The organism is Nonomuraea cypriaca (assembly GCF_015645445.1).
GTDB lineage: Bacteria > Actinomycetota > Actinomycetes > Streptosporangiales > Streptosporangiaceae > Nonomuraea > Nonomuraea cypriaca.
This window is the reverse complement of the sequence record NZ_JADOGI010000058.1, coordinates 1-50312: the sequence shown is the minus strand read 5'-3', so window position 1 is coordinate 50312 and position 50312 is coordinate 1. Positions and strand designations below refer to the sequence as shown.

Annotated in this window: 44 protein-coding genes, 1 pseudogene and 1 riboswitch; of the genes and pseudogenes, 12 read left to right on the top strand and 33 right to left on the bottom strand. The window is 69.6% G+C overall.

Annotation, left to right across the window (positions count from 1 at the left end):
* Positions 1-532: 532 nt before the first annotated feature.
* Positions 533-656: riboswitch (cobalamin riboswitch) on the bottom strand.
* A gap of 843 nt (positions 657-1499) precedes the next feature.
* The 4 genes from ITP53_RS20485 to ITP53_RS20470 form a co-directional block, all read right to left on the bottom strand.
* Complete coding sequence (locus tag ITP53_RS20485) at positions 1500-1736, bottom strand: hypothetical protein (protein WP_195897025.1); 237 nt, start codon at positions 1734-1736, stop codon at positions 1500-1502.
* A 171-nt stretch (positions 1737-1907) separates the two neighbouring features.
* Positions 1908-2738, bottom strand: coding sequence for an ABC transporter ATP-binding protein (locus tag ITP53_RS20480; protein ID WP_195897024.1), 831 nt, complete (start codon positions 2736-2738; stop codon positions 1908-1910).
* A 2-nt stretch (positions 2739-2740) separates the two neighbouring features.
* Positions 2741-3760 carry an ABC transporter substrate-binding protein gene (locus ITP53_RS20475; RefSeq protein WP_195897023.1) on the bottom strand — a complete coding sequence of 340 codons (1020 nt, stop codon included), beginning with the start codon at positions 3758-3760 and terminating at the stop codon, positions 2741-2743.
* 27 nt (positions 3761-3787) lie between these two features.
* A complete protein-coding gene (locus tag ITP53_RS20470; RefSeq protein WP_328815183.1) occupies positions 3788-4663 on the bottom strand; it encodes an ABC transporter permease in 876 nt (291 codons plus the stop codon).
* Positions 4664-4811: 148 nt separating this feature from the next.
* Between ITP53_RS20470 and ITP53_RS56135 the strand changes: the two genes are divergently transcribed.
* Positions 4812-5600 carry a LacI family DNA-binding transcriptional regulator gene (locus tag ITP53_RS56135; protein ID WP_328815181.1) on the top strand — a complete coding sequence of 263 codons (789 nt, stop codon included), beginning with the start codon at positions 4812-4814 and terminating at the stop codon, positions 5598-5600.
* On the opposite strand, the gene ITP53_RS20460 is transcribed toward ITP53_RS56135, so the two are convergent.
* The 6 genes from ITP53_RS20460 to ITP53_RS20435 all read right to left on the bottom strand — a co-directional run bounded on the left by ITP53_RS20460 (position 5509) and on the right by ITP53_RS20435 (position 13342).
* Positions 5509-6417 (bottom strand): sugar phosphate isomerase/epimerase family protein, encoded by a 909-nt coding sequence (locus tag ITP53_RS20460; RefSeq protein WP_195897022.1) that lies wholly within the window; start codon positions 6415-6417, stop codon positions 5509-5511. The genes ITP53_RS56135 and ITP53_RS20460 overlap by 92 nt on opposite strands.
* Before the next feature lie 93 nt (positions 6418-6510).
* Positions 6511-9957 (bottom strand): ThuA domain-containing protein, encoded by a 3447-nt coding sequence (locus ITP53_RS20455; RefSeq protein ID WP_195897021.1) that lies wholly within the window; start codon positions 9955-9957, stop codon positions 6511-6513.
* 542 nt (positions 9958-10499) lie between these two features.
* A complete protein-coding gene (locus tag ITP53_RS20450) occupies positions 10500-11543 on the bottom strand; it encodes a LacI family DNA-binding transcriptional regulator (RefSeq protein WP_195897020.1) in 1044 nt (347 codons plus the stop codon).
* 67 nt (positions 11544-11610) lie between these two features.
* Positions 11611-11925: a hypothetical protein gene (locus ITP53_RS57695; protein WP_195897019.1), complete on the bottom strand. Its 315-nt coding sequence runs from the start codon at positions 11923-11925 to the stop codon at positions 11611-11613.
* A 20-nt stretch (positions 11926-11945) separates the two neighbouring features.
* A complete protein-coding gene (locus ITP53_RS20440; RefSeq protein WP_195897018.1) occupies positions 11946-12605 on the bottom strand; it encodes a peroxiredoxin-like family protein in 660 nt (219 codons plus the stop codon).
* Between the two features lie 122 nt (positions 12606-12727).
* Complete coding sequence (locus ITP53_RS20435) at positions 12728-13342, bottom strand: TetR/AcrR family transcriptional regulator (protein ID WP_195897017.1); 615 nt, start codon at positions 13340-13342, stop codon at positions 12728-12730.
* A 188-nt stretch (positions 13343-13530) separates the two neighbouring features.
* On the opposite strand from ITP53_RS20435, the gene ITP53_RS20430 reads away from it, so the two are divergent.
* Both ITP53_RS20430 and ITP53_RS20425 read left to right on the top strand, forming a co-directional pair.
* Positions 13531-13818: a polysaccharide deacetylase family protein gene (locus tag ITP53_RS20430; RefSeq protein ID WP_195897016.1), complete on the top strand. Its 288-nt coding sequence runs from the start codon at positions 13531-13533 to the stop codon at positions 13816-13818.
* Between the two features lie 70 nt (positions 13819-13888).
* Positions 13889-14218 carry a polysaccharide deacetylase family protein gene (locus ITP53_RS20425; RefSeq protein WP_195897015.1) on the top strand — a complete coding sequence of 110 codons (330 nt, stop codon included), beginning with the start codon at positions 13889-13891 and terminating at the stop codon, positions 14216-14218.
* Positions 14219-14565: 347 nt separating this feature from the next.
* Here ITP53_RS20425 and ITP53_RS20420 read toward each other — a convergent pair whose 3' ends face one another.
* From ITP53_RS20420 to ITP53_RS20390, 7 genes are all read right to left on the bottom strand, one after another.
* A complete protein-coding gene (locus ITP53_RS20420; protein ID WP_195897014.1) occupies positions 14566-16587 on the bottom strand; it encodes a SpoIIE family protein phosphatase in 2022 nt (673 codons plus the stop codon).
* Positions 16588-16830: 243 nt separating this feature from the next.
* Positions 16831-16971, bottom strand: a complete 141-nt coding sequence (locus ITP53_RS20415; protein ID WP_207756185.1) for a hypothetical protein — start codon at positions 16969-16971, stop codon at positions 16831-16833.
* A gap of 90 nt (positions 16972-17061) precedes the next feature.
* On the bottom strand, positions 17062-17364 hold the full coding sequence (locus ITP53_RS60350; protein ID WP_328815175.1) for a phosphotransferase: 303 nt from the start codon (positions 17362-17364) through the stop codon (positions 17062-17064).
* 318 nt (positions 17365-17682) lie between these two features.
* Positions 17683-18438, bottom strand: a complete 756-nt coding sequence (locus ITP53_RS20405) for a class I SAM-dependent methyltransferase (protein ID WP_207756184.1) — start codon at positions 18436-18438, stop codon at positions 17683-17685.
* Positions 18439-18911: 473 nt separating this feature from the next.
* The gene (locus tag ITP53_RS20400) at positions 18912-19373 is read right to left on the bottom strand and encodes an ABC transporter permease (RefSeq protein ID WP_328815172.1); all 462 of its coding nucleotides are present in this window, start codon (positions 19371-19373) and stop codon (positions 18912-18914) included.
* A gap of 10 nt (positions 19374-19383) precedes the next feature.
* Entirely contained in the window at positions 19384-19620 is a 237-nt protein-coding gene (locus ITP53_RS56125) for a hypothetical protein (protein ID WP_207756183.1), read from the bottom strand.
* A gap of 165 nt (positions 19621-19785) precedes the next feature.
* On the bottom strand, positions 19786-20364 hold the full coding sequence (locus ITP53_RS20390; protein ID WP_195897011.1) for a TetR/AcrR family transcriptional regulator: 579 nt from the start codon (positions 20362-20364) through the stop codon (positions 19786-19788).
* Positions 20365-20527: 163 nt separating this feature from the next.
* Between ITP53_RS20390 and ITP53_RS20385 the strand changes: the two genes are divergently transcribed.
* From ITP53_RS20385 to ITP53_RS20375, 3 genes are all read left to right on the top strand, one after another.
* Positions 20528-21109 (top strand): hypothetical protein, encoded by a 582-nt coding sequence (locus ITP53_RS20385; RefSeq protein WP_195897010.1) that lies wholly within the window; start codon positions 20528-20530, stop codon positions 21107-21109.
* A 1-nt stretch (position 21110) separates the two neighbouring features.
* Entirely contained in the window at positions 21111-21293 is a 183-nt protein-coding gene (locus ITP53_RS20380; RefSeq protein ID WP_195897009.1) for a hypothetical protein, read from the top strand.
* 196 nt (positions 21294-21489) lie between these two features.
* Positions 21490-21918 (top strand): organic hydroperoxide resistance protein, encoded by a 429-nt coding sequence (locus ITP53_RS20375; RefSeq protein WP_195897008.1) that lies wholly within the window; start codon positions 21490-21492, stop codon positions 21916-21918.
* A gap of 240 nt (positions 21919-22158) precedes the next feature.
* Here ITP53_RS20375 and ITP53_RS20370 read toward each other — a convergent pair whose 3' ends face one another.
* The 10 genes from ITP53_RS20370 to ITP53_RS20325 form a co-directional block, all read right to left on the bottom strand.
* Positions 22159-23106: a hypothetical protein gene (locus tag ITP53_RS20370; protein WP_195897007.1), complete on the bottom strand. Its 948-nt coding sequence runs from the start codon at positions 23104-23106 to the stop codon at positions 22159-22161.
* Complete coding sequence (locus ITP53_RS20365; protein ID WP_195897006.1) at positions 23007-24779, bottom strand: hypothetical protein; 1773 nt, start codon at positions 24777-24779, stop codon at positions 23007-23009. The genes ITP53_RS20370 and ITP53_RS20365 overlap by 100 nt, the downstream gene beginning before the upstream one ends.
* A complete protein-coding gene (locus ITP53_RS20360) occupies positions 24776-26302 on the bottom strand; it encodes a purine-cytosine permease family protein (protein ID WP_207756182.1) in 1527 nt (508 codons plus the stop codon). Before ITP53_RS20360 ends, ITP53_RS20365 begins: the two co-directional genes overlap by 4 nt.
* A gap of 77 nt (positions 26303-26379) precedes the next feature.
* The gene (locus tag ITP53_RS20355; RefSeq protein WP_195897005.1) at positions 26380-26766 is read right to left on the bottom strand and encodes a hypothetical protein; all 387 of its coding nucleotides are present in this window, start codon (positions 26764-26766) and stop codon (positions 26380-26382) included.
* Positions 26767-26873: 107 nt separating this feature from the next.
* Positions 26874-28214 (bottom strand): metallopeptidase domain-containing protein, encoded by a 1341-nt coding sequence (locus ITP53_RS20350; RefSeq protein ID WP_195897004.1) that lies wholly within the window; start codon positions 28212-28214, stop codon positions 26874-26876.
* Between the two features lie 27 nt (positions 28215-28241).
* Positions 28242-29480, bottom strand: a complete 1239-nt coding sequence (locus ITP53_RS20345; protein ID WP_195897003.1) for a M6 family metalloprotease domain-containing protein — start codon at positions 29478-29480, stop codon at positions 28242-28244.
* A gap of 56 nt (positions 29481-29536) precedes the next feature.
* Positions 29537-31660, bottom strand: a complete 2124-nt coding sequence (locus ITP53_RS20340; RefSeq protein ID WP_195897002.1) for a Xaa-Pro dipeptidyl-peptidase — start codon at positions 31658-31660, stop codon at positions 29537-29539.
* Positions 31661-31962: 302 nt separating this feature from the next.
* Entirely contained in the window at positions 31963-33948 is a 1986-nt protein-coding gene (locus ITP53_RS20335; RefSeq protein WP_195897001.1) for a WD40 repeat domain-containing protein, read from the bottom strand.
* Positions 33918-35471: a serine/threonine-protein kinase gene (locus ITP53_RS20330; protein WP_195897000.1), complete on the bottom strand. Its 1554-nt coding sequence runs from the start codon at positions 35469-35471 to the stop codon at positions 33918-33920. The genes ITP53_RS20335 and ITP53_RS20330 overlap by 31 nt, the downstream gene beginning before the upstream one ends.
* A gap of 190 nt (positions 35472-35661) precedes the next feature.
* The gene (locus tag ITP53_RS20325) at positions 35662-36870 is read right to left on the bottom strand and encodes a cytochrome P450 (protein WP_407941269.1); all 1209 of its coding nucleotides are present in this window, start codon (positions 36868-36870) and stop codon (positions 35662-35664) included.
* Positions 36871-37272: 402 nt separating this feature from the next.
* On the opposite strand from ITP53_RS20325, the gene ITP53_RS20320 reads away from it, so the two are divergent.
* Genes ITP53_RS20320 through ITP53_RS20310 form a run of 3 tightly spaced genes read left to right on the top strand, consistent with a single transcriptional unit; the run spans position 37273 to position 40318 of the window.
* Complete coding sequence (locus tag ITP53_RS20320) at positions 37273-37785, top strand: PadR family transcriptional regulator (protein ID WP_207756190.1); 513 nt, start codon at positions 37273-37275, stop codon at positions 37783-37785.
* Positions 37782-38522, top strand: a complete 741-nt coding sequence (locus ITP53_RS20315; protein WP_195896997.1) for an ABC transporter ATP-binding protein — start codon at positions 37782-37784, stop codon at positions 38520-38522. Before ITP53_RS20320 ends, ITP53_RS20315 begins: the two co-directional genes overlap by 4 nt.
* 5 nt (positions 38523-38527) lie before the next feature.
* The gene (locus ITP53_RS20310; RefSeq protein WP_195896996.1) at positions 38528-40318 is read left to right on the top strand and encodes an FtsX-like permease family protein; all 1791 of its coding nucleotides are present in this window, start codon (positions 38528-38530) and stop codon (positions 40316-40318) included.
* 81 nt (positions 40319-40399) lie between these two features.
* Here ITP53_RS20310 and ITP53_RS20305 read toward each other — a convergent pair whose 3' ends face one another.
* From ITP53_RS20305 to ITP53_RS20295, 3 genes are all read right to left on the bottom strand, one after another.
* Positions 40400-41608: a D-ribose ABC transporter substrate-binding protein gene (locus ITP53_RS20305; protein WP_236051012.1), complete on the bottom strand. Its 1209-nt coding sequence runs from the start codon at positions 41606-41608 to the stop codon at positions 40400-40402.
* Between the two features lie 416 nt (positions 41609-42024).
* On the bottom strand, positions 42025-43050 hold the full coding sequence (locus ITP53_RS20300; RefSeq protein ID WP_207756181.1) for an APC family permease: 1026 nt from the start codon (positions 43048-43050) through the stop codon (positions 42025-42027).
* Between the two features lie 100 nt (positions 43051-43150).
* A complete protein-coding gene (locus ITP53_RS20295) occupies positions 43151-43378 on the bottom strand; it encodes a hypothetical protein (protein ID WP_195896994.1) in 228 nt (75 codons plus the stop codon).
* 522 nt (positions 43379-43900) lie between these two features.
* Between ITP53_RS20295 and ITP53_RS20290 the strand changes: the two genes are divergently transcribed.
* Together ITP53_RS20290 and ITP53_RS61135 are read left to right on the top strand one after the other, a co-directional pair.
* Complete coding sequence (locus ITP53_RS20290) at positions 43901-45325, top strand: hypothetical protein (RefSeq protein ID WP_195896993.1); 1425 nt, start codon at positions 43901-43903, stop codon at positions 45323-45325.
* Positions 45306-45383 (top strand): 50S ribosomal protein bL37, encoded by a 78-nt coding sequence (locus ITP53_RS61135; RefSeq protein WP_407941268.1) that lies wholly within the window; start codon positions 45306-45308, stop codon positions 45381-45383. The genes ITP53_RS20290 and ITP53_RS61135 overlap by 20 nt, the downstream gene beginning before the upstream one ends.
* 63 nt (positions 45384-45446) lie before the next feature.
* Here ITP53_RS61135 and ITP53_RS20285 read toward each other — a convergent pair whose 3' ends face one another.
* The 3 genes from ITP53_RS20285 to ITP53_RS20275 form a co-directional block, all read right to left on the bottom strand.
* Positions 45447-47789, bottom strand: coding sequence for an FHA domain-containing protein (locus ITP53_RS20285; RefSeq protein WP_207756180.1), 2343 nt, complete (start codon positions 47787-47789; stop codon positions 45447-45449).
* A gap of 238 nt (positions 47790-48027) precedes the next feature.
* On the bottom strand, positions 48028-48687 hold the full coding sequence (locus ITP53_RS20280) for a response regulator (RefSeq protein WP_195896991.1): 660 nt from the start codon (positions 48685-48687) through the stop codon (positions 48028-48030).
* Positions 48684-49838, bottom strand: a complete 1155-nt coding sequence (locus ITP53_RS20275; protein WP_195896990.1) for a sensor histidine kinase — start codon at positions 49836-49838, stop codon at positions 48684-48686. The genes ITP53_RS20280 and ITP53_RS20275 overlap by 4 nt, the downstream gene beginning before the upstream one ends.
* A 228-nt stretch (positions 49839-50066) precedes the next feature.
* Here ITP53_RS20275 and ITP53_RS20270 point away from each other — a divergent pair.
* Positions 50067-50312 (top strand): annotated as a pseudogene (locus ITP53_RS20270) (hypothetical protein); the annotation flags it as partial.

Genomic DNA, 50312 nt, shown 5'->3' with positions numbered 1-50312 from the left:
CTTCCGAGGTGCCGTTCTCCTGCATGGACTTGATCTCGCAAATCCAGATCATGCCAGGTCAGGACGGCACCTCTCGCATGATGTGACACTACGTTACGAGTTCCCCGAAGCACGAGAATTCACGAGGCTAACGCCATCCCCGACATCTGCCTAGCGCCGCAGGTAGAGGGCCTTAACCGGGAGTAGGGAGGCTCGCTCCACTGAATCGGATAGGGCCTGCGGCGTCGGGCCTCCTACCCTCACCCGCGTTCCGCGACCCGTGGATGGTCGAGTCGGCCTGGGGCGCGGTGTCGGAATTGCTCTCGGTCCGTTTCCCCAGACCGCTCCCCGAACCAGCTTCTTGCCGGGCGTTCGCCACACGTCCTCGCCGTCCAAAAGCACACGCACTTGGCCATTGACAACGGGGGGCTCGGCGGGAGGTGAGCGGGGAAACGCCGGAAGGACCATCCGGTGGTCACTCCGTCATCGGACATGCCGATGCGCTCCTCTCCAGGGGAAATCCGCCCCAGCTGGCGAGGAGGCGACTGCGTGAGTCTCCCGGCTCTCGGGTCGTCGCTCGTCCCCGCCTTCCCACCCGTACGGGCAGTGGCACAGTCGGGATCCGCTCGCCGATCACAGTGGCGTCAACGACTGCCGAATTCTGAATCAGGCATTTCGTGATCGCATCCTGGTCAGTCGGCCAGAGGATGCGTTTGCGCACGAGATCGGGGTTGGCGCGGCCGTACATCTGCCGCTTGAGCGTCTTAAAAGTTACGTGGAATCTGGCCGTGGAGGTGATCATGTCTCCTCGGTCCTGACCACGGAACTGGGGAGATGGCTTGAGCGGCACGGTGGTGCTGGAGGACAAGTGGCCGGTCTTGGGGCGGCATGCTCGGGCGGCCGAGTGGCTGCATATCTGGGTGGATCTGGGGAGAGCGCCGCGGACGATCGATGCCCATGCGCGTGGGTTGGCCGAGTACCTGGAGGTGTGCGAGCGCGAGGGCGTCGACCCGGTGACAGCCAGCCGGGCGCATATCGGCCTGTTCGTGCGGGCGTTGACCGAGCGTCCCCACCGCCGGGGCGCGAACGTGTCGCGCTTGATTCGGGCTCCGGCTTGTCGAACGCCACCATTCAGTAGCGGATCGTGCCGGTCAGGCTGTTCTACGACCACCTCATGGAGGAGGGCCTGCGGAACTCCAACCCGGTCGGCCGAGGACGCTTCACACCGGGCCGGCGCGGCAACGGGTCTCGGGGCGGGCATCAGCGTGGTCTGGTGCCCAGGAAACCAGCCGGTGGCCTGCCGGACGGTGGGCGGCCGTGGTGAGGTCGGGGTGGGAGGTGTTCCGCCGCGCCAGGGGCGGACGTATTGGCGGAGGGTGGTGCCGATGCCGCGATAGCCCAGCGCCTGCAGTTCCCGGTGGAGGAGTTCGGCGTTGGTGCATCCCTCGGCCCAGCGTCTGCGCAGGTAGGCGTCGTAGGCTTCCAGGTTCTTGGGCCGCCGGCCGAACCCGCCGTGCCCATTACATGCTCGTGACCGGTACGCCCAGCAAGTCGGGCAGCCCGAACAGGGCCGCCGCTCCGCCACCGAGCCCGACGTTGAAGCCGAACCAGCCGATCATCGCCATCGCGAGCAGCGCGGTAACACCACGGTCGGCCGTGCGCGGCAGACGGCGCGGAGTGAGCTCCGGCAGCGTCGCGTCCTCGCTGAGCCGCGCGCGCAGCCCCAGCCGTCCCTGCACGGCGAGCAGCAGGGCCACGCCATCCCGCCGGCCGCGAGCACCTGCACCGGCAGGTGCTCGTCGTGCCTCCCGCCGATCTGCGCCCTGAGCACGAGCGCGCCGGGGGCAGCGCCGAGACCGAGCCAGGCGCCGGCCGAGTCGCGCCATGTCCGCGGTGGTGTGCCCGTGGCCGGGGTCTCCCAGGTCCGGTCACTCGCCACCCGACGTGGCGCCGAGCAGCCGGCGGATCCGCGTCGTGGCGCTGGAGAACTCTTCCAGCCCCATGGTCTCGGCGTAGTCCCGTTCGGCCGGCAGCGCGACGTCGATGATCTCGGTGACGGTGCCGGGCCGGGCGCTCATCACGACCACCCGATTCGCCAGGTAGACGGCCTCGGCGATCGAGTGGGTGACCAGCAGCACGGTCGTGCCGGTCTCGCGCCAGATCCGGTTCAGCTCGATGTTCATCTGCTCGCGGGTCAGCGCGTCGAGCGCTCCGAAGGGCTCGTCCATAAGCAGGACCGGAGGCCGGTGCAGCAGCGCGCGGCACAGCGCCACGCGCTGCTGCATGCCACCCGACAGCTCGTGGGGGTAGGCGTCCTCGAAGCCGCGCAGGCCGGTCATGTCGATGAGCTCGTCCGCGCGCTTTCTCGCCTCGGCGCCTGGCATATGCCGCATCTCCGCCTGGAGCAGGATGTTGCGCCGGGCGCTGCGCCATTCCAGCAGCGCGGCGCGCTGGAAGACATAGCCGATGTCGCGGCGCGGGCCGGTGACCGCGTCGCCGTGCAGCCGTACGGCGCCGGCCGAGGGCTTGAGCAGCCCGGCCACGAGCTTGAGCAGGGTCGACTTGCCGCAGCCGGAGGGCCCGACGATCGCCACGAACTCGCCCGTCGCGACGCTCAGCGAGATCTGCCGCAGCGCCAGGACGTCCTTCTTCCTGGTACGGAAGCGGACGGCCACGTCGTCGACGTCCACCGCGGCCACGTCCCCGCCGCCTTCGGCAGGGGAGCGCTCGGCGACGGTCTGCTCGACCTCCTCGGTCATCGTCAGCCCTTCATCGCCGCGCCGGCGTCCCAGTAGTCCGCGGCTGGCTTGGGGTCGGGGATCACGCCCGCCTGGGCGAAGACGTCGATGGTCTCCTTCCAGTCGGCCTCGGTGTTGACGCCGGGCGCCTTGCCCTGGGTGGCATCGGTGCGCAGGAGCGTCAGCGTGGTCTTGAACTGGTCGGTGAGCACCTTCGCCGGCGGCAACTGCTCCGAGGCGCCCTGCATGCTGTCGATCGCCGGCTGTGGGCTCCGCTCCGCCGCCGCCCATGCCTCACTGGTCGCCGTCACCATCCGCTTGGCCAGGTCGGGGTCGCTCTTCAACGCGCGCTCGCCGACGACGAGACCGTTGGAGTAGAAGTTCAGGCCGAGCTCGGAGAAGCGCAGGTACGACACCGGCTTGCCGGCCTTTTCCTGCATGGTCGGGCCCTGGTCGCTGGCGTACCCGAGCAGCGCGTCGACCTTGCCGGACATCACCGCAGCGATCTTGCCGGCGGGGTCGGTGTTCTGGATCCGGACGTCGCTCTCCTCCATCCCGTTCTTCTGCAGGAAGGCCGGGAAGGTCTTCGAGAGCGCATCGCCCGCGGTGCCGGCGATCCGCTTGCCCTTGAGGTCCGCCGCGGTCTTGATGTTCTTCTCCGTGAAGAACTGCACGGACGCCGGTGTGATCTGCAGGAAGACCCCGAGGCTCTTGACGGGGATGCCCTGGCCCACGCCGGCGAGCAGGGCCGGGGTGTCGGCCCAGCCGAAGTCGGTCTGGCCCGCACCGGTGGCCTGCACGGTCTTCTGCGAGCCCTGACCCGCCTGGATCTGCAGGTCGATGCCGTGTTTTTCGTAGATGCCCTGTTTCTTCCCATAGTAGAAGGGCGCGTGTTCTCCGTACGGGTACCAGTTGAGCGTCAGCGTGACCCGGTCGAGCTCCTTGCCCGACGCGCTCTTGGTCTTCTCTGAGCCTCCTCCGCCGCAGGCCGCGGTGAGCACGAGCAGGGGAACGAGGCCGGCGGCGAGGGTGCGGAGTTTCATGGTGGGCGCTCCTCGGTCGGGCGGTGGTCAGTAGGTGGTGGTGACGGCATCGCCCCGGCGGCTGGCGTGCCACGGGAGCAGGAGCTTTTCGGCGATCTCCACGAGCAGGAAGAGAACCACGCCGATGAGCGACATGACGATCAGCCCGGCGAACAGCATCGGGGTGTCGAGGTTGCCGTTCGCCTGCAAAATCACGAATCCGAGACCCTCGTTCGCCCCGACGAACTCGCCGACGACGGCTCCGGTGACGGCCAGCGTGACCGCCACCTTCAGGCCGGAGAACAGGTGCGGCAGTGACGCCGGGAAGCGGATCTTCACGAAGGTCTGCAGCGGCCCGGCGCCCATGGTCGCCGAGAGCTGGACCATTTCGGGGTCGACCGACTTCAGGCCGGTGATCATCGAGATGGCCACGGGGAAGAAGGCGATCAGCACGGCCACCACGATCTTCGGCGCGATGCCGAAGCCCAGCCAGACGATGAACAGCGGAGCGATCGCGATCTTGGGGATCACCTGAGCGAACAGCAGCACCGGGTAGAGGGTCTTCTCGACGGTGGACGAGTACACCATGATCACCGCGGCGAGGACGCCGACGGCGACGGCGATCGCGAATCCCAGGAGTGTCTCGTAGGTGGTCACCCAGCCGTGGTGCCAGATGTAACCGGCCTTGTCCCACATCACCTGCAGGGTCGAGCCCGGCGACGGCACGAGATACGGCTCCACCAGGCGAGCCGCCGAGACCACCCACCAGGCGGCGAAACAGGCCACGAGCAGCGCGACCGGCCGCCACGACTGCGCGAGCGTTTCGAGGGCCCGGTCGGCGATGCCCGGCCGGGCTCGTTCGGCCACGCCCGCGACCGTGGCCGCGGAGGCCGCCGGCGCCGTGGATGTCCTGCCCTGCCCCACGATGAACTCCTCTGCCCTCGGAGAGCCGTCCCGTCGCCACCGGGGGTTTTGGAAAGCGCTTTCTGATACCGTAAAGATCGCATCGGATGAGGTCAATAGCCCGCACCGGTGTCTCGAAGCGTGCCACTGCCTTGATCGGGGGTGCATCGTGAGCAAGCGCGCAGCACCGGCCCACGTGACTCTCGAGGTCGTCGCCCGCTCCGCCGGCGTCTCCCGCGCGACGGCCTCGCGCGTGCTCAACGGGACCACCAAGGTCCGCTACGAGCTGAGGGAGCGGGTGCTGGCCGCCGCGGACCTGCTGGGCTATATCCCGAACACCCACGCGCAGGCGCTCGCCGGCGCCTCGAGCCGGGTCGTCAGGGTCATCTGCCACGACGTCAGCGACCCCTACTTCGCGGCGATCGCCAGCGGCGTCATGCGGGCCGCCTCCGAGCGGGGACTGCTGATGATGCTGACCATCACCTTCTGTGACCCCTCCCGCGAGATCGCCTACGTCTCCACGCTTCCGGCCCGGCAAGCCCGTGCGATCCTGCTGATCAACTCCGTTTTCCAGGGCCGGGCGTGGGAGCGCGCGATGAGCGCCGAACTCGACCCGTACCTGCGCGGCGGCGGCCGGGTGGCGGTCCCCGTACGCCGGCCCCACCGTCCGGACGAGGGCGGCCTCGCCCACGTGCCCGAAGGCCCGGGGCTCGAGGTCGAGGTCGAGGTCGAGGTCGACGAGACGGTCGTGCGCGAACTCGCCGTCGATGTCCCTGGAGGCCCGCCCCCAGTGACACACAGGGCTGACTCGTGGCGTGTCGGGCCCCTGCGGCCCGCCGGGACCCCGACACCCCACGACTCGGGCGTCAGTACCGCAGGGCGGCCAGATGGGCGTAGCTGTTGCGGGCGGTCAGGAACGGGTCGGCCGGCGCGTCGTGCTCAACCAGCCACTGCTTGACGCCGCCCCTGCGCGCATATCGGAACATCCCCGCGAAGTCGAGGACGCCGGAACCCACGTCGGCGAAGTCGCCATTGGGCGCCATGTCCTTGACATGCAGGGCAGGGAAGCGGCGTGGGTGCTCCCGGAAGTAGCTCGCCGGATCACCGCCGCCCTTGGCCGCCCAGTAGAGGTCGAACTCGAAGCCGACGAGCGCCGGATCGGTCTCGCCCACCAGGATGTCGTAGAGCAGCTCTCCCTCCACGACCCTGTGGTCGGGTTCGTGGTTGTGGAAGAGCAGCTTGAGCCCGGCACTGCGGGCGGTCAGCCCGGCCTCGTTGAACCGCCGTGCGGCCTCCCGGTATCCGGCCGGGTTGTGCATCGATGACGGCAGGCTCGGGATGACGATCCACTTGCCCCCGAGCGTGCGTACGTCTTCGATGGCCTGCTCCCAGCGCCCGCTCGTGATGGCGTCGTAGCCGACGTGTTCGAGGACGGCCTTGAGGCCGGTCCGGTCGAGCATGCCGCGGATCTGGGCGGCGTCGTGTCCGTGGCGTCCGCTGACCCCGACGGTGGCGTAACCGATGGCGGCCAGTTGCTCGAGCGTGCCCTCGAAGTCCTGCGCGAGCGGTCCTCGCATGGTGTACAGGTGCATGCCGATACCGCTCGGCGGGATACGCCGCTTGGCGTGTTCCGCACCGGCGAGGTCGTCAGCACGAGCCGACGTCGCCGCGCCTCCGACCACGGCGACCGCCGCCGTGGCGCCCAGCGCGCCGCCGAGCAACGAACGCCGGCTGACGCCGGTCCCGGGCCGGCCGATTCGAGTCGGGTCGTTCATGGCTTCATCTCCTGTGTGAGCGTGTGAGAAGTCGTGAGCGGGTGAGGACGGTGCCGGGGTCGTCGCCCCCGGCCACCGTCCTCGCCGGGCGTTTCAGCCGACCGTGATCTCGACCGAGGCGGTCGTCGTGTCACCCTTGTCGTCGGTGACGGTCAGATGTGCGGTGTAGGTGCCTTTCCTGGCATAGGTGTGGGAGGCGGTGGCACCACCGTCTGCCGCGGTGTTGTCGCCGAAGTTCCAGTGCCAGCTCACGGCGGTCCTCCCGCTCGGCAACCTCGCCTGGCCCTGGAGGGACACGGCCAGCGGAGCTGGGCCATCGGCCGGAGCGGCCGTCACGGCCACCTCCCCGCCTGGGCGTTTCTCGACGCCCTTCCCGTTGAAGTGCAGCCAGTCGAGGGCGAGCAGGTCGGGCTTGTCCGATGACCAGCCGGGGTTGGTGAACACCGCGTAGAGCCGTACGGTCCCCTCCGTGTCGGCGAGGTCGATCGTCGGCGAGACCACGTTGCCCCAGCCACCGGTGTTCGGAACCGTCGCCTTGCCGAGCAGCGGCCCGCTGGGTGAGCCGGCCCGGAACTCGACGTCCCCGCCGAGCCCACCCGACGCCACGCCGAGGGTCACCGAGTCGATCCCCTTGAGGTGGACGGGGTCGAATGTGATCCAGTCACCGTGCTCGATCTCGGTGAGCCGCTTACCCGCCGAGGCGTCCGCACGGTCCGCGACCTGGACGCCGTCGCCCGCACCACCGGTCGTGGTGAAGTGCTCGGCCTCCCGGAACTTCGGCCGCAGCGTCAGTGACGCCGATCCGACGAGGCTCGGCGCCTCCGGGGCGCCCTTGTCCTCATACTGCGCGCTGATCGCGTAGTAGAGGTTCTGTCCCGGGCCGTGGCTCTCGCCCGGGTCGGTCACGATCTCACCCTCGCAGCCGGTGTAGTTGTCCAGCGGATGCAGGTGGCTGTCGTGGCCGAGCTGCGACTGCACGACCACCCGGCCGCAGTCGATGCGCCCGTCCTCGGCGTCCTTCACCTTGATCGTGAACTTGATGGTGTCGCCGAAGTCGAACATTCCGCCGTCCGGCGGCGCCTGGATCCTCACCTCGGGCCGGCTGTTGCCGACCGTGATGTCGTGCACGGCGACGCCGGTGAGACCCTCTGGGCCTTCGACGGTCAGCCGGGCGGTGAACCGGCCCTTCGTGGTGTAGGTGTGGGCCGGTCCGGCCTCCGTGGAGTCGGTGGTGCCGTCGCCGTCGAAGTCCCATGCGTACGTGATGGGCGCGCCCTCGGGCGACTCCGAGCCCTCGCTGGAGAACTTCACCGTCAACGGCGCGGGACCCGAGTCGGGGGTGGCGGAGATCTTCGCGACCGGCGGTCGGCCTTCGGCCACGTAGTCGATGCGGTAGATGCCCGCGCCTTCGTTGCTGCCGCCGCGCCCGGTGCCGCTGCCCTCGCCGAAGTCGATGACGTAGAGGGAGCCGTCCGGCCCGAAGTCGGCTTCGAACGGCTGGATCCACGACATGTCGGGGAAGACCGTATTGATCGACTGCAGGTCGCCCTTGCGCGCCGCGGCGAAGCGCGGGTCGGTGAAGGTCTGGTCGTCGCGCTGGATGGAAAGGGTCTTGAACCACCTGCGGGTGAGTTCGTAGGCGAACCACTTGCCCTCGAAGTACTGCGGGAACTTGGTCTTGCTCGGGTTGGCCGCGTCGTAGTCGTACACCGGCCCGCTCATCGGGCCACCTCCCCCGGTGCCGACCTCGGGGAACTCCGCCGAGGCGGAGTAGGCGTACCACACGAGCGCGGGCTGTACGGGCGGCAGCTCGCGCAGCCCCGTGTTGTTGGGCGAGTCGTTGACAGGGGCCGCGCAGGTGAACTTCGCGCCGGAGGTCCCCGTCGCGAAGTCGTAGTCGTTGAACGGCGTGTTGTTGCCGATGCAGTAGGGCCAGCCGAAGTTGCCGGCCTTGGTGATGCGGTTGAACTCGACCGTGCCCTCGGGGCCCCGGTTCGGATCGGCCTGGCGGGCGTCCGGGCCATAGTCGGCGACGAGCAGCGCGCCGCTGAGCGGATCGGTGGTGATCCGGAACGGATTGCGCATGCCCATCGCGTAGATCTCGGGCCGGGTCTTGTCGGTGCCGGGCTCGAAGAGGTTGCCATCGGGGATGTCGTAGGTGCCGTCGTCCTGCGGGGTGATGCGGAGGATCTTGCCGCGCAGGTCGTTGGTGTTGCCGGCGGTGCCCTGGGCGTCCCAGGCGCGGCGTCCTTCGCGTTCGTCGACCGGGGCGAAGCCGTCGGAGGCGAAGGGGTCGGTGTTGTCACCGGTCGCCACGTAGAGGTTCCCCTTGGTGTCGAAGGTGAGCGAACCCGCCATGTGGGCGTTGGCCCGGCCTTCACCACGCCACGTCGGAATGGTCAGCAGCACCTTCTGCGTCGCGGGGTCGACCGTGTTCCCGGACACGGTGAACCGGGAGAGGTTGAGCCGGTTCTCCACCTTGTCGGAATGCAGGACGTACAGCCGGTGGTTCTCCCCGAACTTCGGGTCCAGTGCCAGCCCGAGCAGGCCGTCCGACTGGCTGGTCATCTCCGGGGAGTAGTCGAAGTCCAGCACGGTGGTGACCCGCAGGGAGTCCTGGTCGATCACTTTCAGTTCCCCGGTGCGCTGGGCGTAGAAGACCCGCCGGTCCGGCGCGACCGCGAGCTCGAACGGGTCGGCGAGGTCCTCGGTCACGAGCGGCACCCGCTGGAAGTTGCCGGTCTCGGTCGCCGAGCAGTCGCCGGGGGCTGCCCCCGCCGCCCACTCGATGCCGCCGAGCACGTGCTTCAGGAACGCCGGTTCGGAGAACGTGGCGGATGCGTGGCCCAGGGCGGTGTACCACGAACGGCCGCCTTCGTACTTCTGGCACCAGGAACTCGGGTGGTCGACGCCCTCGTCCAGGCCGTTGACCCCGTCACGCACCTTGATCTGGGTGAGCGTGTGGACCTTTCCTGTGGGGTTGGCCCGCCAGTTGTACCACTCCTCGGTGCGTTCCCAGAGGTCCGGCAGGTCCTTGGTCGAGGGGTGGGCGTGGTCGAGGACCTTGACCCGGCCGACCTGGATCGCCGGGTGCTGGTCGAAGATCGCACCGACCAGATCCTCGTACCATGGCCAGTCGCGCTCACTGGCCGACGCGGCGTGCAGGCCGACCCAGCCGCCGCCACCGTGCACGAACTTCTGGAACGCGGCACGCTGGTCGGCGTTCAGCAGGTCACCCGACTCCGGGGTGGAGTTGGTGTTGTTGAACACGATGGCCTGGAAGCCGGCGAGGTTGTCGTCGGTGAAGGCGCCCGCGTCGTCGGTCGCCTCGACCTCGAAGTCGTTGTCGGCCCCGAGCTTTTGAATCGCGGCGATGCCGGCGGGGATCGAGTCGTGGTGGAAGTTCGTGACCTTGGAGAAGACCAGCACGCGGAACCGCGCGGCCGCGGCCTGGGCGGGCGTCACCAGCCCCAGCACGAGTGCGAGGACGAGCAGGACGGCGGTGAATGCTGAGGGGGGTTTACGGACAGGGCGTCTCATGGCGCTCCCGATGGAGGGGCGGGGACTCTCGGGGGAGAATCTGATCAGAAAGCGCTTTCCAAGCCATAAAGTAAGCTTTTCCGGCAAACCGGTCAATGGTGCCTTGCCGTCCGGATGCGCGGGACCGGCCGCTCTAGCCGGGAGCGTGCTGAAGATCTTGCCGGTCCAGCCAGGCCGGGATCGAGGATTCAGGCTTGGGTCATGATGGCCGTCGGAGGGTTCCGGCCCGGCCTGAGGTTTGGGCGGTGTGCCGGGAATTGATTCAGGCTGGGAGCGTGTTCGGCCCACCCGGACCCCGTCCAACTCCCGCAGGTCGGCGTGGATGCGCGGCGCCCCGTAGATCTCGTCGCAGGCCTGGTGATGTCGGTGGATCTGCTCGGTCGGCTCGGCGTCGCGGCGGGCGCGACCAGCTGGCCGACGGGCCGGCCAGCAACGCGCCCTACCTGAGCCACCAGTGGGACCCGACATCCGCTGCCGCTCGACGGCGATCGCGTACGCCGAGACGCGCGTGCGTACGGGGCTCTCCCACGGCCACCCGGAACCTATCGGTGGCCGTCGTGGCCGGCGGCGACCGGGCGGGGGGCGCTCGACTCGCGGACGACCAGCTCGGTGGCGAGTTCGACGTGGTGGGACTCGATCTTCTCGCTGGCGGCCAGGCGGAGGGCCGTGCGCAGGGCGACGATGCTCATCTCGCGCAGGGGCTGGCGGACGGTGGTCAGCGGGGGCGAGGTCAGGGCGGCGAGCTCGGTGTCGTCGAAGCCGACCACGCTCAGGTCCTCCGGGATGCGCAGCCCCTGGGCCCGGGCAGCCTGGACCAGCCCGAGGGCGATCTCGTCGCTGAAGGCGAAGACGGCGGTCGGGCGGGGGTCCAGGCCGAGCAGCACGGCCCCCTCGGTCACCGCGTCGGGCTGGCAGAAGCCCGCCGCGCGCACGTAGCCCGGGAGCACCGGCACGCCGGCCGCCTCCATGGCGGCGCGGTAGCCGTGCATCCGCGCCTGGTTGACGGCGGCGGTCTGGGACCCCCCGAGGTAGGCGATGCGGCGGTGGCCGAGGTCGAGCAGGTGTCGCGTGGCGGACATGCCGCCGTAGAAGTCGGTCGCGCCGATGCTGGTCATGGGGGCGCCCGGCGGGTTGAGCGGGTTGACGACGACCACCGGGAGCCTGGCCCTGGCCAGCGCGGCGAGCCGGGCCGGGCTCGGCTCGTCGAGCAGGATCACCGCCCGCCGCCCGGCCGCAGAGAGACCGCGGGCCCAGGCGAGCTCGCCCTTCGGGGCCGCGCCGCCTGCGGCGGTCGCGACGGTGACGACGACGGTGACGCCCGTCTCGGCTCCGGCCTCCAGCATCCCCTTGATGAGCGCGGTGGAGTAGGCGCACAGCTCCCATGCCACGTGCATCTCGACGGTGACCTCGGCGCCGCGGGGCGAGCGGGTGACGTAGCCGCTCTCCAGGAGTAAGGACTCGACCATCGAACGGGTGGCGGGGGCGACGTCGCTGCGGCCGTTGAGCACCTTGGACACGGTGGCCACGGACACCCCGGCAGAGGCGGCGACGGTTGCCAGCGTGGCGCGCCTGGGACTGCTCGTCATCAATGCCTCCCTCCCGGCACGCATCTTAAAGCCGCGCGGTGACAAAAAAGCTAACAGCCAGGTCCGCTCAATGGCCACGGTGGGGTCGTCGGGGTGCGGGGTCTACCGCCTTGATGTTCACCGAACCGACTGCGCCGAGCATGACCACCTTTTGTGCTTCGCGGGGATCAGCGCGTGCCGTGATGACCTGCAGGTGATCTTCAGCCACGTTGATGGACGGGTAGGCGATCAGGGCACCGGCGATCCCGCGGTCGCGATGCTCGGCCACCAGCACGAGGCTGAGCCCGTTCGCGGCCAGCCGGGTCGCGAACTCGGCTCCGACGCCGGCGGAGGCGCCGGTGACGACGGCGTACTGGCCGTACTTGTTGCGCAGATCCTTCATCAGGGATGCCCCGTCCTTGCTCAAGACGTCGCGTCGTAGGCGGTCAGAATCTGGGCCGGCTCGCTTCGGGTTACGTAGTCCGGGTGGACGTCAATCCAGCGGATCTTGCCTGAGGCGTCCACGATGACCGTGGTGGGCATCGGGATGACAGCGGTGCCGTCGGCGTTTGTCGCGGCTACGTCCAGTCCGAGTGCCGCCTGGGATGCCTTGGCCTGTTCGGTGGGCTCGGTGAGGATGCCCAGTTGGCCGGCGATCGTGTTGCCCGCGTCGGAGAGCACGGTGAAGGTGAGCTCGTTGGTCTGCTGCATCGTCAGCGACCCGTCGGGCGTTTGCGGGCTGATCGCGACCAGCGCGGCGCCCCGGTCGTTCAGCGGCTCGACCAGCTCGGCCTGGTAGGTTCGCAGCGCCAGGTTGCAGTACGGGCACCATGCGCCGCGGTAGAAGACGATGACGGCGGGCTTGCCGGCGAGCGCGCCGCGCAACGTGGTGGATTGGCCGTGGGCGTCCAGCAGACCGGCATCCTGCAATTGTGCGCCCGGCTGAGCCACACCGGCGGGGACTCCGGTGGCGGCCAGTTGCTGACGTTCCTCGGTGAACGGCGCGAGGACCTCTGCCGGGGCCTGCTGGGCCATGTTCGTCTGGAGCACGGCGGCCTGGTCGGCGATCGGTGTGGTGGTCATGACTGTCCCTCTGGTCGGTGAGCAATGCCGAGTCACTGGCATGCGCGGTCCAGGATTGCTCGTGAGGATTGGCATCGCAATGCCAATCCTCAGCCGACGAGCCGGAGCGTCCTGGAAGAGGCCTATGGCACGGTCAGCGACTCGATGTAGGCGAGCGTGGAGTCGAGCGCCACCTCAAGAGGCCTGGTGTCGCGATCGAGCTGGGTCAGCATCAGGCCGCCCTGCAGCGAGGCCAGGAGTGACAGGGCCAGCGCCTCAGGGTCGGCGTCGGGATGCAACCTGCCGGCTGCATGCATGACGGCCAGTCCCGAACGGAGGCCGGCCGACCAACGCGCGAAGCTGTGGGAGAGCTGGAGCCGCGCCGCCTCGTCGTGCTCGGCGAGCTGGCTGGTCAGTGAGGCGATCGGGCAGCCTCCGCGGCAGTTCAGCTCGCGTTGGCGGGCGACTGCGAAGTTACGCCACTCGCGCAGGCCCTCCAAAGTGTCCAGCCGGGCAAAGAGCTGATCCTGGGGCTCGATAACGGCGTCCGTCTGGTACTCGATCACCGCGCGCACCAGTGCGGTCTTGTCGGCGAAGTAGTGGTAGACCTGCGAATTGCTCACCCGGGCCAGCGTGCGGACATCCTCGATGGTGGTGTCGGCCACGCCGCGCTCGAACATCAGCTGCGCAGCGGCGGCCACGATGCGCCGCCTGGTCTCCTGCCCCTTGGCGGTCAGCGTTCCTGGCTTGATAGACATGCCCACAGCCTACGAAGTCTGGCATGGGCACTCCACTTCTCGATCGCGGCGGATGTTGGGCTGGTCAGAGGCCGAATAGGGCCGCATCGGCGGGGGATGACCTGTGCACGGGGCAGCGCGCTCCACAAGAGTCTGGACCGGGCCGCGGCCGACCGGGACCGCCGAGCAGGCGCACAGGGGACGTAGCCATGACCACAGCGGACGCCTTCTGGCCCGAGGGGGCGCGGCCGGCCTTCTCGATCACTGTGCAGTTCGAGGCGGGAGGCCAGCCGATCAGCGGCGCGCCCGGGCCGATCAGCGAGCCCATCCTGCCCGGCTTCCCCGATCTCGGGCAGAACAGCTTCTACGAGTACGGCGCCCGCGAGGGGATACCGCGCCTGCTGGACCTGGCCCACCGGCTACACCAACCACTGGATCCGCCCCGGCGTCAACACCCTGGAGATCCTGCAGGAACTCGGGTTCCGCTACCACATTGACGACCTGTCAGCCGACGAGCCCTTTCTGCAGACCATCAACGGCAAGCCATTCGCCACCGTCCCGTACACGGTGCACCTCAACGACATCGTCAGCTACGACTTCGCCGCGTTCGACCCGGCCGCCTACGAACGGCAACTCCTCGACGAATTCGAGCAGCTGTACGAGGAGGGCGCGCGCAGGCGCCGGATGATGGTCATCGCACTGCACGACCGGCTGTCCGGGCACGCCTCCCGCGTCCGGGTACTCGACCGCGTACTCACCCGGCTACGCGCGTACGACGGCGTGTGGTGGGCCCGCAAGGACCAGATCGCCGACTGGATCCTCACCCATCCCGAAACCGCCATATGGGTCGAGCGCGCCCCCGCCCCAGTCAGCGGTCTGCCCGGATCCAGCACCTGACCTGGCTCCGCGCACTCTTGCGAACCGCTGTGGGCGGCACGGGCGACGCACCAGGATGCCGCTACGGCGCTGCTTCACCTCACGGTCGTCACCGGTCAGATCCCGGAGCGGCCACCATCACAGTGGCTGCGTCTTCAAGATCAACCCATGGCCGGTATTGGCCGCACCTCGGCTGGACCCGCTCCTGGTCGGACGGACGCGAGCGGGTCGAGCGGTGGGAGAGGAGGTTCTCGTCCGGGTCCCGTTCGACCCTGCGCTGGATCCCTCTGGATCGCGGACGTGCTCATCCTCCTGGACGCGGCGCCCGACCAGATCAACACCATCAGGACGTGCCCCCTACGCCGGGGTCAGGCCTGGATGCGGGCCATGAGCAGGGCGATGTCGTCCTCGGCTGGCGCGTCGCCCACGATGGAGCCGATCACGGCCGTGCACACGCGCTCGAGCGTCGCCGACTGCGGCGCCGCGTGGGCGAGGGCGTCGCCGAGCCTGGCCATGCCCGCGTCGAGGTCGGCCTGCCGCGTCTCGATCAGGCCGTCGGTGTAGAGGGCCAGCAGGGTCCCGGCCGGCAGGTGCAGGTCGCGGGACTGGAAGGTGCCCAGCCCCACGCCGATCGGGGTGCCGGTGGGCAGCGACGGGAACGTCACGTCGCCGGAGGGGGACACGATCGCGGGCGGCGGATGCCCGGCCGTGGCCATGGTGCAGCGGCCGGTCTGCGGATCATAGACCGCGTACAGGCAGGTGGCGCCCGTGGCGTCGAGGCCGCGGGCGTCCTCCTCCATCAGGCGATCGAGGTGGGTGAGCAACTCGTCCGGAGGCAGGTCCAGGTACGCCAGGGTGCGCACGGCGGTGCGCAGCCGGCCCATGGTGGCCGCGGCGTTGATGCCGTGCCCGGTCACGTCGCCGACGACCAGGGCGATGCGGGCGCCGGGCAGGTGAATGACGTCGTACCAGTCGCCTCCCACCCCCTCGTGCGTGTCGGAGGGCAGGTAACGCGAGGCCACCTCGACAGTGCCGCTGCCGCGCAGGTCCTGCGGCAGCAGGTCGCGCTGGAGCGTGAGCGCGGTCAGCCGCTCCCGCGTGTACTGGCGTGCGTTGTCCAGGCTCAGCGCGGCCCGCGTGACCAGTTCCTCGGCCAGGAGCAGGTCGTTTCTGGTGAACGGCGCCGGGTTGGAGGTGCGCGCGAACGCCGCGACGCCGAGCACGTCGCCGCGCGCCTGCAGTGGAACGACGATCAGCGAGTGCATGCCGGCGGCGTGGATGGTCCGCGCCCGGTCGGGGTCCCCGTCCAGCCAGGTGCCGGGCGAGGTGCCCAGCACGGGCTCGAAATGCGGCCGGCGCGAGTGCAGGACCTCCATGAACGGGGACCGCGGCGGAACGAACACGGTCTCCTTGCGCTCCCGGAGCGACTCGGGCACCCCGTCGTGCACCGAGGCCATGCCGGCCCGCCGGAAAACGGGGCTGCTGACCTCTGTCGCGGCCAGCCGCCGCAGCGGCTCGGCGCCGGGCATCATCGCCTCCGGCACATCGACGGTCACGTAGTCGGCCAGGACCGGAATGGCCAGCTCGGCCAGCTCCTGGGCGGTGTCCATGACGTCCAGCGTGCTCCCGAGCCGGACGCTGGCCTCGCGCAGCAGGTCGAGGCGATCGCGCGCCTTGCTGTTGCTGAAATCCAGGGCCACCGAGCACACGCCCAGCGGCCCGCCGTCCGCGCCCGCCAAAGGCAACAGCGAGATGGACAGCGCGCGCTCCTGATCCCCGTGGGACCAGCGGGCCTCACGGTCGATCGTGGGCCGGCCGTCAGCGAGCACCTCGCGCATCGCGTCCTGCAGCGAATGCGTGTCGATCCCCGGAATGACCTCGGTCAGGGAGCGGCCGATCCGGTAGTACGGGTAGCCGTCGCTGAGCTGCTCGGCCGCCTCGTTGAACCAGACGCAGCGCAGGTCCTTGTCCCAGATGGCCATGGCGACGGGGAAGCTGCTGATGAGCGACTCCAGCAGGGCGCCGGTGTCGGCGGACAGGTCGATGGTGGCCGGAATCGCCGACACCAGCCAGGACTCCTGCCGGCTCCCGGCGGCGTCGCCCAGAGCGAGCGGGGCGGCCTCGGCGCGCACGATGACCACCTCGCCGTCCCGCCGCCGCACCTCCATCAATCCCGTACGGGGCAGGTACGCGCGTTCGCCGTCGCCGTCGCCGCCGCGGTCGTGGCCGTCGAGCGGGAGGAGTGTACCGATGGGGCGGTCGAGAATGTCGACGGCGGGGTAGCCGGTGAGCTCCTCGGCGGCCTGGGTCCAGCCGATCACCGTGCCCGCGCCGTCGACGACGGCGACCGCTGGGGTCGCCCCTCCACGGACGCCGCCGGCTGCCTTCATGCCATCACCCGTCTGCAGTGGGAGGAGTTCGCTGCCAGAATTTCTCAGAATAGCCGCGCTTACCTGCAGTTATCCAAACCCTTGACCAAGCTTTGTCGTGACATATACGGCTATGCGGTGCGGAGACGCAAGAGCTTTCGCCACAGCCCCGCCCAGGGCCGGGGGCCGCAGATGAGCAAAGGGAGGATCACCTCTTGGTGACAGAAAGCCTGCCTGCCTATGTGACGACTATCGTGCTTCGGCTCACCTGCGGGCGATGGCGGTGCCCAGGTCGACGTCGTCGAGCAGGATCTCGCGGATCGCCTTGGGACGTGCCGCGTGAACGGCCGCCAAGATGAGGACGAGCCGCTCTGCCGGGGTCGTGGCGGGATCTTCGAGGACCATGACCTCGTCGGTCCGGAAGACGACGCGCTTCAGGAGATGGCCCGCTCGATGCGGCAGAACGGCACTCGTGGCCGTCGGGCTCGTGCAGCCTCACATCCGGGATCTCAGCACGTCGACCTCGCAGCCTGGCGAGGACGGGTCGAAGCCGTGCTCGACCAGCCAGCGGACCGCCAGAAGGCTTCGCAACGACCGCCACGCGCGGATCACGTCGAGGTCGACGTCGGTGCCGTAGCCGGCGACGACGTCGCCAAGGCGCTCCTCGTGTCCGAGCGTCAAGGTGGCGAGGTCGAACAGGGCATCGCCCTGGGCCGCCTCGGACCAGTCGATCACGCCGGTGATCTCGTCACCGTCGACGAACACGTGGGTGACCTGCAGGTCGCCGTGCGTGAACACCGGCGGAGCGCAGCCTCGGCAACCTCGCGGTTGCGCGTGACCAGGTCGGTGGGAAGGACGCCGTTCGTGACGAGCCGCGGACACCCGCTCGCCCGGCTTCCCCGTCAAGTCTGCGTGTCGAAGCTTTTCAGAGGTGGAGAGTGAGTGCGGAATGCCGTGCCACGAGCCAGCTCCAGACTGTGCTGAACGGCCGGACATGATGACGATGACCTGACGATGCGGCGGCGCGGTGTGTTCTGCCGCACTCCGGCCGCCCCCCGTAGAGGGGATCGCTCCCAGTAGCTGAGACACACTGGGAGCGATCAGGTCGGCGGCAGGCTAGGCAGCCTCCAGAACGAAGAACAGGAAGCTCAGGAAGGCCCCGGAGGGAAAGTTCGCAAGCTCGTCGGGGAAGAGTTCACGGGCGCCTGGTGCGGGGCGCGGTTCGCTGATGACGGCTATCCGGAAGCCGGCTGCGGTGAAAGCGTCGGTCATCGCGTGCAGCGGCCGGTGCCAAAAAGTCAGCTCGGCGCTTTGGCCGCTGAAGGTGAATTCCTCGGACCATTTGCGGGTCGCGAAATAGTCAGCACCGGGAGCGGCCAGCCTCTGGCTGACGAAGGGATGATTATCGGCCACGATGAGTCGGCCGCCGGGCGCCAGCACGCGCCGCAGTTCGGCCAGTGGTGCCTTCCAGTCCTCCAGGTAGTGCAGCACCAGGCACACGATGACATCGTCGAACGCGCCGTCGGGGAACGGCAGGGGACTGCGTAGATCGGCCGGGAGCAGGGTCGCGCCGTCGCCGACCCGCTGCCTGGCCAGCTCCAGCATCTTCGTGCTGGAGTCGACGCCGGTCATGGTGGCACCCCGGTCGCGCAGCGCCGCGAGCAGAGGACCGGCACCGCAGCCGACGTCAAGGATCCGCCGCCCTGCCACGTCCCCGGCCAGGTCCAGGATCGCGGGCCGGGTGTAATAGCCGTTGATGAGGTTGGACTCCGTCTCGGCCGCGTACGCCTCGGCGAAGCTGTCGTAGTCGTTGGCCACAGCCTGGTCTGCGGGCCCGGCAGAATTCTCAAGATCGGGAGACATGCGGCTCATCCTGGCATGCCGGCCCGTTTCGCGCATGGGGCCCGGCCGCCACCACCGGGTGTGGCTGCGCAACCGGAACCTCTACTACCCGTGCGTCGAACACGCCCTCGTCGTCGCGCCAGCGCTGGCGAACGACCGGACCTATCGCTCCTTCGAGAAGACATGGCTGGCCGGTCTCCACGGAGCTGATCCGGTTCCCGATGCCCACGGAGGGCGAGCTGTCCAAGGCGGCTTCCCTTGTTCTGGGTGGCCTGCAGGGGGCACTCGATCTTGACCAGCGGTTCGGCCCGCTGACCAGGGCAAACATCGTACGAACGGGCGGGCCTCACGGAGTCCCGCCCGTTCTCGTTAACGCTCGCTGGTCGTGGGCCAACGCCCCTGCGGGCGTGGCTCTGATGTGATCGCCGCTTCCCGGCGCCTGGCCTGCGCGCCGCGCCGGGGACCCGCCGGGCCTCGTGGGCGGCGGGCAGCTGTGGACGCCGTCAGCCGAGGATGCCGCGGTCGTACGCGGTGGCCACGGCTGCGGCGCGGTCTTTGACGCCGAGCTTGCCGTAGAGCGCCACCAGCGTGGCCAGGAGGAGGGCCAGCAGGTAGCCGGGCAGGTTCCGCGGGGGCGACACGCCGTAGATGAGCCCGCCCACGGCGATGACGAGGACCGCCGAGCCGAGGGCGACGACGGTGTGGAGGATGATCTGCGCCGCCAGGAGGGTGAGCGGCCGCACCGGCGTGGTGGACATGCGGCGCAGGATCCCCTGCTCCCGATAGCCGACCAGGAACCCCGGCATGACCTGCGTGCCTGACATGATCAGGGCGAGCAACAGCAGCACGGGGACGTAGACATCGACCATGCGCAGGCCACCGAGTGCCGCGTCGGCCACACGGAAGGTCGGCAGCAGGCCGAGGACGATCAGAAGCAGGGTCGGAAAGGCCACAACCCAGAACACCCCTGCACGGTTACGGCCGATGAGGGGCCTCGGCCTTCAGCACAGCGGTGGACGCGGACATGTCAGGTCTCCTGTTCGGTGAGATGGAGGGAGGCTGCCGCCAGTCGGCAGGAGCCGGGTAGAAGGCGCTGTAGAGCTGCAGCGCTTCGCGGACGGTCAGGTTCTCCTGCAGCGCGCTCTGCTGGAGTTGCACGCCCAGGATCCGGGTGACGTCCTGACGATCGGTGAGCGGGTCGAAGCCGGCCACCCGCACCTGCCCGGCGTCAGGGGCCCGCCCGGTTGAAAATGGCGGCAGCCGCTGACTACGCGATCTACGTCCAACCGGATGTGCACCGGCAAGCCTGACCATCCGGAGGCACAGACTCACAGGAATCCGTCCCGTAAGCCGATCGGTCACCGCGTGGAGGGTGTTCTAGAAGTCCGGTTGCTGACGACTGCGATTGCGATACTTGAGGAGTCCATCGATCCCGAGCAGGAATGTCTCACAGATGGGTTTCGGATCGGTCAGGCAGCCGGCGGCCATAGCGCCGTCTCGCAGCATGACGAAGTGCCGGGCGGCGGGTTCTGGGTCGGTTTCTCCGGTGTCGGAGAGGAGCTCGGTGATCGTGGCCAGAAACCACTGTCGGTGCCTGAGGACCGCCTGGTGGACCGGATGGGTCGGGTCGGGGTATTCGGCGACGGCGTTGAGGAACGCGCAGCCCCGGAAGCCGGGCCTCTGGATGTCGTCGGCGATGGACCGACCGACAGTTCGAACGATGTCGTCGGGGGATGCGTCCTGAGTCCGCGCGGCATTCACTCGCGTACGGATGGCCTCGTCGGCCTGTGTCAGGTAGGCGACGACGAGGTCGTCCTTGCCCGGAAAGTGCCTGTACAGCGTGGCGCGCGTCACCTGTGCGGCAGCGATGACGCGGTCGATGCCGACGGAGTGTATGCCTTCGGCGTAGAAGAGCTCAGTGGCCGTGTTGAGCAGTCGGGACCGTGCTTCCGACATGCGCCTTCCCCATCTCTCGAAGTGCTGCATCGAGGTTAGCAGATAGAACGGTCGGTCTTGACATCGCAGTCAGCCTGCTGCAGTATCAGCCGTACCGATCGTTCTATCTACCAATTCGGTCTCCGGGATCATCCACAGCTTCAATCATCAAGAGAGGGATCTGATGTCCAGTTCCATCGATGCCGGCGCCACCGGCACTATGGCTGATGCCACCAACACGACCAAAGCGCTGCGGAACCTGTACTACGTCCGCTTCGGATTCGCCGTCGTCTGGGCGGGCCTGGTCGTGCTCACCGCTTCGACACTCAACCCGGCGAGCATCGCCCTGTTGGTGATCTACCCGCTGTTCGACGTCGTCGCGGCCGTGATCGACTTCCGTTCCTCGGGTACCACGCGACCGAGGGTGCCGCTATACGTCAACATGGCGTTGAGTCTGCTCACCGCCATCGGATTGGCCGTCGCCGTCACCTCCGGCATTCCCGATGTCCTCCGGGTGTGGGGTGTCTGGGCGATCACCGCGGGCATCGTGCAGTTGATCGTCGCGATCTTGCGCTACCGGCTCGGTGGCCAATGGGCGATGATCCTCAGTGGCGGGATTTCCACCCTCGCCGGCACCAGCTTCATCCTGCAGGCCGGCGGGTCGAACGCGTCAGTTACAGCAATCGCCGGATACGCGACGCTGGGCGGCATCTTCTTCGTGATCTCGGCGATCCGCCTGCACCGCCGTGCGGTCAAGGCGCAGTGAGATGACGAGCACGAGCCAAGATTCCAACTTCGACGTGATGATCGTCAGTGGCAACCTGGCCGTCGTTGAAGTGCTGCGTCGGCGTGACCGATTCGCCGCGGACTGGAGCGACTCCGGCCAGTTCGGCGGCGGGGTCGTCGGATCCGAGATGGCCACCGCGTTCAGCGCCCTCGGTCGCAGGTGACGCTGATCTCCCGGACCCGGCTCCTACCGAGTGTGGAGCCCTTCGCCAGTGACCGTCTCTGGCATGCGGTCCCCGCCTATCCGACCGTCAGCGAGATCTGGCTCCGCCTGCTCGAAACCGACGGACGCGACCGATGGTCCCCATCCCACCGCCCCGACGTTCACCAGAATCCCAACCACACAGGGAGAACATCATCATGTCCGATGCCGTCTACACTGCCATCGCCACGTCGACCGGGGACGGCCGCGCCGGAGGACGCGCCTCCAGCAGCGACGGCCTGATCGACGTCACCCTCGCCATCCCGCGCGAGATGGGCGGGCCGGGTGGCGCAACGAACCCCGAGCAGCTCTTCGCCGCCGGCTGGGCCTCCTGCTTCCATTCGGCGTTGAAGGCTGTCGCCGCCGGCCAGACGATCACCTTCACCGATTCGGCCGTCGTCGCCGAGGTCAGTGTGCATCCCAACGAGCAGGGCGGTTTCAGTCTCTCGGCCGCACTGCACGTGGAGTTCGGCGGCATCGACCAGGCCACCGCCGACTCGCTCGTCGCGGCCGCTCACGCGGTATGCCCCTACTCCAACGCCACCCGCGGCAACATCCCCGTCACCGTCGACGCCACCGTCGCCTGATCACCCCGTGACCCGGCTCGCCTGACTCCGGCATCGGTCCACCTACCCACAAGGAAGTTCTCACGGATTCACTGTTGCCGACCGGTCGGAACCACCGCCTCGCAACCCGTTCGACACTGTCCTGGCCCGACGTCCTCATCGAGCAGTCCCTGGCCATGATCGCCGACCGCGCCGAGCCATCAGCCCCGCCCGCGAGGCGGCAGTACCAGCCCTTGGCTCGACGGTCGAGCAATTGTCCCCTCAGTCGCCGATCGTCGGACGCACGAGTCGCGGCGGCCGGCTGATGCCCGATCGGATCGAGGACCGTCCCCGCAACGGGGATCCGCGGTAGTAGCGGTCCGCAGCGCTCGGCGCCACGACGATCTCGAGCCGCACCTGCCGACCGGCGAACCGGTCGAGAGCGAAGCGGTACGGCGGCCACGCGGCCCGCCCGACCGACTCGCCGTCGGCGAACACCTCAACGGCGTCCCGCACGCCGTCGAGCACGAGCTCCCATTCTCCCAGCGGGACCTGCACCTGCCGGACGTAGGTGGCCGCATCGTCCAGCGGCTCAGGGAGCAGCGCCTCCATACTGACGGGCGCCCCCTCCCGGCCGGCAACCGCGACCGTCCATCCGTCCGTCAGAGGGATCTCGCTCTCGGGCACACGCACCGCGCTGACACAGACGATTTCCTGCGCGTCGACGCGCAGCACGGACAAGCGGTCGGCGTCGCGGGTTTCGACCTGGCCGGTCGAGGGGGTCCAACGGGAGAGGCGCCATCTCCCCTCCGGGAGCCCCACGACCAGATGGGCCGGCGTGTCGGCGTCGTTGAAGGCGGCCGCGTACAGGGTCGCGTCCCGGTCACGGCCGGCCCGCGTCCAGAGGGTCCTGCGATCCACCGACGTGATCGCGATCGCGTCGCGCCCGCGCAGGTCGCGGAGGAGCTCGAGCACATCCTCGGGAGCGGGGGGAGCCGCCGGCTCGCCGACCCCGTCCTCCTCGCCGGCACCATCGCCGTCGCCGGTGGCGAGCGTCGGCCCGGACGTCACGACCCGCACCCCGGCCGCGCGGGCCCTGGCGAGAGCTTCACCGAGGGATTCGGCCAGCGTCAGCTGCACACCCGGGAGGACGACGCATCGGTATTCGGCGTCGCCGATGCGGATGTGGGCGCGGTCGCTGCGCGATCCGGCGACGGCCCTCTCGTCCACGATCCGGTACGGCACGCCGTGACGCGCCATGGTCTCCGCCCACACGGCGAAGTGCGCACCAGCGGGATGCGTCGGGCCGTGCCCGGCGTCGTGCTCAGCGGATAGACGAGAGCGACGTCCGCGTCGGGCTCGAACTCGTCGAGGAACTGCGACAGCGCCGCGGACTCGTCCGCGAACGCGCGATGATGCCCGAACCAGGGCTCGAAGTTCATCCCGGGCGGAAAGTCGAAGCGCGGGTTGACGAACAGCGCCTCGAGGCCGTCCCGCTCGTCGCCGTCCGTGAGCCAGAACGCGTGCTCGAGGAACTGTCGCGCGCCGAGCAGGTGGTGGCGGATCGCCTGCGCGCGCATGTCCGACAGCCTCAGCTCCCACTGCCCTGCCCCGAAGTGCGTGCCCGGCTCGACCCGCGCGTAGTACTGCTCGACGATGCACCCGCTGCGCCCGTGGGCGCGCGCCACCGAGTCTCCGAACTTGGCGCTCAGCTGGGCGTCGTTGTTCCGCGCGTCCACAGCGGTCACGTCCCGGAATCCGTCGATCGCGAAGTAGTCCATGCCGAAGTTGGCGCGCACGTCGTCGGCGATCACGGTGTCGGTGATGTCCCATGACCCCACGTGGGCGAGCACTTCGTGCCCGGAGAAGAGGAGCCCGTGCTCGTGGCACCAGTCGGCGACGGTGCCGAAGAAGGCGTACGTCGCCGTCGCGGCGTAGAGGGAGAAAAGGCGTGCCCGTGTCCGCGCCTGTCCGGCATCGTCGGAGAGGAGCGCCGGCAGGATCCCGCGCCACCCGCCGTCGAACTCCCGATCGGCGGCCTCGCGGAGCGTTTTCGAGTACATGAGCGACGACCCGAGCGTCCCTGTCCGCTCCGTCCAGTCCCAGAAGCAGGAGTGCGGCTGGTCGAAGAACACGTACATCACGGTGTCGCCGATGTGGTCGCTCAGAGCGTCCACGTACGGCTGGAGCCCGACCTCCGTGAACCGGCGCGCCGCAGCCGGCTCCAGATAGTCGATCATGCGGGAGGTCGCGCAGCGCGCGGACAGCGCGGCGGCCACGCGCGCGCCGGCAGGGGCGCCGGGCAGCTCGACGGCGACCGTCGCCCCGTCGGGGCGACTGCGGGCGATCGTGGCGCGATCGGTCACGTCCCGGTCCTCGCCGTCGTCCGAACGCAGGAAGACACCCTGCAGTTCCCAGTCCGCCCAGCGTGGCGACCCGCCGTCGAAGACCCACTCCGCGCCCTGCTCCAGCAACCAGTCGACATCGGTGGCATGGATACCGCTGACGGTCAACTCCGCGCGGCCGTCGGCGACCGTCGACGCCGTCCAGAAAAGGTGGCTCTCGCGGAAGGAGTCGTGGCCGGTGACGGTCTTCCCTCCCGCATGACCGGAGAGCCAGTTGTAGTCGTCGTAGATGCCCATGCGGAGCCCGAGCCAGCGGGCCGTGTTCGCGGTGGTCCTGACCGCCGCGAGGTGCTCTCGGGACAGGTACTCCCGCAGCGGCCAGGACAGGCGCACCGCCACCTGGAACGAGCCGTAGCCGGCCTGCCGCATCGTCGTGAGCTGCTCGAGGATCTCGTCCTCGGTCGGGATGCGGTGCCAGAACCAGTAGTTGGCGGGGCGATGCCAGAAATCCGGGTCGCGGAAGCGCTCGAGTTTCTCGGCGGAGGGCTCGATCGTCACCGCTCGACCGCCTTCGATGCCGGTTGCTCCACCGGCACACGCGAGTAGTCAGGCTTCGGGTCAAGCTTGAAGCCGAACGTCATCAGCGCGTACAGCCCGGCGCCCACAGCCATCGCGATCACCACACCGACGTTGCTCGCGCCGATGACGCCGGCCTCGGCCTCGTGGGTCAGGAAGAAGCCGGTGACATGGGCGAAGTTCGGGTCCGCGCTTGTCACCAGGCCCAGACCGACGACGGTGCCGGCGCCGAGGCTGGCCAGCGCCGTCCACCGGCCGTTCCGTCCGCCGTGGCCGAAGGGCCTGGCCATGTCGGTATTCCAGGCGAGGCGGCGCTGGCGGATGAAGTCGATCATCTGGATACCGCCCATCGTCCCCATCATGACGGCGATGAGGGACAGGAACGACTGGAACGTCGCGAGGAACGAGGTCGAGATGAACAGCAGGTAGAAGGCGCCGGCAGCGATGATGAGGGCGTTGATCGCCGTGGAGGTCGAGCGGCGCAGCGGGACGCCGATGGCCAGCAGCGCGAGTCCGGACGAGTAGATGCCGGTAATCGCGGCCGCGACGAGTGAGATCACGATGACGATCGAGAACGGGATGAAGAACCACAGCGGGAGCAGGTCGGTCAGCGCGCTGATCGGATCCGCTGCCGCCTCCTCGCCGAGTTTCGAGGCGCTCCCGGCAAGCAGCACACCGATCACGAGCAGGATCACGGTAGGCACGGAGAGACCGGAGATCGTCCAGCCGATGACACCCGCGGCCGGGGTCTTGCGCGGCAGGTAGCGGGCGAAATCGCCGCCGTAGTTGAGGAAGCCGAGGCCGACGAGGGTCATGGCCATGATGGCCCCGCCGACGACGACGAGAGGACCGCCGGCCGGGGCGTCGCCGAGGCGCGCCCAGTCAATGTGGGGGATGATCAGCGCAAGGAAGATCACCGTCATCAGGCCGGTCACCCAGGAGACCCAGACCTCCACCTTCATGATCAGCTCGTGGCCGAGGACGGAGACCGTCATCGTCACGGCGAGCACGAGCACGAACCAGAGCACGATGGTGAAGGTCGAACTGCTGCCGTCGGAGTCGGCGAAGACGCCCGGCCACAGCCTGGAGAAGAGGTTGGCGCCGGTCGTGGACGCGAGCGTGATGATCGTGACCTTCCACCCCATGTTCGACAGATAGGCGAAGAAGGCAGGCACACGGTTGCCCGTGAAGCCGAAGGCGAACCGGGTCTGTGTCAGGGTCGGGAGGCCCGTGCGTGGACCTCCGACGGCGAGGATGCCCACGAACGCCGACGAGACGAGGTAGCCGATCGTGCCGGCGATGATCGCCTGTGACACGCTCAGCCCGAGACTGAAGACGTAGATGCCGTAGCTGATGCCGAGGATGGAGATGTTCCAGGCGAACCAGATGGCGAACAGGCCGCGCGGGCTGCCGCGCCGTTCGTCGTCGGGCACGGGGTTCACACCGTTGGTCTCGACGAGAGGCTTCTTCTGAGCGAGCGTGTCGTGGGTCACAAGGGCCGTCACTTTCGATCATGCATTTCCAGCGACAAACACGGACATTCGTCCCATGTCAATCCGCGCTACGATACCGGGCAAATGGGTCACGGAGCCGCAAAGCGCACCAGCCTCAAAGAGGTCGCGCGGCAGGCCGATGTCTCCGTGCCCACGGCTAGCCCCGTTCTGTCCGGCGTCGATCGCAATGCCGAGCTCGTAGCGGCGTTCTCCCAGCGCCTGGTCGCGGAGGACGCAGCCTCATCACGGTCGACACGAACGACGACATCGACGTCGAGACGGTCCGGCTCCGCTCGATCGACCGTGTCCTGGTCGACGCCCTTATGGTGGTGCCCGTCTCGCGCGAGCGCAGCGGTGAAGCCATCCGCCAGGTCATGCGCACCCTCGGCGGTCACGATCAAGGTGTCAGGCATGCCGTACAAGTCCGATGTCAGCAGCGGACTGGCGACAACGCGGTCGGCGGGATCGGGGCCCACCGCGTGATGGCCCAGGAGAGGAAGTCGCCAAGCAGCGACGTCAGGTGCCGGCGTAGGCCGGTGCGGCGCCAAAATCCGCGTCACATCACCTGACCTGCGGCCGGGCCTCACTCCTTGGTCACCCGGACCACGGCGCTCCCTGTGGACTCCTTCACGACCTCGATGGTCACGCCCGTCGCCGGGTCGCGGAACACCGGGTTCTCCCCCGCTCCGAGGCCGAGCGTCCCGATGTCGAGTTCGGTGCACGACCCCTGCCGTCCCGAGTCCGGCTTCGCGTCGTGGACCTTGATCGAGCCGTCGCCGTTCGGGATCGAGGCGTCGACTTGATAGACGAGTACGCCGGGGTCACAGATCGTGGAGTCGTCGTTGACCAGGTTCCGCCGCAGCTCCGCCACCCAGGCCGTGTAGGTGCCGGTGCGCACGACCACCAGCTTCGGCGAGTTCCCCGGTGGGCCGCCAACCTCGATCGGGGTCAGCCTGTGCTCGGTCACGCCGCCGCGGGTGACGCAGCCGACCTGCGGCGGACGAAGCCAGCCCAGTTTCCATTTGTTCCAGGCCATCAGCTCCGGAGCCCGACCGGAGATGTCGCCCATCAGGTCCCAACCGCCGACGTAGCTGTGCGTACCGCCGATTCCCGACGCGTTGTAGGACTCGGGCAGCGAGAGCGCGTGGCCGGTCTCGTGGTTGAGAATCTTGTATCCCCACCCCCACATGTCCTGGCCGAATGTCGCGCCGTTCTTCAGCACCGTGCCGTCCGCGACGATCGCCCGCGTGTAGTCGTTGAACTCCGGGGAGAAGGCGATGTCGCGCGCGTTCTTCGACGGCACGATGTACAACAGGCGATATCCCGAGAAGTCGACCTCCGCGTCGGCCAGCTCCACCACCTCGCGGACGTACGCGAGCTGGTTCTCGACCGTGAAGGTGTCCCGCGCGATGCCGTAGTCGACGTCCGGCTTGGGCAGGTGGAACCACTTCCGCACGGGTGTGATCCGCAGTCTGAACCGACCGTACGACGAACGTTCGAACCAGTCGGCGCTCGGCGCCAGGAAGTCGTGGTAGGCGTCGACACCGTCGTACGGGGCCTCGTTCGCGCCGGCGGTCGCGTTCGGGAAGTCCACGAAGAGCATGATCGCGGGAACGTCGCCCATGGGTCGAACGTGCAGATCCCAGTCGCTGTCTATCCCGTGGTGCAGGTTCGTGTCGAAACCGGCGCTGGTCCCGTCGGGCCACCCCTCAGGCGGCCTGCTGATCTCGCACGCACGGGCAGGCTCCGGTCTGCCCGGCGTCACCGCCGTCGGCTCCGTGGCCGTCACCGCCGTCGGCTCCGTGGCCGTCACCGCCGTCGGCTCCGTGGCGGCGGCTGCCGCAACGTCGGCCGGGATTACCGCAAGGCCGGCCGCCGCGAGCGTACCGAGCACGGCCGCCAGAGCTACCGATCGTATCCTCAAGGGATCCCTCCTTCCGATGAGCCGGCACTACCGCCGCTTGGTCACGACGACGGTGTCGAGCTGGTTGGACTCGCGTACGACCTCGACGGTTGTCCCGTCCGGCAGGGTCAGGGCCGAGACGGCGCCGGCCCGTAGGGTCGCGATGTCGAGGTCGTGGCAGGTGGCGGTCTGGGTGGATCCCGGGGACGCATCGATGATCCGGACCGGCGCCTGTCCGGAGCGCAACCGCGAGTCGATCGCGTAGACCAGGACCCCCGAGCTGCACGCCTCGGTGTCGTGACCGATCGGCCGGCGGCTTTCGATCACGTACGCGGTCGTTTCGCCGGTGCGTACGACCACCGCCTTGCCACCGCCGGCGCGCTCCACCGGCCCGATTCGGTGCCGGGTCGTGCCGGCCTCCGTCACGCAGTCGATCTGGCCGTCGCGCAGCCAGTCCAACTTCAGCTTGTGCCAGGCCAGGAACTCCGGTTGCCGCCCGCCGATGTTGCCCATCAGGTCCCAGCCCCGGACTGCGGCGTGGGTATCTCCGGGCTCGACGTACAGATCAGGAAGGCCGAACGTGTGGCCCGTCTCGTGGACCAGGATCTTGAAGCCCCAGTTCCACATGTCCCGCCCGAACGTCACGCCCTGGTCCACCCACGTACCGTCGGCGGCGATCCGATCGTCGCCGCCGTTGACGTACGCGGGTGACAGCGGGATGTTGGCCGCGTTGCGCGACGGCACGACGTAGACCAGGTCGTAGTCGGAGAAATCAACGTCCGCGTCCGCGAGTTCCACCGCCTGGCGGATGTACCGCGTCTGGGTCCGCAACGGCATGTCCCGCGCGATCCCGTACTCGCTGTCCGCCAGCGGCATGCGGAACCACTTCGGCACCGCGCTGATCCGCAGGTCGAGCCGTCCGGACGAGGAGCGCCGGAACCAGTCGGCAGACGGCGCCAGGAAATCGTGATAGGCCGCTGTGGTGTCGTACGGCGCCGCGTTGTTCTCCGCGCGGGCGTTCGGGAAGTCCACGAACAACATGACCGCCCGGATCGTCCCCACCGGTCGCACGAACCGTTCCCCATCGGTTTCGCGGCCCTCGTCACCCCACCATCTCTTCCTGTCGTCGCCGGCCGGCACGCCGGCCGCGCCGGGCAACACGCACCCCTGCGCCGGTTCAACGCGTTCGACCGCCGGCTCTGTCGAGGCGACCGCCGCCGTTGCGGGAACGATGGCGGCGCCGGCTGCCAGGAGCAGCGCACCGAGCAGCGAGCCGATTCTCCGCATGTCTGCCTCCCGATCCAGTGGTGTGCCGTACGCCCGACGACGGGTGGTCACGGGGCTCACTTGCCGACCTTCGACTGGGCGGCGGCCCGGACGAGTGCGGACCGCTCCCCGGCGTTGATCACCTCCGCCGCGACGAGCCCGCCGGCGACTTCGGTCACGTGCCGGACGAACTGGCCGTGGTTCGGCCACTCCTCCGTGTCCAGGATGTGGTCGTTGACCGTGCAGGTGCCGGCCAGCGACCGGTTCGGCACCCCGCTGTCGATCCCGCCGACCACCACCGTCGGCCGGACGTCCGGCTCGGCGCAGATCGGCATCGCCGGCGGCCCGCCGACGACGGGCAGCTCGACCGACGTTCTGGCCAGGTCGACGGTGAGCACGGTGCCCGGCTCTGGATGCAGGGTGAACTCGTGGTCGGTCGAAAAGATCATCAGCCCGATCCGCGACCCGGCGGGAATGACCTGGTCGTCCGGCTGCAACGGCACGGTGAGCTCGACGAACTCGCCGGGCTCGAGTGGGTCGCTGTGCCGCAGCGAACGGTTGTTCTGCGGGTCGGCCCAGCCCCGGGTGATAATGCTGGTCGTCGAGCCGCGGGTGCTGGACTCGCAGTCCGCGCCGCTGGTCCACGGCAACCGGACCAGCGCGATCGACAGGTTCGCCGCCGGCTTGCTCGCGGCCAGCCGGATCCGGACCTGCGTGGTGCCGGAGATGTGCACGGGCGCGCTGAGTTCAGGAGTGACGTAGAGCAGCCGGTGCTCCGACATCTGGGTGGCCAGGGTGCCGGCGCCGCAGGCCAGGTTACCGGCGTCGACGAGTTGCTCGGTGCCGCTGTCCGCCCGGGCCAGCGAGGTCAGCCCGCCGGCGGTGCTGCCGCCGCGCTGCAACGTCAGGCTGACCGGCGCCGCCGCCGGGTTCGGATAGTCGGCGTACGGCGTGAGCCGGCTCTCCCCCGTCTCGTTACGGACGATCCAGGCCCGCGGATCATTCTCGACGCCGTTGCGTACTCCGTAGAGATAGCGGGTGAACCAGCGGTTACGCATGTCCAGCGGCGGCGCACCACCGTGCCCGCCCTGGTGGAAGTACGCCTGCACCGGTGTGCCCTGCGCCTTCAGCGCGGTGAGGATCCGGACACTGTGCTCCGGCACCACGTTCCAGTCGTTGAAGGCGTGCGCCATCAGAGTGGCCGCCCGGACCCCGCGCACCGCGTTGAGGAGGTCCCGCCCCGCCCAGAAGTCGTTGTAGTCACCGGTTGCCCGGTCCTGGTGCCGGTTCATCAGGTCGACTCGGACGTGCTGGGCGCAGTATTCCCGGCGATCCGGATAGCCGCTGCTGATGTAGTCGAATAAGTAGTCGATGTCCTCGCCCGGCCAGCCGCCCGGGTTCCGGACCAGCCCGTTCGAGCGGTAGTAGTGGTAGTAGGAGGTGTTCGGCGCGATCGGGATGATCGCCTCCAGCCCCCTGACCCCGGTCGTCGCCGCCGAGAGCGGAAGCGTTCCGTTGTACGACGTACCGGTCATCCCGACCTTGCCGGTGGACCAGTCGGTCGCCGAGACCCGCTGACCGCCGACGACGCTGGTGTAGCCCTTCGCCCGGCCGTTCAACCAGTCGACGATCGCCTTCGGGGCCAGCGACTCGTTGGCCCCGCCCACCGTCGGGCAGCCCTCGGACAGACCGGTGCCGGGCGAGTCCGAGTGCACCACCGCGAAACCGCGCGGCACCCAGGTGCCGAGCTCGCTGGTCGACACGGCCGTCCGGTCCGGCCTGTGCGCGATCGGCGGCGGTGAGGTCCGGGGCGGAGGCTGCGTGCCGAGCTCGGTGTTGACGTTCCAGAAGTACTGCCGCTGGGTCGAGGCCGTTCCGGCGAAGTACGGGCTGGTCTCGTAGATCACCGGCACCTTCAGCCCGTCGGCGGTCGGCCCCGGCCTGGTCACGTCCACGTGCATGCGGTCACGCCGGCCGTCGCCGTCGGAGTCGAACTCGGTCTCGACCCACAACCGCTCCCGGATCCAGGTGCCGGGATCGGCGAACTCGGGCACTACCTGGGCCTGCCCGTCGACGAAGACCGGCCCCGGGAGTGTGTCGGCGGTGGCCGGCCCGGCAATCCCGGTGGCGGCGGTCAGCCCCACCAGAGCCGGGACGACCAGCAGAGCGGAGATCCGCAGCCGCGGCACTCCTCGCGTCATCGTGAACCACCCCATGTCAGCGCAGCGGCTGACGGAGCACCTGGTCCGACGGCATCGAAGAGGGCGCGGCACTGTCACCCACGGTGCACATCGTGACCGGGTCGATTCTCCGTCTGGTCAGCCGACCGTATCCGGCGGCGCGATCTGGATCACCCGACACCTGACGGAACTTCGGCGGGCTCGGTTCGACCACCGTAGCGACGGGGCAGCGCCGAACACCTGGTGTCCGGGTCCATCACAGCGTCGACGCCCCGCATCCTGGCCGCGGTGCGGGAAACCGAGAGGCGGATGGCGGAGAGGACCTATGAGGAGGCGCATACTCGGCGGTAGGGCAACTCTGGGACGAACCGCCGCCACTCCTCCGGCGACAGCTCACGTCCCGCGAGCGCGCACACCGCCGTCGCCGTCGGCCCCGGATCCACTCCCCCCGCCCGCGCCTCACCGCGCACCCCGACCGTGTACAGCAGCCCGCCCGAGGAGGCGAACGCCAGGTCCACCGCTTCCTCCCCTGCGGCCAACGCCCCCATCGAACGTCCCGTCGCCACGTCCCACATGCGGACTCCGGCCGGGGTGGACGCCGCCAGCGTACGGCCGTCGTGGGAGAAGGCGGGCGCCGACGGAGACCTCGCAGCCAGCCGTACCCCCGACGGCCGCCAGGTCCGGGTGTCCCACAGGGTGATCCCCGCCGGTCCGGCCATCGCCAGCGATCCGCCACCGGGGCCGAAGACCGGGACGCCCGCGTCCAGCCGCCGTACCACGCGCCCTGACGGCACCTCCACCACCACTCCTTTTCCCGCGACCAGTGTCCGGCCGTCCGGGTTGAACGCCACCCGCTGATGGGCGTGCAGCTCCCGCAGCAGCGACCCCTTCTTCTCGCGCCATCGCCACAGCTCCGTCGGCGCCTCGTAGCCTGCGTCCAGATCGCCCGCCTGGGTGGGAGAGACGGCCAGCGAGGAGCCGTCCGGGCCGAACTCCAGTACCGACACCCCCTCCAGCTGCTGCTTGATCGGGAACACCGCCCGTACCGTGAGATCGGCTGCGTCCAGCACCGCCACCGACGTTTTCTTCGGGTCGGCTCCCGGCAAGCTCAGGAATCCGCCCACGGCGACCAGCGAGCCGTCGGGGCTGACCGCCACCTCGCAGCAGGAGGAGTCGCCGGTGCCGGCGGCGACCCGCAGCGACCGCGGCGACCCGCCGGTCTCCGCGTTCCGCACCTCCAGCCGGGTCCCTCTGACCGCCGCGGCCGTGGTCCCGCTCACCGCGCCGTTCACCGGTACGGCGGCCCGTGCACCGCCCGGCTCGGCCGTCCGTAATGTCAGCACCGTCCCGTTCGGGCCCAGCAGCCGCAGCGTCCTGCCGTCGGCGCCGAACGCCGCGGGCGGCTCCATCCCCGACGTCGCGAACGGCAGCCGCGACAGCTGGGTGCCGTCCGAGGTCCGGTACACCGCGATCTCCTCGTCGTCGTCGGTCACCAGCAACGCCCCGTCCGGCGACAGCGCCACTTCGCGCGTGCCCGCGCCATCGGCGAACGTCCAGCTCAGGGTGCTGCTCGTGGCGAGATCCCAGAAGTTCACCGCGCCATTGCGCACCGTGGCGAAGATCTTGCCGTCCGCGCTGAACAACGCGTTCGCGACGTTTCTCTCGTCCTCCAGAAATTCCAGCGCGCGCCGCCTGCCCGACACCAGGTCCCACACCCGCACCTGCGAGGCATCACCGGAGTTCAGGCCCGTCACCGCGTACCTGCCGTCCGGGCCGAGCTCCTCCACCAGGCCGCCCCCCGGCGCGCGGAGCTCCCGCCGGGTACGCACATCCACCCACGCCGGGTACGACGCGCCTATCCCCGAGGGCAGCCGGAGGAACCGGCCGTCGGCGCTGAACCGCATGGACCCCTCCTCCACGAACGAGTACCCGCCGCCGAACCCCGCGCCCACCGGCCGCCCCGACCGCACGTCCCACAGCCGCACCGACCGCTCGTCGCGCAGCGCCAGCAGCGAGCCGTCGTGGTTCAGCGCCGCCTGCCGCACACCCGCGGACACGCCCTTCACCCGCGCGGCCCGCTTGTGCGAGGCCACGTCCCACACCGTCGCCACGCGGTCGCGAACCCCGGCAAGCATCGTGCCCGTGGTGTTCAGCGTGTACACCGTTCCTGGAGCCGCGTCCGGAGGGGAGAACACGTCCCGGGCCGGGTGCGCCAGCGCCTCGCGCAGTCCCGCCCGCGTCTCCAGCTCCTGCGGGCCGATTCGCCACGCCGCCACGTTCAGGAGCATCGCCGTGCGCGGATCGGCCACCCGCATCCCTCAGCCCGCACCGCCAGCGACCGCGCCAGCGCCTGGTCCAGGTGCGCCGCGACCGCCGCCCGCTCGGTCACCGCCTCGCGCCGCCGCGCCTCGGCGTACACGCCCGCGCTCGACGCGACCAACGTCAGCGCCACCAGCGCGGCCGTCACCTGGCGGCGCCGCCGCACCCGTCGCGCCGCCGCCGTCAGCCCTTCGGTCAGGAACCGGTCCTCCAGCGGGCTCAGCGTCACATGGCGCCGCTCGCCGGTCGCCCACGTACGCGCGATCTCCAGAGCGCTGCCCTGGTACAGGTCGCTCGGGCGACGATCGTGGAGATCCCACAATCGCGCCGCCTCGCTCAGCCGCCGGTGGATCGCCAGCCCCGGCCGCTCCACCTCCAGCCACACCCGTAGTCGCGGCCACGCCCGCGGCAGCGCCGCGTTCGCCAGTCGCACTCCCACGTCCTGCCTGACGACCAGCCCGGCCTCCAGTAAGGCCTGCAGGACCGCCTCGTGCCCGGGCCGGGCCCCGGTCACCTCCACCGGATCGGCGGTCCGCGGCACGTCCTCGCCTCCGCCGCCCGTCTGGATCAACCGCAGCAACACGTCCGGCACCACTGCCCGCTCGGCGGGGGGAAGGGCGTCGTACATCCTCTCCGCCACCGCCCCCAGCGGCGGCGAGGCCACCATTACCGCCGGCCGCGCCTGCGCCGCCGCGCTGAACCCGCGATCCAGCAGCGCTCCGCCGGGCCCGTGCCCGCCGCGGCCGCTCAGCAACTCCAGCAGCAGATCCCGCGCCGGAGGGCGGTCCTGCGCCCGCTTGGCCAGGGCACGCGCCACCACGGAGCGCAGCACCGGCGGCAGCACCTCGCAGTCCGGCTCCAGCGTCAGCACCCGATGCATGATCGCGGCCATCGTCGTCGCCTCGAACGGGCTGCGCCCCGTGGCCGCGAACAGCACCACCGCCCCCCACGCGAACACATCCGAGGCCGGCCCCGCCCGCTCCCCCCTCAGCATCTCCGGGGACATGTACGGCGGAGTGCCCTGCACGTGGTTGGACGCCGACTGCGACATCTCCTGGGTACGGGCGATGCCGAAATCGATCACACGCGGACCCTCGGGGCTCAGCAGCACGTTGTCCGGCTTCAGATCCCGATGTACGACCCCCGCCTCGTGGATCGCCACCAGCGCGGTCATGATGCCGATCGCCAGGGCGTGCAGCCGGTCGCCGGAGAACACCCCGCCCTCCGCCGCCGCCTGGCGCAGGCTCGGCCCCTCGACGTACTCGCTCACCAGGTACGGCTCCTCGCCCGAGCCGTCCGCCGCGATCAACCGCGCGGTGCAGAAAGACGCCACCCGCTGCGCCGCGGCCACCTCCCGGGCGAAATCCCGGCCCCTGGTCCCGCGCCGGAGCACCTTGACCGCGACCCGGCCGCCCGCGTCGTCGTAGGCCTCGTACACGACGCCCTGACCGCCCTCGCCCAGCCGCCGCGCCACCCAGTACCCGCCCAGCCGATCAGGATAACCCGCCGCCATCACACCTCCACCCGCCGACCCGGCAGCCTGATCGCTGCGCCTTCAGGAGAGTTCGACGCCGTCGGCACGCCATTGGTTCTGGACGACCGACGACTCCGAGGCTCGGGGACACCGGCAGGTGGATCGCTCCGCCGGCCCGCTCCCAGGCAGTCAAGGACACAGGGCATTCACCCAATCGGCAAGGGCCGTCTCAGGACCAGGTGACCGGCAGCGAATGCACGCCGAAGATGAGCATCTCGTTGCGTAGTGGCACCTGCTCGGCCGGCACCGCCAGGCGCAAATCCGGCAGACGGGAGATCAGTTCGCCCAGCCCTATCCGCATCTCGACCCGGGCGAGCTGCTGACCCAGGCACTGGTGAACCCCATGCCCGAAGGCCAGGTGCGGAGTACGCGAGCGGCGCAGGTCGAGCGCGTCGGGATCGGGCCAATACCGCGGGTCCCGGTTGACCTCGGGCGTGGCGATCACGACCGTCGCGCCGGCCGGGATGTCCACACCGCCCAGCGTCACCGGCTCCGTGGCGACCCGGCTGACCCCGAGCTGGATGATCGACAGGAACCGCAGCAGCTCCTCCACCGTGTTGTCGATCAGGCCAGGATCGGCACGCAGCGCCGCGAGCTGGTCGGGATGCTCCAGCAGGGCAAACGTACCCAGGCCCAGCATGTTCGCCGTGGTCTCATGGCCCGCGTTGAGCAGGACGAGTGCGACATCGACCAACTGCGCGTCCGTCAGCGCCGAGTCGGCGTCGTGGACGAGCCCGGACAGCAGGTCGTCGGCGGGGTTCGAGCGCTTGCCCGCCACCAGCCGCCGCATGAACGCGTACAGCCCGGCGCGCGCCGAGGCCTGCTCCTCTGGAGCCGAGTTCGCGTTCATCCCGACCGCCGTACGCTCCTGGAACTCCGCACGGTCGGCGTAGTCCACGCCCAGCAACTCGCAGATGACCAGCGACGGCAGCGGCAACGCGAACGCCGGCACCAGATCGGCCTCCGTGCCCGCCGCCTTCATCGCCTCGATGTGCTCGACCGCGATCTCCGTCACCCGCGACTCCAGCTCCCGCATCCGCCGCACCGTGAACTGACCCGTCAGCAACCCCCGCAACCGGGTGTGCTCCGGCGGGTCCATTAAGACGAAGATCCCGTCCTCCCGCTTCGCCGACGCCGCCTCCATCTCGGCCACCTCGTGCGGCTGCAGCGACGTCGCTTCTCGATGGCGCACCTTGTCGGCGCTGAAACGCGCGTCCGCCAGCACCGTACGGGCCTCCTCGAACCCCGTCACCAGCCACGCCCGCGCGCCATTCAGCAGACCCAACGGCCGGACCGCGCCCTCCCCCCGCAGACCTGGCGGCGGATCAAATGGGCCATGCCCCCGCTCCACCATGTCCACCGGCAGGATCCGCCGCATTGCCGTGGTGCTCACGCTCGGGGACTTCTTGGTCAAGCTGTGGTCGGCCATCAGCACGTCCTGTTTCTCGGGACTTTAGAGTACGTGGCTGTATCTAATGATGGCCACCATAAGGTCACCGCAATAAGATACGCAAGCGGATCGTAAGACCCGGCTGATCTCGGACAGGCCGTCCTGCGGGAGCTGGGCGAGCAGACCATGGAGCCTTCCACGCGGGTTCACCGTCCTCGCCGGGACAGGTCCACCGGCCCGCCCCATTACCTGTGCCTTTCTCTCCATCCCTCACTTGGCGGCGGGCCGGTCCAGGAAATCGCCAGGTGTAGCGTTTTGACACTTCCCATGGATAACCGCTATCTATTGGGCAACCGTTAGGGGGATGGAGTGCAGGACGCAGTGCTGGCGATGCTCGCCAAGGAGCCGTCGCACGGGTACCACTTGCACGCTCGGCTGCGGCGCAGTCTCGGCCCGCTGGGCGAGTCGATGAACCGTGGTCAGATCTATGTGACGTTGGCCCGGCTGGAGCGAGCGGGGCTCGTTGTCTGTGAGCGGGCGGACGGCCTGCCCGAGCGGCCGGAGCGCAAGGTCTATGCGCTGACGCCGGCCGGGCAGCAACGGGTGGCCGCCTGGCTGGCCGAGGTGGGCTGGCCGAAACCGGACCTGGCGGAGTTTCATCTCAAGCTCGCCGCTGCCGCCGCGGCCCGGCTGGCCGACCCGGTGGAGCTGGTGGCGGCGCAGCGCCGTGAGTTGCTGCGCCGCTTGCGTGAGGCGCAGCAGGCGGCGCTGGCCGAGCCGGCGGGGTCGGGCGCCGGCCTGCTGCTTGAAGGGGTCGTGCTGCGGTTGCAGGCGGACCTGCGCTGGCTCGATGCCTGTGAGCGGGCCTGGTCCAGGGTCGATGACGAAGTCGAGGGTGGATGAACGTGTCAGGTGCCGCGGTCCGGGCCTACGGCCTGGTGAAGACGCATGGTCAGGGGCAGAGCCGGGTCCGCGCGGTGGACGAGGTCGACCTGGAGGTGCCCCAGGGACAGATGCTGGCGGTGATGGGGCCCAGCGGCTGCGGGAAATCCACACTGCTGCACCTGCTGGGTGGCCTGGAGCGGCCTACCGACGGAGAGGTGTGGGTGGCCGGGCGGCGCATCGACACGCTGAGCGAGCGAGCTCTGGCGCGCATGCGGCGCCGGTCAGTGGGCTTCATCTTCCAGGCCTTCCATCTCGTGGATGAGTTGTCGGCGGCCGAGAACGTGGAGCTGCCCGCGCTGCTGGCCGGGCGCTCGCACCGCCAGGCCAGGCGGCGCGCGAGCCTGCTGCTGGAACGGGTCGGGCTCGCCGCGCGCGCCCGGCACCTGCCCTCGCAACTGTCGGGCGGGCAGCGCCAGCGGGTCGCCATCGCCCGCGCGCTGGCCAACGACCCGCTGGTCGTCCTGGCCGACGAGCCGACCGGCAACCTCGACACCGCGGCGACCCTCGACGTGCTGAGGATCTTCGAGGAGCTGCGTTCCACGGGGCAGACCTTCGTGATCGTCACGCATGACGAGCGGGTGGCGGCCACGGCGGATCGGCTGGTCTCGATGCGCGACGGGATGTTCGTCGACGACACCCGGCTGGCCGGCTCCCACACGCGCGGGCTCGGCGGGCTGATCGGGCTGGAGGGCTGAACGTCATGGGCTCCATCGTGCTCGTCGTGCGCCTGGTGCTGGCCGACGTGCGCCGGCACAAGGCCCAGGCCGCGATGCTCCTGCTCGCGGTGACCGTGGCCACCGCCACGATGGCCCTGGGTCTGTCCCTGCGCGACGTGAGCGACACGCTGTACGAGCAGACCCGCGCGGCCACCGCCGGGCCGGACGTGGTGGCACTCTCCGGCGACACGGGCCCCGCCGTGACCTCGGCCCTGGCTGCGCTGGCGGACGCTCCCGAAGTCGTCGCCCACCATGGCCCCTATCGCATCGTCTACGCCACCCTCACCACGCGCGATTCCACGTCGTCCCCGGTGGTGGTGCACGGCTTCGCCGAGACGCCCGGCGCGGTCAACCGGCCGCTGGTGACCTCGGGTCATTGGGTACGCTCCGGCGGCACGGTACTCGAACGCGGCTTCGCCACCGCGCTGGGCGCCCGCGTCGGCGACCACGTCACCATCGCCGGCCGGTCGTACCCCGTCGTCGGGATCGCCGTCACCGCGGCCACCTCCATCTACCCCTGGGCGCCGCAGATCGGCCCGGGCGGCGGCCCGAGTGACGGGGGCGGTCTGGCCTGGATGACCCGATCAGATGCCCGGACACTGGCGTCGTCCAAGGATCTCCCGGTGACCATGGCCATGGACCTCAAGCTGCGCGACCCCGCCGCCACCGAAGCCTTCCGCGAGGCCCACCACGTCTCCACCATCAGGATCAACTTCCACTCCTGGCAGTTCAAAACCACACAGGACATGGTCATGCTCAAGGACAGCCAGCCGATCCTGGTCGTCGGTAGCTGGCTGCTCAGTTTCCTGGCCATCACCGGGGTGGCGGCGCTGGCCGCGGGACGCGCCGTCGAGCAGACGCGCCGGGCCGGGCTGCTCAAGGCCGTCGGCGCCGCCCCGGGTCTGATCGCCACCGTCCTGCTCACCGAGTACCTCGCGCTGGCGCTGGCCGGCGACGCGCTGGGGCTGGTGATCGCCCGCCTGACCGTGCCCGCCATCGCCAGCCCCACCGCCAGCCGGATCGGCGACGCGGCCGGGCCGACCGCCGCCACCGCCGCGGCGGCGACCGTCCTCGCCGTGGGGGTGGCGGTGCTGTCCACGATGCGTCCCACGCTGCGGGCCATGCGTACGGCGACCGTCACGGCGCTGTCCGCCACCGCGCACCAGCCCCGTCACCGGCCCTGGCTCACCGCACTGTCCGCGCTGCTGCCCACGCCGCTGCTGCTCGGGCTTCGGCTGACCGCCCGCCGGCCGGGCCGCGCCGTGCTGCAGGCGTGCTCCACCGCCACCACGGTGATCGCGATCGTCGCCCTGCTGACCCTCCACGTCCAGCCGGAGAGGGGCTACGGCCTGGATGGCTCCTTCGTCCTGCCCAACCTGCGCGGCGAGCACGACCGCCGGCTGATGCTCGCCGTCACCGTCCTGCTGATCGCACTCGCCGTCGTGAACACCATCACGCTCACCTGGACCACTGCCATGGAGGCCCGGGCGAGCATGGCCATCGCACGTACGCTCGGCGCCACCCCAGGGCAGATCACCGCGGGACTGTCCACCGCCCAGCTCCTGCCCGCGCTGCCCGGCGCCGTCATCGGCGTCCCCCTGGGCATCGGCCTGCTCTCGCTCTTCGCCGCCAGGAATGCGGTGGACGCTCCCTCCTCCTGGCTGCTCGGCGCCGCGCTCGCGACTCTCCTGGCGACGGCGGCGCTCACCGCCCTGCCCGCACGCCTGGCGGCCCGCCGACCCGTGGCGCAGGCCCTCAGCGCCGAAACAGCGTGACCGGCTCCGCTCGGCAGCGGTTCCCAAGAACTTCGTACCCTTCTCGCCAAGCTTTCGCCGTAAACCAGACGGCACCGCGCCTTAGAAAGTCCAGAACTCATGCGCGTTGTCCTTGATCGCCAGCTTGATGGGAACCGCCACCGACTTCGCGATGACCTGCCCCCTGGCTGCCTTGATGGCCTCGTTCACCGCTCGTGAGCCGATCAGCCTCGGCTGCTGGGCGACCGTGGCGGCCATCGTGCCTGCCCGCACCGCCTTGATCCCGTCCGGCGTGCCGTCGAAGCCCACCACCTTGACCTGCCGCCCTGCTCTTGTCCCCAGCGCCTGGATCGCGCCCAGCGCCATTTCGTCGTTGCTCGCGAACACCCCCGTGATGTCGGGGTGACGCTGGATCAGGCTGGTCATGACGTCCCGGCCCTTGGCCCTGTTGAAGTCGGCCGACCGCCTGGCGATGACCTTGATTTTCGGGTACGCGGCAACCCCGTCGGTGAAGCCCCGGTCGCGGTCGCGGGAGGCGGAAGCGCCGACCGCACCTTGGAGCACGACCACGTCGCCCTTCCCGCTGAGCTGCTTGGCCAGCTCCCGCGCACCCTGCTTGCCTCCGGCCACATTGTCGGAGGTCACGGTCTGCGCCACCTCGGAACCGTTGACGCTGCGGTCGGCCGCGATCACCGGGATGCCGGCCTTACCGGCCGCCTTGACCGCCGGGGCGACCGCGTCGGCGTCGACCGGGTTAAGAATGATCGTCTTTACGTGTTGTTCGGTGAAGTTTTTAATCTGGCGGGCCTGCTGGGCGGGGTCGTTATGGGCGTTGGTGACCGTCAACTTGACCCCGGAACGCAGCGCCCCAGCCTCCGCTCCGTCGCGAAACTGGACGAAATAGGGATTGCTCAGCGTCGACACCGACATGCCGATCGTGAGGTCTTCCGAGACCTTGCCGCTGACGGGAGCACCGCAGGCGGTCAGGCCGAGTACGCCACCGAATATGAGAATCGCGAACGTTCGCATGATCTTTCTTCCTGGTTTGTGGCCTGCGCCGTCGAGTGTCGAGGAGGACCGCGATCCGCGGTCACCACCGTGCCTCGCCAATACCGGCATCGGCAGCAGATTCAGGCCCGTCGAGCAGGACCTCAGGATGGCGGGCCCGATTCGGCCACCGCCGCGAAACTGATGGACAAAGTGTATGTGATGAGCTTCACGATTCGGACACACCGGGCCGGCACGCCACCAGCACGACCACGGCCACCCTGACGAGGACGAGCGTGCTGAGCAGCCGCCGTAGCGCGGCATGCATCCTGGCGGCCACGGCACCGGCCGGCCGTGAGCGCCTCCCATGATTGATAGCGCCTTGTCCTTCCCGGGCATGCGCAGTGCGGGCCAACAGGGCAGCGGCCCGCGACGTGCCGATCCCCATCCCCCGATGACCCGGCACGAGGCCTCCCGGTGCGTCTGCGGCCGGCCGCCCGACACGGACGGCATCCCGTGTCACGGCCGGCTCCCTGTTCTCGGGAGGCCCTGCCCCCTTTCACGACCCGACGGAGTTGAGGCGCTGCCCGGCCGCACGCTCGTGCTGATCGATCGCGGCGATCTGATGACCGGGCCTGGACACGGTCGCCTGACCAGGGCGGACGCGGCATCGGTCCTGGGTGCGGCGCTCGCCTGCCGCTCCGCCCGCGCGCAGATCGTCGTCCTCGGCCCGGCCGCCGTCACGGTGCCCGTCCAGCGCGCGGAGCCGCTGATGGACGTGCTCGACCGCCTTGGAGAGGCAGGCGGCCCGACGAGCCCGGCACAGGCCATCCGCGCGTACGCGGCCGGACACGACACGCCTCCACGGCGACACCAGCGCTGAAGGATCTCGGGGCAGCGACCATGGCGCCGGGCCAGCTGCTGGTCTGGGGCACCGCGAAAGAACCTGGAGCGCGCGAGCGCGACTTCTCGATCAGCGCGGCGATGCCCAGCAGCATCACCGCCAGCAGCCCGCCCAGCGCCACCTCGGCGCGCTGCGCCCGCCGTACGCGGGGCCTCCTGAAGGACGGCACGGCGTTGGCGATGGCCTCGACGCCGGTCAGCGAGGCGCAGCCGTTCGCGAACGCCTTCAACAGCAGCAGCACCCCGACCGCCTGCACGCCGTCCGCCTGGTGCGTGAGATCGGCCGCCGGCTCACCGCGGACCAGCCCGGCCACGATGACCAGCAGGATCGCGCCCACGTAGACGACGGTCGGGACGATGAACGCGCGGGCGCTGTGCGCGATCCCGCGCAGGTTGACCACCGTCACCAGGGCCAGCACGGCCAGACAGAGCCACACCGTGTACGGCAGCAGCTCCGGGAGTGCCGAGGTCAGCGCGGCCACTCCCGCGGCGACCGACACGGCGACGTTGAGCACGTAGTCGATGACCAGCGAGGCCCCCGCGACCAGGCCGGCCCGCCGCCCGAGGTGGGTCTTGGCCACCCCGTATGCGCCGCCGCCTTCGGGGAAGGCAGCGATGACCTGCCGGTAGGAGAAGGTCAGCACGCCGAGCAGGGCCGCGATGGTGAGCGTGACGGGGATGGTGAACCCGAGGCCCGCGCCGCCCGCGAGGGCCAGGACCAGCACGATGGCCTCGGGCCCGTACGCCACCGACGCCATCGCGTCCAGCGACAACGCGGCCAGCCCGCCAGGGACCGAGAGCCGATGCCGCTCGCCGGTATCGGCAGGCTCCTTGAGCGCGGCGGGGCGTTGAGCAGTGGACATTGGAGAATGCTCCTCAATGGGGGTTGCGCCCCCATATTGCGTCCACCTAAATGCCGCAAATATCGCTCATACGGATTTCTCACGCGCAATCCCCAAAAAGCTACGCGAAAAATACGGTCGCTCTGTCAGCCGACGTGGACATGCGGCGGCGTTCCAGGTCCGGCTCGGCCTGGCGCAACACCTCCCTGGTCAGCGGCGGCACGTCCCCCGGGGCCTCGGCGATGGCCAGGCTGATCAACCTGGCCCCGCGGTATTTGCCCCGCTGCGGGATGGCGCCGGAGTGGACCGGCGCGTGTTCGCGGCCATCTCGCACCGAGTTGCGGGTCACCGAGGTTCATCTCGATGCGCAGCTCCGAGCCTGTGCTGTTCGTGGAGGTGTCGGTGCCGGACGCTTCGGAGACCGAGTTGCACGTCAAGGGCGACGCACCGATCTTATGTAACCCGACAGGAGCAGAAGGAAGGCCATTTCTTACGGCATTTCTACGCTCCCGCTATGGACACATACACATCATTTACGCGCAGCGAACGCATCAAAGCTCTTGCCCAGGAATTCGGAAACCCACATAGTGAGGTCATCGATCGCGGAGAGGAGGAGAGAGTGACAGTGCAAGCCCGCCGCAGCCTTGCGCGCCGTCCCTCACCCCTCCTGACCGTTCGATGGCGTGTCCCCTGACGAACGGACACGCCCCACCAGGCGTCGGACGAGGCCGCGCGCACGCGGCCGCCACGCCGCACCGCGACAGGCGGTGCTCCCGGGCCTCTCGCCGGCATGCGGTGCCGGATCGGCGCACACACGGATCCGCCCGCCGCCGCGGGAGGCCCTTCGATCATTTCTCACCAAGAAGGGTCCATGACCACATCTCAGCCCCTTGTCCCCCAGGCGGTGACCACCGCCAGGAAGGAACTCTTCCTGCTGGCCGCTCGATCCCTGGCCGACGCTCGAGCCGCCCGGGAGCCGGGTGATCGGCTCGCCTCCCTGGTCGGCACGCTCGCCACCGACGACGCCTGGATGGGCTCGTTCCTCGGCTGGGCCCGCCGGCAGCCCGCGCTGCGCGTCCTGGCGCTGGCCGCCACCGCCGAATTCCTGCACACGCGACTGACCGCCAAAATCGGCACGACGGCCGAGGCCCGTCGGCTGGGCCGAGAAGTGCTGGTCCGTGCCGACGACCCCGGCGACCTGCTCGCCTATCTGCTGGACCGGTACGGACGCTCGATCCCCAAGCCGATCAAGCAGGTCGCCGGCGAGGCGGCCGAACGGCTGTACGACGAGCACGCGCTGGCCACCTATGACACCCCGGAGGCGGCCCTGCGCTTCGCCGAGGTGATCGCGTTGACCCACCCCAAGCCGGTGGGCAAGGCCCAGAACGACGTCTTCCAGTACGCCGCACTCCGGCTCAAACGCGAACGCCCCGTCCCCGACTCCCTGCCCAGCCTGCAGGCGCGCGCCGAGTTGCACGCCGTACAAGTGGCCAAGCGGGTACGGATGCTGGATCGGGCGGATGCGGCCGACGTGTTCGCCCGGGCCGCGATGAGCTGGGAGCAGGTGGCCATCTGGCTCGGCGGCGAGCTGAACGACAAGGCGTGGGCGGCGGTCCTGCCATCGATGAGCTACCGGCAGCGGCTGAAGCACCTGCGCAACTTCGAGGCAACCGGGCTGCCCAGCGAGGTGGCCGACTGGCTCTGCGCCGACCTGGCCGAGGAGAGTTCGGTCGCGCGGGGCCGCACGCTGCCACTGGAGATCCTCGCCACCTGCCGCGCCGTTCCCGGTTCCCGCTGGTCCTGGGCGTTGGAACAGGCTCTGGGCCATGCGCTGGCCCAGGTGCCCACGCTGGAGGGACGTACCCTCGTGCTGGTCGACCGCGGCGCAGCGATGGCCCGCCAGGGCAACGGCCTGACCCGCGCCGACGCCGCCGCGGCCTTCGCCTCCGCACTTGCATTGCGCTCTCCCTCGGTGGAGGTGGTCCAACTCGGGCCCACCACCGGCCCCGTGGAGGTGAGCGGCTCCCTGCTGGAATCCGTGGCACGCTTCGGCGAGCCCGACGGCGCGCATTCCGTGGCGCAGGCCGTACGAGGCCATGTCGACGGACACCGCCGAGTGATCGTCCTGACCCACCCGGAGGCCGCCGTCGAAGCCGCCGAGGCCGTCACCGTCCCCGGGCACGAGCACGTCATCACTGAGGTCAACGACGGCTGGTTCGCCGCGATCCCCGCCATCGAGCGAGCCCGCACCGGGACCTGGCCATTCGAGGAGACCGATGTCCAAGCGCGCCAGTAAGAAGCGCGGCCGCCGCAAGAAGAACGCCAACCACGGCCACAAGCCCTGCAACCGCTGAACCCCGAGGGCTCCGGCTGCTCCTGCCGAAGCCCTCGCCACGCCCGCCTCATCCGGTTCTCGGTCACTTGCCGCGCATCACCGCGGGCTCGTGGCGGCGCAGCAGGCGGGCCACCAGGAAAGCGCACAGGACCGCGAGGATGGCCAGGACGCTCATGTCCAGGACCCAGGTGCCCAGGTCCTGGCTCCACAGCGGGTCCGGCGGATCCTGGATGTGCGGGATGAGCTGGCCCACGTCGAGCGTGCCCGCCAGCGCGGCCAGCGCCCAGCGAGCCGGCACGAGCCAGGAGATCTGCTCCATCACCGGGTTGTCGTCCAGGTGTACGAGCGCCCCGCAGAAGACCAGCTGGATCAGTGTGACGAGCACGAGCAGCGGCATGGTCGTCTCGCTGGTCTTGGCCAGCGCGGAGATGAGCAGGCCCACGGTCATCGCGGTGAACGACAACAGCGCGACGGCGAGCGAGAGCTCGGTCAGCGGCGCGGTGAACACTCCCGTGTCGTACGTCTCGACGTTCAGCATCGCCACGTAGGTCAGCACAACGCCCTGTACCACGGTGATCAGACCGAGCACGAGGAGCTTGGAGCAGAGATAGGCCGATCTGGACAGCCCGACCGCCCGTTCTCGTTGATAGATGGCGCGTTCCTTGACCAGTTCGCGCACCGCGTTCGCGGCGCCGGTGAGACAGCCGCCGATGCACAGGATCAGCAGCAGGTTCGCCGCGTTGCCGTTGCTGTTCGGGGGGCCCATCAGGTCGCCGGTCGGGACGACGCGGGCCAGCAGCCCCATCACGATCGGCAGGGCGACGGTGATGCCGAGGAACAGCCGGTCCGCCACGATGCCACGGCAGTAACGGCGCACCAGCGTACTGAGCTGTTCCGCCCAGCTCTGCTGTTTCGGCGGGCTCTCTCGTTGTACGTGGCGTCCCGTCGAAACGGGCTCGATCAGCTCGGCCGCGATGTACTTCTGGTGCGGCGAAGATCGGGCGTACTCGCCGGCCCAGTCCTTGGACGCGTCGTCGAACGCCAGGAACACGTCCGCCCAGTCGGTGAAACCGAGGAACGGCAGCGCCTCCTGTGGCGGGCCGAAGTAGGCGATCTTCCCGCCCGGCGCCATCACCAGGAGCCGGTCGCAGATATCCAGATTGGCGATGCTGTGGGTGACGACTGCGACAGTGCGGCCGTCGTCGGCCAAGCCCCGCAGCATCTGCATCACCGACTTGTCCAGCCCCGGGTCCAGGCCGGATGTCGGCTCGTCGAGGAACAACAAAGACGGCTTGGTCAGCAGTTCGAGGGCGACGCTGACGCGCTTGCGCTGGCCGCCGGACAGCGAGGAGATGCGATTGTCCTTGCGGTTTTCGAGCCCGAGCTGCTGGAGAACCTCGTCGACGCGCGCCTTCCGCTCGTGCTTCCTGGTGTCGTCGGGGAAGCGTAGTTCCGCGGCGTAGATGAGGGCGCGGCGCACGGTGAGCTGGCTGTGCAGGATGTCGTCCTGCGGCACGAGGCCGATCCGCGAGCGCAGCTCGGCGTAGTCGCGATAGAGGTCGCGCCCGTCGTACGTGACCACGCCCTGGTCCGCGGGGCGCAGCCCGGTGAGCGCGCGCAGCAGGGTGGACTTGCCCGAGCCGCTGGGGCCGATGATCGCTAACAGGCACTTCTCGCCGACCGGAAACGTCACGTGGTCCAGCAGCACCTTGCCGCCCTCCACGGTGACGGTGAGATCGTGCGCCTGGAGGCAGACCTCGCCGGTGTCGGCGTACTCCACGAGCGTGTCGTCCACGAGCTGGAACGTGTACGGCCCGATGCCGATGAGGTCGTTCGGGGAGATGCGGGCCTGCCGCACGCGCCGGCCATTGACGTACGTGCCCATGCGGCTGCCCACGTCGACGATCTCGTGGACGCCGTCGATGATCCGGAGCTCGGCGTGACGCCGGGACACCCTCAGGTCGCTGACGACCATGTCGTTCTCGGGCGCCCGGCCGATGCGCGTGACCTGCGCGCGGCTGACGTCCCTGGCGGCGGCCGGCTTACGCCACTGCCCGGCGCGCGGGAAGCGGACCGTAGCCGTGGAGAGCATGTCGGGTGCGCCCCGCCCCTGCACGGGAGGTGCCTGCGCATGCGCCGCGCGGAAGTGTACGAGTCCGCCCTCCGCCGGGTGCCCGAGGCCGATCCTGGTTCCAGGGCCGATGACGACCCGCTGGATGCGGTGGCCGTTCTCGTAGGTGCCGTTGCTGCTGCCCGCGTCCTCCAGGATCCACTGGCCGCTCTCGAACCGCAGCACGGCATGCGTACGCGAGACCCGATCGGCGTTGACGACGACATCCGACCCCGGATCGCGGCCCAGCCGGTACGAACGGCCCGGATCGAGGGTCACAGACGTGCCATGGCCTTCGACAACAAGCTGCGTCACGAGACCGCCTTTCTGACGGGGGGACGAGAGGCACGAGAGTGGCTCATCGCCGAGCCTCGAACAGTTGACCCTAGACACGATCCCCAGAAGAAGGCAGTGTTTCATGAGTTTTTAACTAGATCTGTCCCAGCATGGCGCTTCACCGTCTCTCCGCGGCCGTTGAGTCCGGTCCTCCGCTGGGTGCGTTCGCGGGACCGGTCCCGCCCGACGCCCTGATACTCGCATGCGGCCGACGAGATCAGGTCACCAATCCCCTGCGGTAGGCGTAGACCACCGCCTGCACGCGGTCACGCAGGTCGAGCTTGGTGAGGATGCGTGACACGTACGTCTTGACGGTCTCCTGGCTGATCACCAGCGTCGCGGCGATCTCGCTGTTGGACTGGCCGTCGGCGATGAGGCGCAGCACCTCCAGTTCGCGCGGGGTCAGCGCGGTGTCGTCCGGCGTGGCCTGGGTGGGGCGGATGCGGGCCGCGTACCTGCCGACGAGTTGCCGCGTCACCTCGGGTGCCAGCAGCGCGGCGCCGGTTGCGACGGTGCGGATGCCGTGCAGGAGCTGTGCCGGTGGGGCGTCTTTGAGCAGGAAGCCGCTCGCGCCGGCGCGCAGCGCCTCGTACACGTACTCGTCCAGGTTGAACGTGGTCACCACGAGCACCTTGACGGGGTTCTTGACCCCGGCGCCGGCGAGCCGGCGGGTGGCCTTGATGCCGTCGAGCACCGGCATCCGTACGTCCATCACCACGATGTCGGGGTTCAGCCGGTGGGCGAGGTCGATCGCGGTGCTGCCGTCTCCGCACTCGCCCACCACCTCGAGGTCGGGCTGCGCGTCGATGATCGTGGAGAAGCCGGTGCGGATCAGCGCCTGGTCGTCGCAGACCAGGACCCGGATCGGTGCGTTCACGACGGGCTCCCCGCGGGGATGCGGGCCCGTACGACGAAGCCGCCGTCCGCCTGCCGGTCGGCGCTGAACTCGCCGCCGAGGGCGTCGACCCGCTCGCGGAGCCCGGCCAGGCCCCGCCCGCTGCCGCCGGGAGAGGCGGCCCGGGAGCCGGTGCCGTCCGTGCTGACCTCCACGGTGATCTCCTTCTCGCCATGGCGCACGCGGACCCCGGTGCGGCTGCCGTGGGCGTACTTGAGGGCGTTCGTCAGGGCTTCCTGCACGACCCTATAGGCCACGAACTGGGCGCTGCCGACCGATTCCGCCGATTTGCCCTCCTCGGCGAGCTCCACCGGCTGCCCGGCCTGGCGCGTCTGCTCCACGAGCGTGTGCAGGTCGCCGGCGGACGGTGTCCTGGCGTCGGCGTCGTGGCTGGGGTTGAGCAGGTCGAGCATGTGCCGCAGGTCGGCGATGGCCCGCCGGCCGGTGTCGGTGACGGCGCTCAGGGTCGCGTCGAGGCGATCAGGTGCGGCGGTCAGGTAGCGGGCCGCCTCGGCCTGTACGACCATCGCCGTCACGTGGTGGGTCACGACGTCGTGGAGCTCGCGGGCGATGCGGGTGCGTTCTGCTGCGCGGGTGGCCTCGGCGACGTGGCGGCGGCGTTCGGCCTCGGCGGCCCGGGTGGAGCGCAGCCAAGCGCCGATGCCCCACGCGAAGACCAGCGCCAGGTAGAACAGCGCGAGATCGGCCGGCGTCTCGTTCGAGCCGAGCCGGTCGAGCGCGAGCATCAGCGGCACGTACGCCGCGGACAGGAGGATCACCGTGAAGCGCCGGTGACGTTCCAGATGGGCGCCCGCGCTGATGAGCGCGATGGGCAGCGCGGTACCGGCCAACGCGTGATAGGCGAAGAGCTGGTCGAGGGCGAAACCGAGCGACACCAGGACAAGACCGACGGCCGGCCACCGCCGGCGCACGGCGAGCGGGAGGCATTCGAGGGCGACCACCACGACGGCCAGTGCGTCGTACGGACGGGTCGGCAGGTTGCCGATCTGCGTCCCGCTGCCTTGGAACGCCGGCAGGAGTGACACGACGGTCAGCAGCAGCGCCAACGGAAGATCCCGGACCGCCACGGCGAAGCGCTGCCACAGGTCCTGGGCCCGACGGAGTTCGATCACCGGGCGAGCCTAGCGGTCTCGCCGGACCGGGCACCGCGCCGGCGAGCGTCCAGGTTGCCGCGCCGACGGGGTCCCCCGTGCGAGCTACCGGCGAATGTCCACCGTGCGGTGACGATTCGGGGACCGTCGATTCCATAGCGTTACGACGTGGCCGCGGCGCTTCGGCCGCTCCCCCACTACACCGCCGTGTGAGTCATCTCGGCGTCAATTCTCTCACTGGAGGACATCTTGCTTCCCAAGATCAAGGCATCCGTCGTGGCCGCTCTGTGCTGCACCGTGATGGGTGCGGGGGTCACCGGTTGCGACGGCGACTCGGTGGAGAACTGGGACCCCTTCGCCTCCACGACGCGGAAGGCCGATGCCGACCTGATCTCCGGAACGAAGAAGATCAAGGTTGCGGGCCGGTCGGTGAACGTGTCCTGTTCGGGCAGCCCGTCCAAGGGCGAGCCGGTCATCATGTTGATGCACGGAGGC

What these genes read in the sequence shown, in the direction of transcription:
- ITP53_RS20480 (WP_195897024.1), bottom strand. Translation starts at nt 2,738, where the DNA reads ATGACCGAGGAGGTCGAGCAGACCGTCGCCGAGCGCTCCCCTGCCGAA.
- ITP53_RS20475 (WP_195897023.1), bottom strand. Translation starts at nt 3,760, where the DNA reads ATGAAACTCCGCACCCTCGCCGCCGGCCTCGTTCCCCTGCTCGTGCTC.
- ITP53_RS20460 (WP_195897022.1), bottom strand. Translation starts at nt 6,417, where the DNA reads ATGAACGACCCGACTCGAATCGGCCGGCCCGGGACCGGCGTCAGCCGG.
- ITP53_RS20455 (WP_195897021.1), bottom strand. Translation starts at nt 9,957, where the DNA reads ATGAGACGCCCTGTCCGTAAACCCCCCTCAGCATTCACCGCCGTCCTG.
- ITP53_RS20450 (WP_195897020.1), bottom strand. Translation starts at nt 11,543, where the DNA reads ATGACGAGCAGTCCCAGGCGCGCCACGCTGGCAACCGTCGCCGCCTCT.
- ITP53_RS57695 (WP_195897019.1), bottom strand. Translation starts at nt 11,925, where the DNA reads ATGAAGGATCTGCGCAACAAGTACGGCCAGTACGCCGTCGTCACCGGC.
- ITP53_RS20440 (WP_195897018.1), bottom strand. Translation starts at nt 12,605, where the DNA reads ATGACCACCACACCGATCGCCGACCAGGCCGCCGTGCTCCAGACGAAC.
- ITP53_RS20435 (WP_195897017.1), bottom strand. Translation starts at nt 13,342, where the DNA reads ATGTCTATCAAGCCAGGAACGCTGACCGCCAAGGGGCAGGAGACCAGG.
- ITP53_RS20430 (WP_195897016.1), top strand. Translation starts at nt 13,531, where the DNA reads ATGACCACAGCGGACGCCTTCTGGCCCGAGGGGGCGCGGCCGGCCTTC.
- ITP53_RS20420 (WP_195897014.1), bottom strand. Translation starts at nt 16,587, where the DNA reads ATGAAGGCAGCCGGCGGCGTCCGTGGAGGGGCGACCCCAGCGGTCGCC.
- ITP53_RS20415 (WP_207756185.1), bottom strand. Translation starts at nt 16,971, where the DNA reads ATGGTCCTCGAAGATCCCGCCACGACCCCGGCAGAGCGGCTCGTCCTC.
- ITP53_RS20405 (WP_207756184.1), bottom strand. Translation starts at nt 18,438, where the DNA reads ATGAGCCGCATGTCTCCCGATCTTGAGAATTCTGCCGGGCCCGCAGAC.
- ITP53_RS20390 (WP_195897011.1), bottom strand. Translation starts at nt 20,364, where the DNA reads ATGTCGGAAGCACGGTCCCGACTGCTCAACACGGCCACTGAGCTCTTC.
- ITP53_RS20385 (WP_195897010.1), top strand. Translation starts at nt 20,528, where the DNA reads ATGTCCAGTTCCATCGATGCCGGCGCCACCGGCACTATGGCTGATGCC.
- ITP53_RS20380 (WP_195897009.1), top strand. Translation starts at nt 21,111, where the DNA reads ATGACGAGCACGAGCCAAGATTCCAACTTCGACGTGATGATCGTCAGT.
- ITP53_RS20375 (WP_195897008.1), top strand. Translation starts at nt 21,490, where the DNA reads ATGTCCGATGCCGTCTACACTGCCATCGCCACGTCGACCGGGGACGGC.
- ITP53_RS20345 (WP_195897003.1), bottom strand. Translation starts at nt 29,480, where the DNA reads ATGCGGAGAATCGGCTCGCTGCTCGGTGCGCTGCTCCTGGCAGCCGGC.
- ITP53_RS20340 (WP_195897002.1), bottom strand. Translation starts at nt 31,660, where the DNA reads ATGACGCGAGGAGTGCCGCGGCTGCGGATCTCCGCTCTGCTGGTCGTC.
- ITP53_RS20330 (WP_195897000.1), bottom strand. Translation starts at nt 35,471, where the DNA reads ATGGCGGCGGGTTATCCTGATCGGCTGGGCGGGTACTGGGTGGCGCGG.
- ITP53_RS20325 (WP_407941269.1), bottom strand. Translation starts at nt 36,870, where the DNA reads ATGCGGCGGATCCTGCCGGTGGACATGGTGGAGCGGGGGCATGGCCCA.
- ITP53_RS20320 (WP_207756190.1), top strand. Translation starts at nt 37,273, where the DNA reads ATGCTCGCCAAGGAGCCGTCGCACGGGTACCACTTGCACGCTCGGCTG.
- ITP53_RS20315 (WP_195896997.1), top strand. Translation starts at nt 37,782, where the DNA reads ATGAACGTGTCAGGTGCCGCGGTCCGGGCCTACGGCCTGGTGAAGACG.
- ITP53_RS20310 (WP_195896996.1), top strand. Translation starts at nt 38,528, where the DNA reads ATGGGCTCCATCGTGCTCGTCGTGCGCCTGGTGCTGGCCGACGTGCGC.
- ITP53_RS20305 (WP_236051012.1), bottom strand. Translation starts at nt 41,608, where the DNA reads ATGCCGCGCTACGGCGGCTGCTCAGCACGCTCGTCCTCGTCAGGGTGG.
- ITP53_RS20300 (WP_207756181.1), bottom strand. Translation starts at nt 43,050, where the DNA reads ATGTCCACTGCTCAACGCCCCGCCGCGCTCAAGGAGCCTGCCGATACC.
- ITP53_RS20290 (WP_195896993.1), top strand. Translation starts at nt 43,901, where the DNA reads ATGACCACATCTCAGCCCCTTGTCCCCCAGGCGGTGACCACCGCCAGG.
- ITP53_RS61135 (WP_407941268.1), top strand. Translation starts at nt 45,306, where the DNA reads ATGTCCAAGCGCGCCAGTAAGAAGCGCGGCCGCCGCAAGAAGAACGCC.